53 protein-coding genes, 1 tRNA gene, 1 pseudogene and 1 riboswitch (1 of these 56 running past the window's edge) are annotated in these 57671 nt (G+C 49.8%); of the genes and pseudogenes, 33 read left to right on the plus strand and 22 right to left on the minus strand.

Going from position 1 to position 57671, the window contains the following annotated elements:
- Positions 1-291 precede the first annotated feature (291 nt).
- The 5 genes and pseudogenes from thiH to thiC form a co-directional block, all read right to left on the minus strand.
- Positions 292-1404: a 2-iminoacetate synthase ThiH gene (gene thiH / locus HRH59_RS10520; RefSeq protein ID WP_173501234.1), complete on the minus strand. Its 1113-nt coding sequence runs from the start codon at positions 1402-1404 to the stop codon at positions 292-294.
- On the minus strand, positions 1401-2165 hold the full coding sequence (locus tag HRH59_RS10525) for a thiazole synthase (protein ID WP_173501235.1): 765 nt from the start codon (positions 2163-2165) through the stop codon (positions 1401-1403). The genes thiH and HRH59_RS10525 overlap by 4 nt, the downstream gene beginning before the upstream one ends.
- A gap of 2 nt (positions 2166-2167) precedes the next feature.
- Positions 2168-2368 carry a sulfur carrier protein ThiS gene (gene thiS, locus HRH59_RS10530; protein ID WP_173501236.1) on the minus strand — a complete coding sequence of 67 codons (201 nt, stop codon included), beginning with the start codon at positions 2366-2368 and terminating at the stop codon, positions 2168-2170.
- The gene (gene thiE, locus HRH59_RS10535) at positions 2352-3851 is read right to left on the minus strand and encodes a thiamine phosphate synthase (RefSeq protein WP_173501237.1); all 1500 of its coding nucleotides are present in this window, start codon (positions 3849-3851) and stop codon (positions 2352-2354) included. The genes thiS and thiE overlap by 17 nt, the downstream gene beginning before the upstream one ends.
- 16 nt (positions 3852-3867) lie before the next feature.
- A pseudogene (gene thiC / locus HRH59_RS10540) lies at positions 3868-5619 on the minus strand (phosphomethylpyrimidine synthase ThiC); the annotation flags it as partial.
- Between the two features lie 97 nt (positions 5620-5716).
- A riboswitch (TPP riboswitch) is annotated at positions 5717-5827 on the minus strand.
- Between the two features lie 151 nt (positions 5828-5978).
- Between thiC and HRH59_RS10545 the strand changes: the two are divergent.
- Complete coding sequence (locus tag HRH59_RS10545; protein ID WP_173501239.1) at positions 5979-6221, plus strand: DUF4282 domain-containing protein; 243 nt, start codon at positions 5979-5981, stop codon at positions 6219-6221.
- 35 nt (positions 6222-6256) lie between these two features.
- On the opposite strand, the gene sbcB is transcribed toward HRH59_RS10545, so the two are convergent.
- Both sbcB and HRH59_RS10555 read right to left on the minus strand, forming a co-directional pair.
- On the minus strand, positions 6257-7693 hold the full coding sequence (gene sbcB, locus HRH59_RS10550) for an exodeoxyribonuclease I (protein WP_173501240.1): 1437 nt from the start codon (positions 7691-7693) through the stop codon (positions 6257-6259).
- Positions 7694-7780: 87 nt separating this feature from the next.
- Positions 7781-8620, minus strand: coding sequence for a LysR family transcriptional regulator (locus HRH59_RS10555; protein WP_173501241.1), 840 nt, complete (start codon positions 8618-8620; stop codon positions 7781-7783).
- Between the two features lie 109 nt (positions 8621-8729).
- Between HRH59_RS10555 and HRH59_RS10560 the strand changes: the two genes are divergently transcribed.
- The 3 genes from HRH59_RS10560 to HRH59_RS10570 are packed head-to-tail and all read left to right on the plus strand — an operon-like array spanning position 8730 to position 13166.
- Complete coding sequence (locus HRH59_RS10560; protein WP_173501242.1) at positions 8730-9911, plus strand: acyl-CoA dehydrogenase; 1182 nt, start codon at positions 8730-8732, stop codon at positions 9909-9911.
- A 28-nt stretch (positions 9912-9939) separates the two neighbouring features.
- Positions 9940-12150 carry a dehydrogenase E1 component subunit alpha/beta gene (locus HRH59_RS10565; protein WP_173501243.1) on the plus strand — a complete coding sequence of 737 codons (2211 nt, stop codon included), beginning with the start codon at positions 9940-9942 and terminating at the stop codon, positions 12148-12150.
- Positions 12147-13166 carry a malonyl CoA-ACP transacylase gene (locus HRH59_RS10570; RefSeq protein ID WP_173501244.1) on the plus strand — a complete coding sequence of 340 codons (1020 nt, stop codon included), beginning with the start codon at positions 12147-12149 and terminating at the stop codon, positions 13164-13166. Before HRH59_RS10565 ends, HRH59_RS10570 begins: the two co-directional genes overlap by 4 nt.
- A 5-nt stretch (positions 13167-13171) precedes the next feature.
- Here HRH59_RS10570 and HRH59_RS10575 read toward each other — a convergent pair whose 3' ends face one another.
- Complete coding sequence (locus tag HRH59_RS10575) at positions 13172-14356, minus strand: tetratricopeptide repeat protein (RefSeq protein ID WP_173501245.1); 1185 nt, start codon at positions 14354-14356, stop codon at positions 13172-13174.
- Between the two features lie 168 nt (positions 14357-14524).
- Between HRH59_RS10575 and HRH59_RS10580 the strand changes: the two genes are divergently transcribed.
- The 4 genes from HRH59_RS10580 to HRH59_RS10595 all read left to right on the plus strand — a co-directional run bounded on the left by HRH59_RS10580 (position 14525) and on the right by HRH59_RS10595 (position 20440).
- Entirely contained in the window at positions 14525-15526 is a 1002-nt protein-coding gene (locus HRH59_RS10580) for an isoaspartyl peptidase/L-asparaginase family protein (protein ID WP_173501246.1), read from the plus strand.
- A 75-nt stretch (positions 15527-15601) separates the two neighbouring features.
- Positions 15602-16021 carry a CBS domain-containing protein gene (locus HRH59_RS10585; RefSeq protein WP_173501247.1) on the plus strand — a complete coding sequence of 140 codons (420 nt, stop codon included), beginning with the start codon at positions 15602-15604 and terminating at the stop codon, positions 16019-16021.
- 67 nt (positions 16022-16088) lie between these two features.
- Positions 16089-19985 (plus strand): ATP-dependent RNA helicase HrpA, encoded by a 3897-nt coding sequence (hrpA, locus tag HRH59_RS10590; RefSeq protein WP_231702469.1) that lies wholly within the window; start codon positions 16089-16091, stop codon positions 19983-19985.
- 155 nt (positions 19986-20140) lie between these two features.
- Positions 20141-20440 carry a PilZ domain-containing protein gene (locus HRH59_RS10595; RefSeq protein ID WP_173501249.1) on the plus strand — a complete coding sequence of 100 codons (300 nt, stop codon included), beginning with the start codon at positions 20141-20143 and terminating at the stop codon, positions 20438-20440.
- 87 nt (positions 20441-20527) lie between these two features.
- Here the strand turns inward: HRH59_RS10595 and HRH59_RS10600 are convergent, their stop codons facing one another.
- Positions 20528-21097 carry a YceI family protein gene (locus tag HRH59_RS10600; RefSeq protein ID WP_173501250.1) on the minus strand — a complete coding sequence of 190 codons (570 nt, stop codon included), beginning with the start codon at positions 21095-21097 and terminating at the stop codon, positions 20528-20530.
- A gap of 67 nt (positions 21098-21164) precedes the next feature.
- Positions 21165-22388: a class I SAM-dependent rRNA methyltransferase gene (locus tag HRH59_RS10605; protein ID WP_173501251.1), complete on the minus strand. Its 1224-nt coding sequence runs from the start codon at positions 22386-22388 to the stop codon at positions 21165-21167.
- 122 nt (positions 22389-22510) lie between these two features.
- Between HRH59_RS10605 and HRH59_RS10610 the strand changes: the two genes are divergently transcribed.
- Both HRH59_RS10610 and HRH59_RS10615 read left to right on the plus strand, forming a co-directional pair.
- Complete coding sequence (locus tag HRH59_RS10610) at positions 22511-23506, plus strand: NAD(P)H-quinone oxidoreductase (protein WP_218573497.1); 996 nt, start codon at positions 22511-22513, stop codon at positions 23504-23506.
- Between the two features lie 84 nt (positions 23507-23590).
- Entirely contained in the window at positions 23591-25057 is a 1467-nt protein-coding gene (locus tag HRH59_RS10615) for a hypothetical protein (RefSeq protein WP_173501253.1), read from the plus strand.
- 6 nt (positions 25058-25063) lie between these two features.
- Here the strand turns inward: HRH59_RS10615 and HRH59_RS10620 are convergent, their stop codons facing one another.
- Together HRH59_RS10620 and metG are read right to left on the minus strand one after the other, a co-directional pair.
- Positions 25064-26548 (minus strand): MFS transporter, encoded by a 1485-nt coding sequence (locus HRH59_RS10620; RefSeq protein WP_173501254.1) that lies wholly within the window; start codon positions 26546-26548, stop codon positions 25064-25066.
- A gap of 46 nt (positions 26549-26594) precedes the next feature.
- The gene (gene metG, locus HRH59_RS10625) at positions 26595-28652 is read right to left on the minus strand and encodes a methionine--tRNA ligase (protein ID WP_173501255.1); all 2058 of its coding nucleotides are present in this window, start codon (positions 28650-28652) and stop codon (positions 26595-26597) included.
- 131 nt (positions 28653-28783) lie between these two features.
- On the opposite strand from metG, the gene apbC reads away from it, so the two are divergent.
- From apbC to HRH59_RS10645, 4 genes are all read left to right on the plus strand, one after another.
- Positions 28784-29848 (plus strand): iron-sulfur cluster carrier protein ApbC, encoded by a 1065-nt coding sequence (gene apbC, locus HRH59_RS10630; RefSeq protein ID WP_218573498.1) that lies wholly within the window; start codon positions 28784-28786, stop codon positions 29846-29848.
- A gap of 1 nt (position 29849) precedes the next feature.
- Complete coding sequence (gene dcd, locus HRH59_RS10635; RefSeq protein WP_173501256.1) at positions 29850-30440, plus strand: dCTP deaminase; 591 nt, start codon at positions 29850-29852, stop codon at positions 30438-30440.
- Between the two features lie 183 nt (positions 30441-30623).
- The gene (locus tag HRH59_RS10640) at positions 30624-31517 is read left to right on the plus strand and encodes a DMT family transporter (protein ID WP_173501257.1); all 894 of its coding nucleotides are present in this window, start codon (positions 30624-30626) and stop codon (positions 31515-31517) included.
- A 2-nt stretch (positions 31518-31519) separates the two neighbouring features.
- Positions 31520-32095, plus strand: coding sequence for a glutathione S-transferase family protein (locus HRH59_RS10645; protein ID WP_173501258.1), 576 nt, complete (start codon positions 31520-31522; stop codon positions 32093-32095).
- A 5-nt stretch (positions 32096-32100) separates the two neighbouring features.
- Here HRH59_RS10645 and HRH59_RS10650 read toward each other — a convergent pair whose 3' ends face one another.
- Positions 32101-32649, minus strand: coding sequence for a YaeQ family protein (locus tag HRH59_RS10650; RefSeq protein WP_173501259.1), 549 nt, complete (start codon positions 32647-32649; stop codon positions 32101-32103).
- A gap of 152 nt (positions 32650-32801) precedes the next feature.
- On the opposite strand from HRH59_RS10650, the gene HRH59_RS10655 reads away from it, so the two are divergent.
- Positions 32802-34082 carry an MgtC/SapB family protein gene (locus HRH59_RS10655; protein ID WP_173501260.1) on the plus strand — a complete coding sequence of 427 codons (1281 nt, stop codon included), beginning with the start codon at positions 32802-32804 and terminating at the stop codon, positions 34080-34082.
- 120 nt (positions 34083-34202) lie between these two features.
- On the plus strand, positions 34203-34958 hold the full coding sequence (locus tag HRH59_RS10660) for a MipA/OmpV family protein (protein WP_173501261.1): 756 nt from the start codon (positions 34203-34205) through the stop codon (positions 34956-34958).
- 1 nt (position 34959) lies between these two features.
- Here HRH59_RS10660 and HRH59_RS10665 read toward each other — a convergent pair whose 3' ends face one another.
- Positions 34960-35958: an extracellular catalytic domain type 2 short-chain-length polyhydroxyalkanoate depolymerase gene (locus tag HRH59_RS10665; protein ID WP_173501262.1), complete on the minus strand. Its 999-nt coding sequence runs from the start codon at positions 35956-35958 to the stop codon at positions 34960-34962.
- A 97-nt stretch (positions 35959-36055) separates the two neighbouring features.
- Here HRH59_RS10665 and HRH59_RS10670 point away from each other — a divergent pair, with 97 nt between their 5' ends.
- Positions 36056-36529, plus strand: a complete 474-nt coding sequence (locus tag HRH59_RS10670; protein ID WP_173501263.1) for a phosphate-starvation-inducible PsiE family protein — start codon at positions 36056-36058, stop codon at positions 36527-36529.
- Positions 36530-36543: 14 nt separating this feature from the next.
- On the opposite strand, the gene ggt is transcribed toward HRH59_RS10670, so the two are convergent.
- Entirely contained in the window at positions 36544-38217 is a 1674-nt protein-coding gene (ggt, locus tag HRH59_RS10675) for a gamma-glutamyltransferase (RefSeq protein WP_173501264.1), read from the minus strand.
- Between the two features lie 166 nt (positions 38218-38383).
- Between ggt and HRH59_RS10680 the strand changes: the two genes are divergently transcribed.
- Positions 38384-40087: a methyl-accepting chemotaxis protein gene (locus HRH59_RS10680; protein ID WP_173501265.1), complete on the plus strand. Its 1704-nt coding sequence runs from the start codon at positions 38384-38386 to the stop codon at positions 40085-40087.
- Between the two features lie 96 nt (positions 40088-40183).
- Here HRH59_RS10680 and HRH59_RS10685 read toward each other — a convergent pair whose 3' ends face one another.
- Genes HRH59_RS10685 through HRH59_RS19190 form a run of 3 tightly spaced genes read right to left on the minus strand, consistent with a single transcriptional unit; the run spans position 40184 to position 41785 of the window.
- Positions 40184-41011, minus strand: a complete 828-nt coding sequence (locus HRH59_RS10685) for a hypothetical protein (RefSeq protein ID WP_173501266.1) — start codon at positions 41009-41011, stop codon at positions 40184-40186.
- On the minus strand, positions 41011-41469 hold the full coding sequence (locus tag HRH59_RS19185) for a hypothetical protein (RefSeq protein ID WP_218573499.1): 459 nt from the start codon (positions 41467-41469) through the stop codon (positions 41011-41013). Before HRH59_RS19185 ends, HRH59_RS10685 begins: the two co-directional genes overlap by 1 nt.
- Positions 41441-41785 (minus strand): hypothetical protein, encoded by a 345-nt coding sequence (locus tag HRH59_RS19190; RefSeq protein WP_218573500.1) that lies wholly within the window; start codon positions 41783-41785, stop codon positions 41441-41443. The genes HRH59_RS19185 and HRH59_RS19190 overlap by 29 nt, the downstream gene beginning before the upstream one ends.
- Positions 41786-41881: 96 nt before the next feature.
- Here HRH59_RS19190 and HRH59_RS10695 point away from each other — a divergent pair, with 96 nt between their 5' ends.
- The 4 genes from HRH59_RS10695 to HRH59_RS10710 all read left to right on the plus strand — a co-directional run bounded on the left by HRH59_RS10695 (position 41882) and on the right by HRH59_RS10710 (position 45151).
- Positions 41882-42064 carry a hypothetical protein gene (locus HRH59_RS10695; protein ID WP_173501233.1) on the plus strand — a complete coding sequence of 61 codons (183 nt, stop codon included), beginning with the start codon at positions 41882-41884 and terminating at the stop codon, positions 42062-42064.
- 120 nt (positions 42065-42184) lie between these two features.
- Positions 42185-42967 (plus strand): hypothetical protein, encoded by a 783-nt coding sequence (locus tag HRH59_RS10700; protein WP_173501267.1) that lies wholly within the window; start codon positions 42185-42187, stop codon positions 42965-42967.
- 47 nt (positions 42968-43014) lie between these two features.
- Positions 43015-43770: a hypothetical protein gene (locus HRH59_RS10705; protein WP_173501268.1), complete on the plus strand. Its 756-nt coding sequence runs from the start codon at positions 43015-43017 to the stop codon at positions 43768-43770.
- Between the two features lie 283 nt (positions 43771-44053).
- Positions 44054-45151: an ImmA/IrrE family metallo-endopeptidase gene (locus HRH59_RS10710; protein ID WP_173501269.1), complete on the plus strand. Its 1098-nt coding sequence runs from the start codon at positions 44054-44056 to the stop codon at positions 45149-45151.
- Between the two features lie 92 nt (positions 45152-45243).
- Here HRH59_RS10710 and HRH59_RS10715 read toward each other — a convergent pair.
- Positions 45244-45320: transfer RNA gene (locus HRH59_RS10715), tRNA-Pro, on the minus strand.
- A 185-nt stretch (positions 45321-45505) separates the two neighbouring features.
- Between HRH59_RS10715 and HRH59_RS10720 the strand changes: the two genes are divergently transcribed.
- The 4 genes from HRH59_RS10720 (at position 45506) to HRH59_RS10735 (ending at position 48676) form a co-directional block, all read left to right on the plus strand.
- Positions 45506-46378 (plus strand): DMT family transporter, encoded by an 873-nt coding sequence (locus tag HRH59_RS10720; protein ID WP_173501270.1) that lies wholly within the window; start codon positions 45506-45508, stop codon positions 46376-46378.
- A 75-nt stretch (positions 46379-46453) separates the two neighbouring features.
- A complete protein-coding gene (locus HRH59_RS10725) occupies positions 46454-47575 on the plus strand; it encodes a 1-acyl-sn-glycerol-3-phosphate acyltransferase (RefSeq protein WP_331460170.1) in 1122 nt (373 codons plus the stop codon).
- Entirely contained in the window at positions 47572-48447 is an 876-nt protein-coding gene (locus tag HRH59_RS10730) for an EamA family transporter (RefSeq protein WP_173501271.1), read from the plus strand. Before HRH59_RS10725 ends, HRH59_RS10730 begins: the two co-directional genes overlap by 4 nt.
- Complete coding sequence (locus HRH59_RS10735; protein WP_173501272.1) at positions 48431-48676, plus strand: DUF2960 domain-containing protein; 246 nt, start codon at positions 48431-48433, stop codon at positions 48674-48676. The genes HRH59_RS10730 and HRH59_RS10735 overlap by 17 nt, the downstream gene beginning before the upstream one ends.
- A gap of 108 nt (positions 48677-48784) precedes the next feature.
- Here HRH59_RS10735 and cspE read toward each other — a convergent pair whose 3' ends face one another.
- Complete coding sequence (gene cspE / locus HRH59_RS10740) at positions 48785-48994, minus strand: transcription antiterminator/RNA stability regulator CspE (RefSeq protein WP_027670166.1); 210 nt, start codon at positions 48992-48994, stop codon at positions 48785-48787.
- Positions 48995-49304: 310 nt separating this feature from the next.
- Positions 49305-50423 (minus strand): alanine dehydrogenase, encoded by a 1119-nt coding sequence (ald, locus tag HRH59_RS10745; RefSeq protein WP_173501273.1) that lies wholly within the window; start codon positions 50421-50423, stop codon positions 49305-49307.
- Positions 50424-50571: 148 nt separating this feature from the next.
- Here ald and lrp point away from each other — a divergent pair, with 148 nt between their 5' ends.
- The 7 genes from lrp to HRH59_RS10780 all read left to right on the plus strand — a co-directional run bounded on the left by lrp (position 50572) and on the right by HRH59_RS10780 (position 57485).
- Complete coding sequence (gene lrp, locus HRH59_RS10750; RefSeq protein WP_173501274.1) at positions 50572-51060, plus strand: leucine-responsive transcriptional regulator Lrp; 489 nt, start codon at positions 50572-50574, stop codon at positions 51058-51060.
- 119 nt (positions 51061-51179) lie between these two features.
- Positions 51180-53639 (plus strand): DNA translocase FtsK, encoded by a 2460-nt coding sequence (locus HRH59_RS10755; RefSeq protein ID WP_173501275.1) that lies wholly within the window; start codon positions 51180-51182, stop codon positions 53637-53639.
- Positions 53640-54251 (plus strand): outer membrane lipoprotein chaperone LolA, encoded by a 612-nt coding sequence (gene lolA / locus HRH59_RS10760; RefSeq protein ID WP_173501276.1) that lies wholly within the window; start codon positions 53640-53642, stop codon positions 54249-54251.
- Positions 54252-54256: 5 nt separating this feature from the next.
- On the plus strand, positions 54257-55597 hold the full coding sequence (locus HRH59_RS10765; protein WP_173501277.1) for a replication-associated recombination protein A: 1341 nt from the start codon (positions 54257-54259) through the stop codon (positions 55595-55597).
- The gene (crcB, locus tag HRH59_RS10770; RefSeq protein ID WP_173501278.1) at positions 55597-55974 is read left to right on the plus strand and encodes a fluoride efflux transporter CrcB; all 378 of its coding nucleotides are present in this window, start codon (positions 55597-55599) and stop codon (positions 55972-55974) included. The genes HRH59_RS10765 and crcB overlap by 1 nt, the downstream gene beginning before the upstream one ends.
- A gap of 5 nt (positions 55975-55979) precedes the next feature.
- Positions 55980-57269, plus strand: coding sequence for a serine--tRNA ligase (gene serS / locus HRH59_RS10775; RefSeq protein ID WP_173501279.1), 1290 nt, complete (start codon positions 55980-55982; stop codon positions 57267-57269).
- 69 nt (positions 57270-57338) lie between these two features.
- Positions 57339-57485, plus strand: a complete 147-nt coding sequence (locus tag HRH59_RS10780) for a hypothetical protein (RefSeq protein WP_173501280.1) — start codon at positions 57339-57341, stop codon at positions 57483-57485.
- 19 nt (positions 57486-57504) lie between these two features.
- Here HRH59_RS10780 and HRH59_RS10785 read toward each other — a convergent pair whose 3' ends face one another.
- A protein-coding gene (locus HRH59_RS10785) for a TusE/DsrC/DsvC family sulfur relay protein (RefSeq protein ID WP_173501281.1) crosses the window boundary here: on the minus strand, positions 57505-57671 show its final stretch. 169 nt of this gene lie beyond the right edge of the window; the window shows 167 of its 336 coding nt (coding positions 170-336); its start codon lies off the right edge, out of view; its stop codon occupies positions 57505-57507.

The raw sequence follows: 57671 nt of genomic DNA on the forward strand, positions 1-57671 counted from the left end.
CAAAAGGCCTACCCTAACCGGTAGGCCTTTTTGCGTTGAAGCGCCTCGGGGCAGGCCATCCTGGCGGCGCACTATAGTCACATAACAGCTACAGCGCTACGCGTGTAGCATTGCGAAACACCTCCTGTGTTTCGTCCTGCGGACCGTTGCGTTGCAACGTCCAAAGGTGTTCCCGACACCTTTGTCGCTATGCGAAGTTAACTTGGCTGTAGTTCACCGCTGGACGGCCAGCCCCGCAGTCTCCCAATTAGTAAACAAGCCCGTCTCGAAAGAGGCGGGCTTGTTTGCGTTTTACCGGCCTAAAAAGCTGTCCCAATCTTTCCATACCGGCTGCAGGCCTTGTTGTATTAAGGCACTGGCAACCTGCTGTGGCGTGCGATTATCGTCTATGCTGAATTGCTCAAGGTTTTGTGGTTCAACACTGTAACCGCCAGGTTGGGTTTTTGAGCCGGCGCTGACACTGGTTATGGCCAGCGGCACCACATGCTGGCGAAATGTTGCAGATTCACGGGTTGAAAGGCTAATCTCCAGCTCTGGCGCGAATAAGCGAAAGGCACAAATTAACTGGATAAGTTCTTTATCGCTGATGGGGTTTGCTACCGTGCCGCCACCACTGCATGGCCTGATCCGCGGCACGGATAAACTAAAACGGCATTGCCAGTAGTGTTGTTGTAAGTAACGCAGATGCTGTGCCAGCAAGATGGCGTCGGTGCGCCAGTCACTAAGACCAAGCAAAATACCGAGGCCTATTTTATCAATCCCCGCTTGACCCACTCTGTCAGGTGCATCCAGCCGCCAGTGAATATCACTCTTTTTACCCTTTAGATGATACTGTTGATACGCAGCTGCATTATAGGTTTCCTGATACAGCATTACCGCATCGACGCCGAGAGCCTTTAGCTTGTCATATTCTATGCAGCTTAGCGGCTGTACTTCTAATTGCACACTACTGAAGTATCTGCGAACTAATGGCAGTACATCACAAAAATAGTCTATACCTACTTTACGCTCGTGCTCACCGGTTACAATCAGCACCTGATCTATACCCAGTGCTTTAATAGCGCGGCATTCTTGTGCTATTTCGCCGTGGTTTAACGTGCGGCGTTTTACTTTTTGACTCAGTGAAAAGCCGCAGTATGTGCATTCATTGGCGCAGAGATTGGATAAATACAGCGGCGCATAAAATTGTACTGTATGGCCAAACCGTTGCCGGGTGAGTTGCTGTGCTTTGGCTGCCAAGGCAGGCAGTAGTGGTAACGCTGCCGGTGAGAGCAGTGCTTGCAAATCTGTTATACCTGGCTGCGGTTTGTTAATAGCAGCTTGCACATCACTAAGGCTGAAATTACGGCTTTGCAGTTGTAATTCCTGCCAGTTTTGCTGTTGCCAGTGTTGTGTAAAACTCATAGTGCCGCCAGAAAATCAGTCAACGGGCTTGAAGCTGCATACGCCTGTGTAGCGGCTAAACCGGCTTTATACGCTATGCGCCCGGCGCTGACAGCTTGTGCGAAGGCGCCTGCCATTGCTACCGGATCCTGACTTGCTGCAATAGCGGTATTGACTAACACCGCCGCAGCGCCAAGCTCCATAGCGGCCGCCGCGTGTGACGGCGCGCCAAGGCCGGCGTCGATAATAACCGGCACTGTTGCCTGCTCGATAATAATCTCCAGCATGGCGCGGGTTTGTATGCCCTGGTTGGAACCGATGGCAGCTCCCAGCGGCATTACAGCGGCGCAGCCGACTTGCTCCAGCCGTTTACACAACACCGGATCAGCACTGCAATACGGCAGTACCACAAAGCCCAGTTTAACCAGCTGTTCGGCAGCCGCCAGGGTTTCTATAGGATCCGGCATTAAATAGCGCGGATCGGGGTGAATTTCCAGTTTCAGCCAGTTGGTTTGTAATGCGTCGCGCGCCAGTTCAGCGGCAAAAATGGCTTCTTTCGCTGTTTTTGCACCGGAGGTGTTTGGCAACAGCTGAATTGTCATCGCCCGTAGCGGTGTCAGTAAATCATTCCGGGGTTTATCTAACTCCAGTCGTTTTATGGCAAGTGTAACCAGCTGGCTGCCACTGGCCTTTATAGCTTGTTGCATCAGCTGTGGAGTGGAAAATTTTCCGCTGCCCAGTAGCAGGCGACTGTGAAAGCTTTGATCTGCGATAGTCAGCATGCTCAGCCTCCGGTAACTATCTGAAATAGTTGTATCTGATCATGGTTTTGCAGTTGATACTCATGCCACAGGCGTTTAGCGATAACGCTGTCATTCACCGCTATTGCCAGGCCCTCAGTGTTTAACTGTTGTTGCTGTAACAGCTGCGCTAAGGTGCTGACAGCAGCAAGTTGTAGTGGGGTGTCGTTAAGCATAATGTGCATAATGTTGCTCCACTTGATGTTTAAAACGCGAAAATGCCTGTTCAGGCTCAGCCTGCGCCGTAACCGCAGACACCACGGCTACGCCGGATACACCGCATTGCAGCACCGCAACCAAGCGCTCTGCAGTAATACCGCCTATGGCGACAGTCGGCGTATCGCTGCAGAGGGCGGCGTAGCGCTTAAGCCTGGCTAAGCCTTGTGGCTGTGACGGCATTTGCTTGGTTTGCGTGGCAAAAATATGCCCCAATGCGATGTAAGACGGCTGTAACTGACGCGCCCGTAATAGTTCAGCGTAACTATGGGTTGAAATGCCCAGACGTAAACCGGCTGCTGCTATCGCAGGTAAATTTGCCGTGGTTAAATCTTGCTGGCCCAGATGCACACCATAGGCCGCGTGCTTAAGCGCCAGTTGCCAGTGATCATTAATAAATAACCGCAATTTGTAATCGCGGCTTAACGCCACGGCTTCGGCTATCTGCTGTTCAATTTCCAAAGCGGTGCCATGCTTTAGGCGTAGCTGGATAACATCCGGTTCAAACGGCAGCAAACGTTTTAGCCATTGCACACTGTCTACTACCGGATAGAAGCCAATAGGGGCGGCGATAGCGGCAAAGCTTAGCGTATCGTAATGAGTATCTTGCGGCTGCGTTAGCTTGGGAAAATAGTGCGGCTCTGTTGGCCAGCCGTGATGTTGCAAGCTACCGGCGCCTTTGCCTGTAGCGTAGCTATGGCACAGTGCTTGTTGCAGATAAGCACGTCCAATAATAGTGCTGTCGGCAAGATCATAGCCATGAGCGCAGGCTGCAGCTATTGCACTGGACAATACACATCCGGTGCCATGGTTATGCACTGTGCTGAGCCTGGGTTGTGTAAGCTGAAGGCTACTGTTTGGGCTGATAAAATGATCAGTGATATCGGCTGTGCCGTTACAGTGCCCGCCTTTTATCAATAACGCTTTTGCCCCCCATTGCAATAATTGCTCAGCTTGCGATGCAACCTCAGCCTGCAGCAACTGGCTCAGCAGGGCTAACTCCGGCAGGTTGGGGGTAATAAGGTCCAGCAGCGGTAACAGCTGATGTCGCCAGATGCTTAAAGTACTTTGCCGGACGAAGTTATAGCCAGTGCTGCTACTTAACACCGGATCGGCAATGACAATAAATTGATACTGATTTTTGTGCTGCGCCAGCCAGCTGGCTAATTGCTCCAGCAATCCGGCATCGGGGATCAGGCCGATTTTAATCACCCGGGGCGGCATATCGTTTAGCAGGCAGTTCAGTTGGGTGACAAACAAAGCCTGGCTGATGGCTTCATAGCCCACTACCTCAGTACTGTTTTGCGCTGTTACGGCCGCAATCACGCTGCAGCCGTGACAATCCAGTGCCGCAAAGGTATGCAAGTCGGCCTGAATGCCGGCGCCACCACCACTGTCTGAGCTGGCAATAGCCCAGACGATGGGCTTAGTTGCTAAGTCCGGCTTATGCATCAGCTGCTGCCTCTTGTTGCTGAATTTGCTGATTAAGCCGCATCGAGCAAAATTTAGGTCCGCACATTGAGCAAAATTGCTCGCTGTCGGCACCTTCATGGCTTAGGGTTTCATCGTGGTAGGCTTTGGCCGTAAACGGGTCCAGCGCCAGATTGTACTGATCCTGCCAGCGAAATTCATAACGGGCTTTAGACAGGGCATTGTCTCTTAGCTGTGCGGCCGGATGGCCCTTAGCCAGGTCTGCGGCATGCGCAGCAATTTTGTAGGCAATAAGACCTTGTTTTACATCTTCTTTATTTGGCAGGCCTAAGTGCTCTTTCGGGGTGACATAACACAGCATGGCACAGCCAAACCAGCCAATCATCGCCGCACCTATGCCTGAGGTAATATGATCGTAACCCGGTGCAATATCGGTTGTCAGCGGGCCCAAAGTGTAAAACGGTGCTTCGTGGCAATGCTTTAGCTGCTCAGTCATATTTTGCTGAATAAGCTGCATCGGCACATGACCCGGACCTTCAATCATAACCTGTACATCATAGCGCCAGGCAATTTTGGTTAGTTCGCCTAAGGTGCGCAGTTCGGCAAATTGCGCTTCATCGTTGGCATCAGCAATGCTACCCGGGCGTAGGCCGTCACCGAGTGACAGCGAAATGTCGTAGGCAGCACAGAGTTGGCAAATTTGTTCAAAATGCTGATATAGAAAACTTTCCTCGTTATACAGCCTGGTCCACTGCGCCATAATAGCGCCGCCACGTGAGACGATACCGGTAACGCGGTTGGCGGTTAGTGCGACATAGTCTTTTAGTACCCCGGCATGAATAGTAAAGTAATCGACACCTTGTTCGGCTTGCTCTACCAAGGTGTCGTAGAACACCCGCCAGTTCAGTTGGCTAACGTCACCTTTCACTTTTTCCAGCGCTTGATAAATCGGTACTGTACCAATCGGCACCGGGCTGTTGCGTAAGATCCAATCCCGCGTTTGATGAATACGCCGGCCGGTGGATAAATCCATTACCGTATCGGCGCCCCAGCGCGTGGCCCACACCAGCTTTTCCACTTCTTCTTCAATACTGGAACTGACTGACGAGTTACCGATATTGGCATTTACTTTAACTTTAAAGTTGCGGCCAATAATCATCGGCTCGGCTTCCGGGTGATTAATATTGGCCGGAATAATGGCACGGCCGGCGGCTACTTCCTGCCGCACGAATTCTGCCGTAATTTGCTTTGGTATTGCTGCGCCAAAGCTTTCGCCCTGATGGTTTCTGACGCCGTCATCAGTTACCGCCATGTTTTCCCTCAGCGCGATAAAATGCATTTCCGGCGTGATAATGCCGGCGCGGGCATAGTGCAGTTGGGTCACCGTTTTACCGGCTTTAGCGCGCAGTGGCTGATGCTCAAACTCGGTGATTTGTTCATCCAGCGCAATATCAGCAAAGGGCGGTAACGGCGAGGGCGCAACATCGGCGCGTGCGTTAATCCACTCAAGGCGTAATTTGGGTAGACCTTTTAGCACGTCTAATGTTTGCGCCGGGTCGCCGTAAGGGCCGGAGGTGTCGTACACCGGTAAAGCCGGGTTGGGTTGGCTGCTGCCATCGCTTAAGCGGGTAGCGGTTAAATGAATATCCCGCACCGGCACTTTAACGCCGCTGTGTTCACAGTGCAGATAACGACGGCTGGAACCGGGAAAGGTTTCGCCCTGTAACGCCTGAATATAAGCTCTGGCATGGGCACGTAAATCGCGTTTAGATAAAGTTGGTTCAGACATAGCAAGCTCCGGTTAACAAGTTGAGGTTGCTTGTCCGGAGTGGGGGCAGGTGATAACCGGCAATTAAACCGCAAGGCGGTTTTGTGCCGTGCTATGTACTGTATTTCCCCTTGTTTCCCTTCGCAGGTATTAGCCTGATCAGGTTCAACGGATCCCGTTTTCACGGTCTCAGCCCGCTGTAAACAGCTGGGCACTCCGACAAGTAGTGGCCGAGTATAAAGACAAGCGGTTCAAAATGGAAGACCGCCTGTACTTGGTTATTCGCTTGCTAGTCGGAGTTGTTGGCCAGCATGAAGTATCTTATTGTGACGCAGATTGTTATCGCTAATGGTTAAAAAATAATAAAAAAGGACATAGTTATGAGAGATGTACTGTTTTTTGATTCAATGTTAACGCCGAAAATTATTACCTTTGTTTATTGGTTACTGTTGTTTGCGGTGTTAGTCAGCGGATTGGGCGCGATGTTTACCGCTTACGGCAGTTTCTGGTCGGGACTGGGTATTTTGGTGTTTGGTAGTATTGGTGTGCGGATTTGGTGCGAGTTATTGATCGTGCTGTTTAAAATTCATGAGAACTTAAAAAAGCTGGCAGAAAAAGAGTAAAGCAGACACCGGCTCACGCCGGTGTTTTTTCTTAGTTATAAGCTCTGTACATACAAATACAGTGATTTTAATATCTTCATTTTTTGCTCATCACTGGCGTGTTCATGCGCCAGATTTTCCAGCGCTAAGCTGAAATCTTCCATGGTTAAATTGGGGTTATCCAGGCCGTGCATCAATTTATCGGTACGGTAGCGTTGCCACTTTTGCTGTTCGCTGTCGGTCAGGCTGTAGGGGTAATTACGGGCACGGTATAAAAACAGCAGGCTGTTTAAGCGCTCGTCGCTAAATACCGGGGCGTCGATTGCCAGTTGCTCCGGCGACAGCTGATGCAATTGCTGCATTTTTTGTTTATCGCCGTCATTGATAAAGCCATTATACAGCTGATAATCCGGATTGGTCTCGGCCGGAAATTCATTCAACTGCTGATACAGCGCTATGGCTTTAGTTTGCGTATCACGGTGATGGCGTAAAAACTCGAGGTGCTTAAGGCATTGTGTGCGATCGATGCCAAATTCTGCTGCCCGCTGTTCGCTCAGCGTTTTTGCCGGGGCCAATACCGGGCATTTATTTAAATGGATCAGCTTTAAACCCAAGCGCTGTTCGCCATCTGCCAGATCGGCGGTTTTGGTGTACAGCTTTTGCTGCAAGGTGGCGATATCATCTTCCAGCAGTGGTATCGGATCAGCTTGTAAGTTATAGCAAATTACCGCGTTTTTATTGGTTGGGTGAAATGCCAGCGGTACTATCCAGCTAACGCAGCCCTGTGTGGCAGGAAACTTTGACGACACATGCACCAGCGGTGTCATACCGGCAACGTCAATCAGCTCAGCCACTTTGGCTTTTTTGCGCAGCTCAAACAAATAACCAAACAGCTTTGGTTGCTTTTGTTTAATGAGTTTGGCCATGGCAATAGTGGCATAGACATCAGATAAGGCATCGTGAGCGTTTTCGTGAGCTAAGCCATTAGCCTTGGTGAGCTCTTCGAGTTTAAATATCGGGCTGCCATCTTCACGCAATGGCCAGTTGATGCCTTCGGGGCGCAGCGCATAGCAGGCGCGTACCATGTCAATTAAGTCCCAGCGGCTGTTACCGTTTTGCCATTCACGGCCATAAGGCTCATAAAAATTGCGGTACAGGCTGTAGCGGGTAACTTCATCGTCAAAGCGCAGGTTGTTATAGCCCAGCACACAGCTATTGGGCATACTGAATTGCTGCAAAATGCGCTGCATAAAGTCAGTTTCGCTCAGGCCTTTTTTATTGCACAGCTGTGGCGTTAAGCCGGTGATCAGGGCGGCTTGCGGGTGCGGCAGATAATCATTGGCTAGCTGGCAATACCATACATCGGGCTCGCCGATAATATTAAGATCTAAGTCGGTGCGAATACCGGCAAATTGTGCCGGGCGGTCACGTTTGGGATCCGCGCCCCAGGTTTCATAGTCGTGAAAGTAAAAACTGCTTTGTGCTGTTGTCACAATAGCTTATCCAAGTCTGGCGTATAGAAACATATCGCCAGTTTAGCAGCTGAAGCGCTTGGGATACATGGTTTTACCGCGGTAAAATTATCGACTAGCGGCTTGCAGGCATTGTTGTAGCAACATAGTAAGCGGTTCTGTATTACTGTTTTTCGGATAAGCCAGACCTATAGTGCGTTCTAATTTAAGTTCATTCACCGGGCGCAGAATAACGTCATTGCGCTGTTGCATATTGTCAAAATCGGGCACCAGTGCACAACCAACACCGGCAGACACCAGCCCTAATGCATATTCTATAGTTTGAATATCAGCACGTAAGTCGGGTTTAATGCCGCGGCGCACCAGTTCAGGGTATAACGCATTCCACGCATCACAGGGGGTGCGTTTAATCAGTGGTAAATTTTCAAAGTCGCTTAGGGCAATCTTTTCCTGCAGCATTAATGCTGAGCCCGGTGGTATCGCGAGTAAATAATTATCCTGCCATATTGGCTGAAATGCTTCGCCGGCTTTTAACAGCTGAGGCGTGATAATACGGGCATCGCATAGCTCATCCGGTTCCACCAAATGCAGTTCCAGCCCGGGCAGGCTGTTACTAAACTCGCGCAGTAACTGGCTCATGCGTTCAACGCCTAAAGCACGAATTAATCCCAGGCGGAATTTTACCCGCGCCACCGGTTGGCTAAACGAGGCTTTAAGTGACTGCAGTTGCGCTAACAGACGGCCGGCATGGCCATAGAGTTTTTCGCCATCCTCCGTTGGGGTTACGCCTTTTGGCAGACGGGTAAATAAACTGACGCCCAGCTCTTGCTCTAATTGACGCAGCGCAGATGATAGCGATGGCTGCGCCACACAGCACTGGCGCGCCGCTGCGCTGACACTGCCTTGCTCGTACACGGCGACAAAGTAATTTAATTGGCGAATATCCATAGCTATAAACTATACCTGATACAGGATTATTATATTTTAACTGTATATCAAAGCAGGCTAATCTGGCGATAACTAAAAATATTTCGCTGGTTTTATTGAGGAATTTGCTATGGCACGTGCACATTTTGATTGGCAGGACCCGTTTGCATTCAGCAACATGTTAACCGAAGAAGAGCGGATGATCCGCGACACCGCCCAGCAGTATTGTCAGGAAAAACTGTTGCCGCGGGTGTTAATGGCCAATCGCGAAGAGCATTTTCACCGTGAAATAATGACAGAACTTGGCGGGTTGGGCCTGCTGGGCGCCACCTTACCGGAAAAGTATGGCTGCTCTGCGGTTAACTATGTGTGTTACGGCTTGGTAGCGCGCGAGGTAGAGCGGGTAGACAGCGGTTATCGCAGTGCGATGAGCGTGCAATCCTCCCTGGTGATGCATCCTATTCATGAATACGGCAGCGAAGCGCAGCGGCTGAAGTATTTGCCCAAACTGGCAACCGGTGAGTGGGTAGGCTGTTTTGGTTTAACCGAGCCTGATGCCGGCTCAGACCCCGCCGGCATGCGCACCACGGCGAAGAAAACCGCCGATGGTTATCTGTTAAACGGCAGCAAAATGTGGATCACCAACTCGCCGATTGCCGATGTATTTGTGGTGTGGGCCAAGTTAGACGGTGACATCCGCGGCTTTGTGCTGGAAAAGGGCATGAAAGGTTTGTCAGCTCCTAAAATTGAAGGCAAGTTTTCCTTGCGGGCTTCTGTTACCGGCGAAATTGTGATGGATAACGTCGAAGTGGGCGAGGATGCGTTGCTGCCCAATGTCAGCGGCTTAAAAGGCCCGTTTGGCTGCTTAAACAAAGCCCGTTACGGCATCGCCTGGGGCGCGCTGGGTGCAGCCGAGTTTTGCTGGCATGCCGCCCGGCAGTACACCCTTGACCGCCACCAGTTTGGCCGGCCTTTGGCGGCCAATCAATTGATCCAGAAAAAACTGGCTGATATGCAAACTGAGATCAGCATAGGCTTACTGTCTTGCTTACAAGCAGGCCGTTTGATGGATCAGAATTTGCTGGCGCCGGAAACTATTTCGTTAATTAAACGCAACTCCTGTGGCAAAGCGCTGGATATCGCCCGGGTTGCCCGCGATATGCACGGTGGCAACGGTATTGCTGACGAATACCATGTTATCCGCCATGTGATGAACCTGGAAGCGGTAAACACCTACGAGGGTACGCACGATGTGCATGCGCTGATTTTAGGCCGGGCACAAACCGGTTTACAGGCGTTTAGCGGCGTTTAAGCCAGGCAGTTACTGCGGAGTAAGCCTTATGTCAGAAGCCGTACACCCCTGGGTTAATGAATACCGTGAGCGCTTAAAAAGCGGTAAACTTCCGCCGCACAGCAGTAGTCACAGTATTGAATTCAGTACTTTATATCAGTTGTGGCACAGCCAGTTATGCAGCCGCTTGCTGGATTTACAATCGCGTTTGCTGCAAGCCAAAGGCCAGAGTTTTTATACCATCGGCAGTGCCGGCCATGAGGGTAATGCCGCTGTGGCGGCAGCCTTAAGGCTAACCGATCCGGCATTTTTGCATTACCGCAGCGGCGCGTTTTTTATCGAACGCAGCAAGCAGTTGCCCGGCAGCACGCCGCTATACGATATGCTGCTGTCGTTTTGTGCCAGCAGTGATGACCCCATCTCCGGCGGCCGGCATAAGGTGCTTGGCAGCTTAGCGCTGAATATACCGCCGCAAACCAGCACCATAGCGTCACAGTTGCCTAAAGCTGTGGGGGCCGCTTTTGCTGTCGACTTAAGCAAACGTCTTGGTGTCGGTGGCCAGTGGCCACAAGATGCTATAGTGCTGTGCAGCTTTGGCGATGCGTCGGCTAACCACTCTACTGCCCAGGGCGCCATTAACTCGACCTGCTGGGCAGCATACCAGCAGGTGCCGCTGCCGGTGCTGTTTGTCTGCGAAGATAATGGCCTGGGTATTTCTACGCCGACCCCCAGCGGTTGGATAGAGCAGGACTTAGCTGACCGGCCGGCACTAAAGTATTTTGCCGCCGACAGTCGCGATCTGGCGCAAACCTATCATGTTGCCCGCCGTGCCGCTGATTATGTGCGCAGCAAACGTAAACCTGCAGTGCTGCATTTGTCTACCGTACGCTTGTTTGGCCATGCCGGCGCCGATGCCGAAGCGGCGTATCGTACCAAAGCACAAATTGAAGCTGAGCTGGAGCTCGATCCGCTACTTAGCAGCACCGCCGCATTGCTTGCCAGTGGCGACATTACAGCAGAGCAGTTATTGGCGCAGTTAAATGCGCTGGTCGCACAAGTTGGCCGCGTAGCTGCCATTGCCAGTAATCAGCCTAAGCTAACTACGGCAGCTCAGGTTATGGCGTCTATTGCGCCGCAGCGTGTAGCCTTGCCGGCGCCAGCGCTGCCTGATGTCGAAGCGCGGCAACAGCTGTTTGCCTTTGACCAGCATAATACGGGCAAGAAGCAGCATTTGGCAAAACTGCTGAACTGGGCGCTGCACGATGTGCTGGCGCAGTATAATAACACTGTGGTGTTTGGCGAAGATGTCGGCAAAAAGGGCGGCGTTTACGGTGTTACCCAACATTTGGTGCATGCCTTTGGCAGTAACCGGGTGATTAATACCTTGCTGGATGAGCAAAGCATACTGGGTATGGCAATTGGCTTGGCGCAGCAGGGCTTTATTTCGATACCGGAAATTCAGTTTCTGGCCTATGTGCACAATGCCGAAGATCAAATTCGCGGTGAAGCGGCCACCTTGCCGTTTTTCTCCAACGGCCAGTACCACAACGCGATGGTGATCCGCATCGCAGGCTTGGCCTACCAGCGCGGCTTTGGTGGCCATTTTCATAATGACAACTCCTTTGCAGTGTTTCGCGATATTCCGGGCGTAATTTTATTTTGCCCGTCAAACGGCTATGACGCTGCCTTGTTGCTACGTCAGGCAGTGCAGCTGGCGCATCAGCAAAAGCGTTTGGTTATCTTCCTTGAGCCGATTGCGCTGTATATGACACGCGACCTGGCCACCGCAGGCGACGGCTTATGGTTAAGCGATTATCCGTTACCGGACACGCCGTTACCGGAACCAGGTGCGCCGGCGGTATACGGCGATGGTGATGAACTGGCGATTATCAGTTACGCCAATGGTTATTATTTAAGCCGTCAGGCCGAACAAGAGCTGGCCGCACAAGGTTACCGTATTCGCGTACTGGATTTACGCACTCTGGTACCACTACATACCAAAGAAATTATCAAAGCGCTGCAAGGTTGTAGCAAGGTACTGATTGTCGATGAATGCCGTCGGCGTGGTTCACTTAGTGAAGAGCTGTTTACTGCTTTGCATGAGGCTAAGCCCGGCCATTTTAACGTGCAGCGTTTATGTGCTGAAGATAGCTTTATCCCGCTGGGGGCTGCCGCTTACGCAGTACTACCGTCGAAGCAGCAAATTGTACAACAGGCGCTCAGCCTGCTTACCGTTGATACTGAACAGGTGATGTTATGAAAAAAACCGCATTGGTGATTTGTCCGGGTCGCGGTACTTACAACAAAGCAGAGCTGGGCTATATCAGTAGCAGCTGTGCTGATAAGGCGTTGCTGGAGCAGTTTGATGCGGTGCGCTCCGCTGCCGGGTTAGCTACCGTAAGTGAACTGGACAGTCAGGCCGTATTTAGTCGTGCGACACATTTAAAAGCCGAAAACGCCGCTGCGCTGATTTTTGCCGCAGGAGTGACGGATTATCGCAGTATTAACTCAGAGCAGTTTGAGGTGGTGGCTGTTACCGGCAATTCGATGGGCTGGTATACCGCGCTGGGTTGTGCCGGTGTGCTGGCGCCGGATAACGGTATGCAGCTGGTATCCGATATGGCGCAGTTAACTGCAGATGGTGCAGGTGCGCAGTTTATTTACCCGGTTATTGATGATCACTGGCAAACAGATACGCAGCGCTACGCTTTGGTGCAACAACAATTAGCGCTGCATAAAGACCAGCTGTTTATGTCTATCGTGTATGGTGGCTATGCCGTGCTGGCGGGCAGCGAAGCGGCAGTAAAAGCAGCGATGGCAGCTTTGCCGCCCTGTGATGATCGGTTTCCGCTGTTACTGCCTGGCCATGCTGCATTTCATACCGGTTTTATGCAGGCGGCGTCAGATAAAGCATTGTCGCTTTGGCCGGCAGCGCGGTTTAACCAGCCGCAGTTGCCGTTAATTGACGGACGCGGCCAGATTTGGCCGAATTTTGGCAGTGATTTAGCGGCGTTGCAGCGTTATACACTGCAGCATCAGGTATGTCAGAGCTATGATTTTAGTAAAGCGCTGCAGGTAGCGGTAAAAGAATTTGCGCCTGAGCATATTATTTTATCTGGCCCCGGGGCTGGTTTAGGCGGCGCGGTGGCGCAAAGCCTTATTCAGATTGGCTGGCATGGGCTTAAGTCAAAACAAGACTTTACAGCAGCGCAGCAAAGCGCTGAGCCGTTTGTACTGAGTATGGGGCTGCCGGAGCAGCGGCGTTTGCTGGTTTAATGTCGTTAACCGGCGCTGGCCAAGCGGTTAAGCGCACTGATTTTGTGTTGGTAGCGTTGTTTATCTTCTGTTGATTTGGCAGCGCGGCGGGCTTTTTCGAGATAATGCGAGGCTTTTAGCGTATTGTTCAGCGCAAAATAGCTTCTTGCCAAGCCGAACAGCGCTTCATGAGTGTCGTTATTTAGTGCCAGCGCTTGTTGAAACAGGGCAATCGCTTCATTCAGCTCATTACGCTTAACTGCCTCGTTGCCCAGCATCACATAATACCAGGGGTTGCTTTTGCGTTTTTCATGTACCTGCTGCTCTAACTGCCTGGCCGCGTTAATGTTGCCGTTATAACGGTACAGCACAGCCAGATTAGCCAACGCATTAGTGGATGTTGGGTCTAATGCCAGACTATGGTGGTAAACCTGCTCTGCCAGTGTATACAAATTCTGTTGCCGGTATAGTACTGCAAGATTGGACCAAGTAACCGCATAATCCGGATCCACCGCGATAGCCGCGCGGTAGTAACGGTAGGTTTGCGCAAGGTTATACCGGTCAAAGTTTTCTGCCGCTTTGTTATTGTAAAACATGGCCACAACACGTTTGGGTTTGATAGTTTCGGTGGCGAAACGTTGCTTTATGGTGTTGCGGTCAAAATCAATAACAATATCGCTGCCAAGTAATACTAAACCGGAGTGGTAATTTAACTGCCGGTTTTGCAGTAATTTTAAATTGATATGACCATTTAGCCAGGTTTGATTGGTATCGCTGCTCCAATATTCCGGAATTTTTACATCTTGAAACGCAGCATCTATTCCTACCTCTCTTGCAATGCTGTAGGTCAAAATAGATAAACTTAAACAATTCGCCTGACGTGTGGCCAGAGTCTCACCAACGGTTCTGGTTACGGTATGATTGTACGTTAAGCTATCGCCGGTGTGAGCCAGAATATACTTTAAGATAGCAGTGCTGCGCTCAGTCATACCCAGCTGCGCTGACTTGAGCTGGCTTAGCTCGTCTTTATGTGCCTGAGGCAGATTGAATATCTCTTCAACTGTCTCAATCGGGTGCAACTCGCCTTGAAACCGTGCTTCATCAACCAACAGTTTTTCTGCCTCCATTCGGCTCCACTGCGCAGGTGTATGCTGACATGACGTCAAAGCTAACAGTGTCACGGCAAAACTAACGGAAATTACAGTGTTCATAATACTGCTCCGGTATTCAACATTATTAACTATAGACCAGCCAGGGGGGCAATCATTGCTTCGAATTGTAACAAAGCACGTCACGGCAGCGGCCACTTAGCGTTACAGCCGGTTGTGATTTTGTGATGAATCAAGTACAAAGAATTATTGTTACTGCAGGAATCAATCATGAAAACACTACTATTAGCAGTTGCGCTTAGCACTTGTTCCGTTCTCGTGCATGCCAAAGCACCTATCGGCATTGTTATTCACGGCGGTGCCGGCACCATCAGCCGTAACAGCATGAGTCCGGCACAAGAGCAGGCGTATCACGCTATGCTGACGCATGCAGTAAATCAGGGCTACAGTGTGCTTGAGCGCGGTGGCAGCAGTTTAGATGCTGTCACGGCCGCAGTGACAGTGCTGGAGGACTCTCCTCTGTTTAATGCCGGTAAAGGAGCGGTTTACACCTTTGATGAAACACATGAGTTGGATGCCTCTATTATGGATGGCCGTGACCGGCGAGCCGGTGCAGTCGCCGGCGTAACCAACGTTAAGAACCCGATACTGCTGGCACGGGCGGTGATGGATAAATCGGTACATGTGATGCTGTCCGGTAAGGGCGCAGAACAGTTTGCCAAAGAGCAGCAGCTTGAACTGGTGGAAAACAGTTATTTTAATACAGAGTTTCGCTATGAGTCATTAAAGCGGGCAAAGCAGGCCATAGCGCCGCAGCCACATCAGGCGGCTGTGCCGTACGACCCGGCCTGGAAAATGGGTACCGTCGGCGCGGTAGCAATAGATAAAAAAGGCAATCTGGCTGCAGCAACCTCTACCGGCGGTATGACCGCCAAGCGTTACGGTCGGATTGGCGATGCGCCTATTATTGGCGCCGGTAATTTTGCCGATAATAGCAGCTGTGCGGTATCGGCCACCGGCCATGGTGAGTTTTTTATCCGTTATCAGGTTGCCAGCGATATCTGTGCCAGAGCTAAATATCAAAAAATATCGGCAGCTGCGGCCGCCAAACAAGTACTGGCTGAGTTAAAGCAAGTGGGCGGTGATGGTGGCGTTATTGTGGTTGATAACAAAGGCCAGCTTAGCTGGACCTTTAATACTGAAGGCATGTACCGTGCCTTAAAAGCCGAAGGCGGTGAAGTACTGAGCGAAATCTTTGCCGCTAGCGAGTGATTTTGCAGCAAAGCGGTTAAATTCGGCTAATCTTAACGGGAGCCTGAAGCTCCGTAATACAGTGCAGGGGGAAGCATGGATTTACTCAAAGTGGCAGATTATATGAACCGGCATCCGGTAACCTTTACTGCGGATATGCCGGTTGAAATGGCAGTTGCCCGGCTGATAAAAGGCCGCCAAACCGGAGGCCCGGTGATAGATGAACATAATAAAATAATTGGTTTTATATCTGAACAAGACTGTTTGCAGCGTATGTTGATGTCGACTTATCATGATCAGCAAGCGTCACGCGTCGCCGATGTGATGAATCCGGCTGTGCTAACAGTAAAAGACTATGACGGTGTTATCGATCTGGCGCAAATAATGTTAAAAGCCAAGCCGAAGTTATATCCGGTGGTAGATGATGATGGCTATTTGCTGGGTATTATTACCCGTTCAGACGTGCTGGGCGCTATCGATAAAGAACTACATTCACATTACGGTAAAGTAGGTTAGCGTTAGCGCTGGATTTTTACCTGCCGCTCTTGGTAGCATGGCGCCCTCTGTTAACGAGGGCGTTGTTTTGTCTGAAGCTGTTATCTCTGTACCCGATTTACTTTCCCGTGTTGCGCACTGTCTGTTAAAAGACCAGTTTCGCCTGCGCCGGCGCTTACATAACTGCAAAAATATGGCAGAAGAAGCTAAAACCACGCAGTTACAGCGCATCGCCGCCGATATTGCCCGTTCAGAGGCGTTACGCAATGCCCGGGAGCAAGCGCTGCCCAAGGTAAGCTATCCGCCACAACTGCCGGTAGCAGAAAAAAAGGACGATATTAAAGCCGCTATTGCCGCAAATCAGGTGGTGATTATCGCCGGTGAAACCGGTTCGGGAAAAACCACGCAAATTCCGAAAATCTGTCTTGAGCTGGGCCGCGGTGTGGCCGGCATGATAGGCCACACCCAGCCACGGCGTTTGGCTGCGCGCAGTGTCTGTGACCGTATCGCCGAAGAGCTGCAATGTCAGGTGGGTAACCAGGTCGGCTATAAAATCCGCTTTGGCGACCACACCAGCGACAATACCTTTGTTAAGCTGATGACCGACGGTATTTTGTTGGCAGAAATTCAACAAGACCGCTTTTTAAACCAGTACGACACACTGATCATTGACGAAGCGCACGAGCGCAGTCTGAATATCGATTTTTTGCTCGGTTATTTAAAACAGCTGCTGCCCAAACGGCCGGATCTCAAGCTGATTATCACCTCAGCGACGATTGACCCGCAGCGTTTCTCGAAGCACTTTTTTAATGCACCGGTAATTGAAGTCTCCGGCCGCACGTTCCCGGTTGAAACCCGGTACCGGCCGGTAAGCGAGCAAGACGATAAAGATGCTGACCAGCTACAGGGCATTTTTGATGCGGTAGATGAGCTGTACCGTGAGCCGCCGGGCGATATTTTAATTTTTTTAAACGGTGAGCGTGAAATTCGCGATACCGCTGATGCCCTGGAAAAGCTCAAGCTGCCGCATACCGAGGTATTGCCGCTGTATGCCCGCTTAAGTGCGGCTGAACAAAATCGTATTTTCCAAAGCCATGCCGGCCGGCGTATTGTACTGGCCACCAACGTGGCCGAAACCTCGTTAACGGTGCCCGGTATCCGCTATGTTATCGACCCCGGCACGGCACGCTTATCGCGCTACAGTTACCGTTCAAAGGTGCAGCAACTGCCTATAGAGGCTATCAGCCAGGCCAGTGCTAATCAGCGTAAAGGCCGTTGTGGCCGTGTTGCCGCCGGTATTTGTATCCGCCTGTACAGCGAAGATGACTTTAACGGCCGGGCTGAATTTACTGATCCGGAAATACTGCGCACCAATTTGGCCTCGGTGATTATGCAAATGCTGGCGCTGGGCTTGGGCGACATCGAAGCTTTTCCATTTTTACAAAAACCGGACAGCCGCTTTGTTAATGACGGTATTAAACTGCTGGAAGAACTCGGCGCTATCCCGTTAAAGCGTGATAAAGCAGGCATTAAACTAACCGAGCTGGGCAAAAAGCTGGCGCGTTTACCCATCGACCCGCGTTTAGCGCGGATGGTGCTGTTTGCCGCTGATAACGGTGGCTTAAACGAGCTGCTGGTGCTCTCTGCGGCGCTGTCGATTCAGGACCCGCGTGAGCGGCCGTTAGATAAACAGCAAAAAGCAGATCAGTGTCATGCTCGTTTTGCTGATCCGGATTCCGACTTTGCCAGTTGGTTGAAGCTGTGGCAGTACTTACAAGAGCAACAAGAGCAACAAGAGCAGTTAAGTAATAACCAGTTTCGCCGTCTGTGCCGCCAGGAATTTTTAAACTACCTGCGTGTACGCGAGTGGCAGGACCTTACCGGTCAGCTTACCCAGCTGATGCAAGAGCAAGGGTATTCGCTAAACCCGCAACCGGCCGGTTATCAGCCCATTCACCAGGCGGTGTTAAGCGGTTTGCTGGGCCAGGTTGGTTTTAAAGACACAGAAGCGGATTATCTGGGCCCGCGCCAAACACGCTTTTACGTGTTTCCCGGCAGCCATTTATTTAAACGCAAACCCAAATGGGTAGCCGCCGCCGAGTGGGTAGAAACCAGTAAACTTTACGCCCGCACCTTAGCCAAAATAGAGCCGGAATGGATAGAGCCGCTGGCAGAGCATTTGGTTACCCGCAGCTACAGCGAGCCGCATTGGGAGAAAAAGCGCGGCGCCGTTATCGCCTATGAGCAAGTCAGTTTGTACGGCTTGGTTATCGTGCCCAAACGCGCTGTGCTGTACAGCAAAATAGACCCGGCAGTGTGTCATACGCTGTTTGTCCGCGACGCGCTGGTTAATCAGGAGTTGGGCACTAACGACAGCTTTTTGCAGTATAACCAGCGTTTAATTGACGACGTTACTGCGCTGGAAGAAAAGTCACGCCGGCGCGATATTCTGGTGGATGAAGATACGCTGGCGGCATTTTATAGCGAGCGGGTGCCACAATGGGCTAACAACCGCATTGATTTTGCTAAATGGTGGAAGAAAAAGCGCAGCGAAGATGCGGCCTTTCTGAATTTTGACCCCGACAGCTTGTTAAATCGTGATGCCAGCGATATTACCGCCGACAAATTCCCTGAAACCTGGCGCCAGGGCAATTTAACCCTGCCGTTGGAATACCATTTTGCGCCCGGCGAGCCGGACGATGGTGTCAGCGTTATTATTCCGCTGGCGCTGTTAAACCAGTTGGACGATACTGGCTTTGACTGGTTGATCCCGGCGCTGCGCCATGAGCTGCTGGTTGCGCTGATAAAATCCCTGCCCAAGCAATACCGGCGGAATTTTGTCCCTGCGCCAAATTATGCTGATGCGTTAATGCAAACGCTGAACCCGGATGACGGCAAGTTACTTGATGTTATCACGCAGCGGTTAAAGCGCATGTCCGGCGTCACTATTCCGGACGATGCGTGGGATTTAACCGGCTTGCCGCTGCATTTAAAAATGAATTTTAAAGTGGTGGATGACAAAGGCAACACCTTGCGCCAGGGCCGCTCGCTCAGCGTGCTTAAGCAAGGGCTGCAGGGTGAAGTGCAGCAAAGTTTAAGTGAGGTTGCAGAGCAGGGCATAGAGCAGGACAGTTTAACGCTGTGGAGCTTTGGCACCTTACCGCGCGAATACGTAAAATTGCAGGCCGGCTATGAAATTAAAGCCTTTCCGGCCCTGGTTGATGAGCGTGACTCGGTAGCGATAAAGTTACTGGATAACCCGCAGCAGGCATTAGATAGCACCCGGCGCGGCTTACGTCGGCTATTACTACTGAATATTCCGTCGCCGGTTAAATACCTGCAGGAGTCATTGCCGAATAAAGCCAAGCTGGGGCTGTATTTTAATCCGTTTGGGCGGGTGTTAGAGCTGATAGATGACTGTATCGCCGCCGGTGTTGATGCGTTTATTGATAATGACGCCCTGCCGCAAAACGAGTCACAATTTAATGCACTGAAAGAAAAAGTGCGTGCAGAGCTTGGCGATACGGTATTGGCCATAGCGCTTAAAGCAGAACAAATTTTAACGCTGTGTCATGACATACAAAAGCGTTTAAAAGGTAAAGTCGATTTAGCCCATGTGCAATCGCAGGGTGACATTAAACAACAGCTGAATGAGCTGATATTTAAAGGCTTTGTCAGCAGTCATGGCGCCGCGCGGCTGGATAATTTGCTACGCTACTTGCAGGCGATGCAAAAGCGGCTGGAAAAGCTGCCGGTGGACCCGCAGCGTGATCGCTTATTGATGCACGAGTATCAAAAAGCCTTTGATGCTTATAACAACCTGTTGGGTAAGTTTGCTGGGGCTAAAGTGCTGCCACAGCCGGTACAGGCTATTTATTGGATGTTACAGGAGCTGAAAGTATCCTTGCATGCGCAGCAATTGGGCACGCCGTATCCGGTTTCTGTGAAACGGGTATTACACGCCGTGCAGGACATTAAGGTATAAATTTACGATAGTGCAATAGTAAACAGCTGAGTTGGTCGCTATCCCTTTGGTGTAAGTAAACCGGGAGTACCGGCAGATTGGGCCAGTGCTCAGCGAGCTTTACATGGACAGGGGAAAGTTCTATAACTAGCAGCTGACGTTGCGAAGGGGGCGCTATGCTAACAAAAGGTGATAACCGGCATTATTTCAGGATGATGGTCAATGCCGATGTAAAGTTAATGATTAATGATCCGGAAGCAGGACGGGTACTCGATGGTATTTGTCGCGATCTCAGTGCGTCCGGTATGTCGGTCGATGTGGACGAGCCATTGGAGATGGGGACTTTGATCCGTGTCCGGTTGGAATCGGCCAATGCCAGTATTCCGCCGTTGGATGCCAGCGCTAAAGTGATGCGCTGTAGCCAGGAAAGTGAAGACAGTTATCAGCTGGGGCTGGCTTTTATGGATCTTAACTAAGATACCATCCGGTTGCCGGCAGCTCATGTAGCCCGGACAATAAAAAAGCAGCTTTCGCTGCTTTTTTATTGTCCGGCTGTCTGCACTTTACTGTTGCTTAAAGCGCACGTTAAAGCTAACCGGTACTAATGGCTCTATGCTGCTGAGTCCGGCCAGTTCCTGCAGTTTAGCGACACCGGCGGTTAACTTAAAGCTGTTGGTATTCAGCATTAGTGGTGCTTCGGTTACCGCCTGCAAGGTATTGGCGTTAAGTTTGGTAATACGTAGTTTGGCGGTAAGCGTTACGGTTTCGCTGGCGATAGTTACAGCCAGCGGTACATCAGCCACCACACTGTCACCTGTTGCCAGTTTGGCAAGCGTTTCCTGTTGCAGCGGCGCTGATACCGTTATGGCGGCATATTTCTCTGCATGTAATACATATTGCCAGATGCGCTCGTTACGGATAGGGATCAATGTGTCCATACTGTTTACAGCAATGTCTACCGTTACGTTGCTACCATCCCAATTGCCGCTGAGTTGATTAAAGCTGTGTGTCTCTGCTATCAGTTCATTCTTTACCGAGACAAAGTTTAGTGCTGATTGGCTGTTGTCTAATGTCCAGTTGGCTGCGGTGGCTACAGTGCTGCTCAGTGCCAGCGCCAGTGCGAATAGTTTCATAAATTGCTCCAATAGTAGTAACAGTGTCAGCATACCTTAAGCGGCTGCTGACACCAAATCTTTGACTTTAATAGATTTTACACACTAAACCTTTTAAGTAGCTGCCTTCCGGATAAAAACTGGCTATAGGGTGGTCGCTGTCCTGGCTCAGTTTTTCGATAAACAGACAATCGCGTTTAGCGTCGATGGCGGCGTCGGCGACAATTTTCTGAAACAGGCTGTCTTCCATCAAGCCGGAGCAGGAAAAAGTCAGCAGCAAGCCGCCGGGTTTTACAATCTGCATTGCGACCATATTAATATCTTTGTAGCCGCGGCAGGCACCCATCAACTGGGCTTTGCTTTCGGCAAACTTTGGCGGGTCGAGGATCACCATATCAAATTGCTTACCTTGCTCGCGGTACTGGCGTAGCAGTTTAAATACGTCAAATTTGACGTTGTCGATCTTAGTCAGATCGAGTTGGTTTAATTCGGCATTTTTCAGTGCCGTACTTAGCGCCAGTTCGGATAAATCGGCGTTGGTTACCGCGAGGGCACCACCTTGTAGTGCCGCGACACCAAAGGTGCCGGTATAGCTAAAGCAGTTAAGCACGGTTTTAGCTTTGGCATACCGTTTGGCAGCAGCGCGGCTGGCGCGTTGGTCCAGATAAAAGCCGGTTTTATGGCCTTGCATCACATCAACCAGCAGCGTCATGCCGTGCTCTTTAATGGTGACTTCACCGTGCTCACGCGGCAGATGCAGCCAGCCGGTTACCGGCTTTAAGCCTTCTTTTTTGCGCACATCGACATCTGAGCGCTCGTAAATACTGTGCTCAGGGAACAAGGCTATCAATGCACTGACGATTTCATTGCGCCAGCTATCGGCACCGGCAGACAGTAATTGGCACACCAGAATAGTGTCGTACTTATCAATAGTTACCCCCGGCAAGCCATCAGACTCTGCCGCAACTACCCGCAGACCGTTAGTTTGGTTTAAATCAAACAATTCAGTACGTAGCTGCCAGGCCCGCGCAATACGGCGTTGAAAAAAGGCCGCATCGATTTGCTCTTGCGGATTAAAGCTCCATACCCTGGCGCGAATTTGCGACTCTGCTGAGTAGGCGGCATACCCTAACCATTCGCCTTTGCTGCTAACTACTTCAACCGTTTGGCCGTTGGCCGGATTGCCACTGACATGCTTTACTGCTTTGGAGAAAATCCACGGGTGTAGCCGTTTTAACGATTTTTCCCGGGTTTCCTGTAAGGTTAAGCGTGGTAAAGCGGATAATGTAGATGAAGTTGACGGCTGGTTCATGGGCGTATTCACACTGTGCTAGACTAAAGGCCGCATTGTAGAGAAGCGTTGCACAAAGCTAAAGCAGAATTAGAGCTAAAGCAGAATTTATGCCGCGCAACCCATTCAGTAAGGAGCCGCCTTTGGCAACTATTCCATCCACCATGCAGGCGGTTACTGTGCTTAACCCCGGTAAAGACAGTAGCTTGCAACTGCAATCGTACCCGGTGCCGGAGCCGTCAGCTGAACAGTTACTGATTAAAGTCGCCGCTGCCGGTATTAACCGCGCTGATTTAATGCAGCGTCGCGGCATGTACCCGCCGCCGCCCGGCGACAGTGAAATTTTGGGCCTGGAAGTGGCGGGTATTGTGGTAGCAGCCGGGCCGCAGCATAAAAGCTGGTTGGGTAAAGCGGTATTTGGCCTGGTGCCGGGCGGCGGTTATGCTGAGTACGCATTGCTGCATGCCGGCCATGCTATGGCGGTTCCGGCCGGTTACAGCATGGCAGAAGCTGCAGCATGTGCCGAAGTGTTTCTTACCGCTTATCAATTGCTGTTTACTATCGGTGGCTTGCAAAGTGGCCAACGGGTGCTGATTCACGCCGGTGCCAGCGGTGTCGGCACGGCGGCAATTCAGCTGGCGAGGGCAGCCGGTGCTATGGTAGCGGTGACGGCAAGTAGTGAAGATAAGTTGGCTGCGTGCAAAGCGCTGGGGGCAGAGCTATTGTTGAATTACACCGAGCTCAGGTTTGAACAGCAGCTGGCAGCACAGTGGCCGGATGGTATTAATTTAATACTGGACCCGGTGGCAGGTGACTATATTGGCCGCGAAATTCCGCTGTTGGCGATGGACGGTAAAATAGTTATTTATGCCATGATGGGCGGGCGTGATATTCCGCAACTGGATTTAGCAGCATTGTTTAAACGCCGGGGTCAACTTATTTGCAGTACGCTGCGTAACCGCAGTAACCGCTATAAAACTGCACTGACACAGGCCTTTAGCAATGCATTTGGCAGAGCCCTGGCCCAGCGGCAGATTGCGCCGGTGTTGCAGCAGCAATTTACCCTGCAGCAGGCAGAGCAGGCGCATCAGTTAATGGCGTCAAACCAAACCGTGGGTAAATTAGTACTAACACTCTGATAAACTGGCGAAGTTTTAATGCTCAGATAGACTGAATATAAAACTGATACCACACCGTAGCAGCCACAAGGACGCGTTATTCAGATGTCTACAGGTACCATTGGCAAATCAACTTACAGTAAGCAGGTGGCGTCGCTGATCAACCGCATCAGTGACAATACCGCTGTTGCTGATTCTTTGTATGAACAGGCCAGTGCTTGTTTTTTGCAAATGGCGGCGCAGCAGGGCGAAAAAACCGAACTGGCACAACAGGTGTATTTGTTTGAAAACCGCCAGCAGCAGGTGGATAAACGCGACCTTGCCCTGGTTGAACGCAATTTACAGCAGGCAAAAGGCGAGCAGCAAAGTTTTGTGCAGGCGCGTGCTGAAGAAGCCTTTGTGCGCTTTAGCGCCCTTAAAAAACTGTGTCAGGATACATTGGCGCTGTGCCAGGGCGAGTCTGAAGACGAAACCAGAGTTAACAGTGCCAAAATGCTGGGTACTATTCAGCTACTGTCACCAACAGAGGGCAAGCTGGTGGCTGCCAGTAACCAAAAGAGCAAACATCTGTATAAGGCGTTGTTAAGCCTGCGTTTACTGGATAAGCTGCTGGCCGACGGTGAATTGAATAACCCTTATGTCCGGCAAAGTTTAGCGGCACAGGCTAAAGCAGACAGTAAAGATGAATATCAGCCGTTTCGTGATGACGTACAAATTCCGTTAATTATGGCGGCATTACTGCAGGATATCGGTACCTGCCATCCGGATGCGCAGCGTATTTTAAAAGGTGCTCAAGGCGACAAAGATGAGTTTCGTGTGCTGGACAATGATGAACGTATTGCTTTACTGCAAATCAGCTACCGTGAAAGTTTAAAGTACCTGAACGAAGGCTTGGGGGCTGATCGCTACAATGGTAATTCAAAGGAAGAGCGCGACAACCTGGTTAAGCGCGATACACAGCGCCGCGCGTTTATTTTAATGCTGCTGAAAAATGCTATTAAGCCGGAGCATGGTATCGGTAATATATTGAAAATCCCGCAAATTTATACCTCGGTAGTGTTGTCCACCAAAAGCAGCTTTGCTTATGATACTTTGCCCAAGGTGGCCTTAGTCCTTGAAAAAGGGGTGGAGAAGGGCATATACAGTAAGGTAGCGGTGGATGCTTTAATCAGTATTACCGGCGTATTTCCGCAGGGCTTTGGCGTGACTTACATTCCGAAAGACTCAGATCGGCAAGACCTGGACCGCTACGAATATGCCATTGTTACCGGCTTGTATCCGGCTGATATCCGCCAACCGGTGTGTCGCATGGTTACCCGTAACTTAACTTACAACGTGTCGGCGATGGGCTGCACTGTTAGTGTCGAAAATAACCTGTATTACCCGCCGGCGCGCAAAAAGCTGGAGCGCATCAGCGAAGACCGGCTGTTGGAAATTTTAAGCAAGCTGGTGTCTAATTTCGAAGAGCGCAAAAACATGTCGCTATTGCCCAAATGCTGGCATCCGGACGAATATTTCTCTTTTGTTAAAAACCAGAACCTGTGGAATAAAGTGGTGATGCACGCCAACTAAACCGGCTTAACCGGTTTTGTCGCTTTCTGTATCAGCATCTTTATCGGCATCGTTATCCGGGGCGCTGGCTTTATTTTGCCCGGTTGTAATGTCGGTTTCTCCGGCATTGTCTGGTTCAAGCGGTACGGCAACGTCAAAACTGTCGTCTGCTCTGTCAAAATCAATATCTTCATCGTAGCCGGCCGGAACTTGTTGTCTTGCCGCCTGAAACTCTTCATCGCGCATCTGCGTCAGTACTGTTTCTTCATCTACGCGGGGGTCCAGTGCGGCCGCAAGAGGTGAGGATACCAAATCGCCGGAGCCCATTTTAAACTGGGCATTTTGTTGCTCGTCCAACATGCGTTTTACTTGTTTCTGGGTGTAATTTACCCGCAACAAGCGTAAAAACAGCGTAAAAGCACAACAACTGATAAAGGCGTACAACATAGACGGGCCAATCAGTTGCATTAGCGCTGACGCCAGTAAGGGGCCGAAGCAGGCGCCCAAACCAAAGGTTAACAGCACAGTAGCCGATAATGCCACCCGATCGTTTTGCTCTACGTTTTGATTAGCAAATGCAGAGGCGATGGGATACAGCGTAAACGCCAGCACGCCATAACAAAAAGTCGCAGCTAACAGCAGAGCGCCGGTTAATGGCAACAGCGCAATTAGCAAAGTAAGAATGGTCAGCACAGCAGCGTTAAAGCGCAGGATACGACTGCGTGGAATACGGTCAGAAATTTTACCCATTGGCCACTGTGCCAATAAGCCGGCCAATATAGTCACTGACATAAACAAGGTAACCTGTTCAGTACTCATGCCTTTTGCGGCGGCATACGCCGGCGCCAGGCCGTAAAATGAGCCCGCCATCATACCGGCGACACTGACGGCGGTAAGCGATTGCGGCACCAGCTTCCAAAACGCCATAATTTGCAATGGCGCCGGTTGCAGCGGAGCCGGGTGAATACGTTTAGTCAGTGCAATCGGTACTATACACAAGGAGTAACACATGCTGATGATCAGCAGCGGCGCTGTGCCAAGTTCGGGGAATTGGCTCAGCATCGCCTGGCCGCCAATCATGCCAAGGTAAGAGGTGATCATATAAAAAGCAAACACCGTGCCGCGCTGCGAGCTTTCGGTTTGCTCGTTCAGCCAGCTCTCCAGCACCATATACTGGCACATCATGCCCATACCGACGATAACCCGCATCACCAGCCACACTTCTAACTGCGACGTTAATACATGTGTCATGGCGCAGGCACTGACAATAGCCGCGCTGGCGACAAAGGCGCGGATATGACCCACCCTGGCAATCACTTTATGGCCCAGCTTAGAGCCCAGCACCAGCCCGAGGTAGTAACAGGACATCAGGGCGCCAATCCAGATTGAATCGACATTCTGTTGCGCCAGTGATAAACCAAGGTAAGTTGATAACGAACCCTGGGCCACCAGCATCAGCAAGGTGGTAAGAAATAGTGCACTAAAGCTGCGATAAGGGTGTTTACTGGTCATCCTCGGCCTTAAAAAAATACAGGCAGCAAAACGCTGCCTGAAAGCGTTACTTCACCCGCATACCTGGCTGGGCACCCTCATCCGGCGACAAAATAAACAAGTCGCTGCCGCCCGGGCCAGCCGCTAACACCATGCCTTCGGATAAGCCAAAGCGCATTTTGCGCGGCGCCAGGTTGGCCACCATTACGGTTAAACGGCCTTCGAGTTGCTCAGGGCTGTAGGCTGATTTAATACCGGCAAACACCTGGCGTACTTCACCGCCACCAATGTCCAGTTGCAGTTGCACCAGTTTATCGGCGCCTTCTACCGAGCTGGCTTTAATAATTTTGGCGACGCGCAAATCAATCTTGGCAAAATCATCAATGCTGATGGTGTCGCTGATTGGCTCGCGCTCTGTGCTGACGGCTTTATCTGCTTTATCAGCTTTGACCGCAGCCTTAACCGGCGTTGCGGCTTGTACTTGCAGGTTGTCTTTTGAAGCATCCAGCATTGCAGCCACTTTTACCGGGTCAACCCGCTGCATCAGCGCTTTAAACGGGTTAATGGCATGGCTGGTTAAAGGCTGCTGATAATTTTGCCAGTTCAGTTCGCTGTTTAAAAACGCTTCGGTTTCTGCTGCCATCAGTGGCAACACCGGTTTTAAATAATGCATTAATACCCGGAACAGGTTAATACCCATTGAGCAGACATCATGTGCTTCTTGCTGTTTGGCATCATCTTTTACCAGTACCCAGGGCGCTTTGGCATCAATGTACTGGTTGGCTTTATCGGCCAGCGCCATAATGTCGCGGATAGCACGGGCAAACTCGCGTTTTTCAAAGCTGTCGGCAATGGTTTCGCCCATGGCGGTAAATTCTGCCAACAGTGCAGGTTCAGCCACTGTAGCCGATAATTTGCCGTCATAGCGCTTGGTTATAAAGCCGGCACAGCGGCTGGCAATATTCACCACTTTACCAACTAAGTCGGCATTAACCTTCTGGCTGAAATCGTCCAGGTTTAAGTCCAGATCAATAATGCTACTGCTTAGCTTAGAAGCGAAGTAATAACGCAGGTACTCCGGGTTTAAATGATCCAGGTACGTACGGGCTTTAATAAAGGTGCCGCGTGATTTGGACATCTTGGCACCGTTTACGGTAACAAAACCGTGGGCAAAAATGGCGTTTGGCTTGCGCATACCGGCACCGTGCAACATGGCCGGCCAAAACAGGCTGTGAAAATAAATAATATCTTTACCAATAAAATGATACACCTCGGCATCGGAGTCCAGCTTCCAGAAGCTGTCAAAGTCGATACCGGTTTTATCACACAGGTTTTTAAAGCTGGCCAGATAGCCGATGGGTGCATCTAACCAGACGTAGAAGAATTTACCCGGCGCGCCCGGTATTTCAAAACCGAAGTAGGGCGCGTCACGGCTGATATCCCACATTTGCAGGCCGTCTTTAAACCATTCCTGCAGTTTATTCGCCATCTCTTCCTGCAAGCTGCCGCTACGCGTCCAGTCTTGCAACATCTGGCTAAAGGCAGGTAAGTCAAAGAAATAATGCTCAGAGTCTTTTAATATCGGCGTAGCACCGGATACCACAGAGCGGGCATTTTTTACTTCAGTCGGGCTGTAAGTAGCACCGCAGACATCGCAGCTGTCGCCGTTTTGATCCAGGGCGCCACATTTAGGGCAGTCGCCTTTAACAAAACGGTCGGGCAAAAACATCTGCTTTTCCGGATCGAACAGCTGGCTGATGGTTTTGCGCTTGATGTAGCCGCTATCATGCAGTTTGGTGTAAATCTGGCTGGCAAACTCGCGGTTTTCATCGCTGTGGGTCGAATAGTAATTGTCAAAGCCAATGCCGAAACCTGCAAAGTCGGCCTGGTGTTCAATGTTGGTTTTGGCAATCATTTGCTCCGGCGTAATGCCTTGCTCTTGTGCTTTAAGCATAATAGGCGTGCCATGCGCATCGTCGGCACAAACGTAATAGCATTCATGGCCGCGGGCTTTTTGAAACCGGGCCCAGATATCAGTTTGAATGTATTCCAGTAAGTGGCCTAAATGGATAGGGCCGTTGGCGTAGGGTAAAGCGCTGGTAACAAGTATTTTGCGTGTCGACATTAAGCGGTGCTCTTTTGCATAAATAACTGAAAAAATTTCACTAAATGATACACTAGCCGCCATCGATCCGCACCCGCCAAGGTGCGGTTCTGCTAAAAAAACGTGTTAAAGCCTTAATTTGGAACTCGCTGATGTTTAACTGGTTTAAATCCGCTAAAACCGACGCTTTACCCGGGGCTGCGCAGCAGCTGTTACAGCACTGGCAACTGCCGGACAACGGCGCGCCTTTAGCCTTGCTGCTCGATAGCGTCAGCCTGAACAAAAACACCCTGAGCATTCGCTTAAAACTGCCGCTGTTGTCTATAGCAGAGCCGTTGCAGCAAGCATTGGCCGATGCCGGTTTTAGCTATAAGCTGGCGTTGGATTATCAGCTGACAACGGCGCCGGTATTTAAACAAATTAAGCAGATTATCCTTGTTGCGTCCGGTAAGGGCGGGGTGGGTAAATCCACCACGGCCGTTAATCTGGCGGCAGCACTGGCAATGGAAGGCGCTAAAGTCGGCTTGTTAGACGCTGATATTTATGGTCCGTCAATTCCCACCATGCTCGGGCTTAACGGCGAGAAAATCAGCTCGCCGGATAATAAACTGATGCAGCCCAAATTTGCCCATGGTGTGTATCTGCAATCTATCGGCTTTCTGGTCGACCCACAGCAAGCCTCCGTGTGGCGCGGCCCGATGGCCAGCCAGGCGTTGCTGCAACTGCTGAACGAAACACAATGGCCAGAGCTGGATTATCTGATTGTTGATATGCCGCCTGGCACCGGTGATATTCAGTTGACCATGGCGCAAAAGCTGCCGGTAACCGGTGCTGTGGTGGTGACTACGCCGCAGGATGTGGCGCTGTCGGATGCAGAAAAAGCCATCAGTATGTTTCGTCAGGTGAATATTCCGCTACTGGGTCTGATTGAAAATATGAGTTTTTACCAGTGCAGCCACTGTGGTACGCGGGATGATATTTTCGGCACTGAAGGCGGCGTGCTGCTGGCAGAGCGTTATCAGGTGCCGGTGCTGGGGCAATTACCGCTGCAAAAGCATATCCGCGAGCAGGCCGATGCCGGCGTACCGGCGGTGCTAAAACAGCAGCCAGTGGCACAAATTTACCGTACAATCAGCCGGCAATTAATGCTGGCATTGCATTGGCAAGCCGCTTCGCAGCAACTAAGCCAACCTGAAATTATAATAACGGACGATTAAGATGAGACTGTGTGACCGCGATATAGAGCGCTATTTAGCCGAAGGTAAAATTAGCATTACACCGCTGCCCGACGCCGACATGATAAGCGGTGTCAGTGTTGATATTCGTTTGGGTAATAAGTTTCGCGTCTTTGTGGCGCACACCGCTGCTTACATTGACTTAAGCGGCCCGCGCGGCGAAGTAGACAAAGCGCTGAACAGTGTAATGAGTGACGAGATTTACATTGCTGACGGGGATAAGTTTATTTTGCACCCGGGCGAACTGGCACTGGCGATGACGCTGGAATCGGTAACCTTGCCGGATGATATCGTCGGTTGGCTGGATGGTCGCTCATCATTAGCGCGTTTAGGCCTGATGGTACATGTTACCGCGCACCGCATTGATCCCGGTTGGTCGGGTAATATTGTACTGGAGTTTTATAACAGCGGTAAGTTGCCGCTGGCGCTTCGGCCGCAGATGAAAATTGGTGCGCTGAACTTTGAACTGATGACAGGCCCGGCCGGGCGGCCTTATAACAAACGGTTGGATGCAAAATACCAGCAGCAAACCGGTGCCGTTGCCAGTCGCATTAGCCATGATGATAAAGGCTGAATTGGCTTAAGTGGTGTAAAAATTAAAAAGCCCACGCAAAGCGTGGGCCAAAAGCTATAAAGCAAAAATGAAGCGGGATGATTATGCAATAAAGCTGCATAGCTTGGCAATATCAGTCTGTTAAAAAGTTGCTGCTTTTCACGGTATTTTATTCAACATCGATTTTAATCTGGGGGGAGCGCCGTGACGGCTGGCAGCATTATCCGGTTATTTAGTCTGGCGGCTATCTGGGGGGCGTCTTTCCTGTTTATGCGTATTGCCGTGCCCGAGCTTGGCCCGGCCTGGCTGATGTTTGGCCGCGTGTTGTTGGCCGCGCTGTTTCTGGCATTGGTTGCCATAGCGTTTAAACGTAGTTTGCCCATTCGCGGCTATGCCTTGCATTTTATGCTGCTAAGCTTTTTTAATACTGCTTTGCCATTTTTATTATTCGCTTATGCGGCACAAACTCTTACGGCGTCATTGCTGGCAGTGCTCAATGCCACGGCACCTTTATGGGGTGCCTTGATAGGCTGGCTGTTTTTTCGTCAGACCATGTCGCTGAAGATAACCGGCGGCTTATTGTTGGGGATCTGTGGTGTGGCGATTTTGGTTGGTTTTGACACTGCCGTCGATAGCAGTGCCTTGCCTGCAATAGCTGCGGCAGCGGGGGCAGCCTGTTGTTATGGTATTGCCACCTGGTATACCCGGCTGGCCAAGCCGGTGCCGGCCTTTATTAATGCCCATGGCAATATGTGGGGCGCTACCTTATGGTTGTTACCGCTGCTGTGGTTTATTCCGTTGCCGGTGGCGCAGCCGGCAACGCAAAGTTTACTGGCAGTAGTGGCGTTGGGCGTGGTATGCACCGGTGTGGCTTATATGTTGTATTTTCGTCTGGTGCAGGATTTAGGCGCTACGCCGACATTAACAGTTACTTTTTTAATTCCGGTGTTCGGCGTGTTGTGGGGCCACCTGTTTTTAAATGAAACTATTGGCTGGCATACTCTGGCCGGGGCCGCCATTGTTATCAGCGGCACCATGCTGGTGACCGGTTTTAATCTGAGTTCATTACGCGCTGCTAAAGCGCCCGTTAAGGAGTAAATATGAAACTGTATGGTTCACAAACGTCACCTTATGTAAGACGCATCCGCTTGTTATTGGCGGCAACAGCACATGAATTTATTAACCTGAATATTTTTGCCGGCCCTGACAGGGAAACCCTGGCGGCGCTTAATCCAACGCTGCGTATTCCTATGCTGGACGATAATGGCCGGGTTATCTTCGACTCCGGCGTGATATATCGTTATTTGGCACCGCAGTTGGGTATAGCACCACTTAGCTGGTATCAGGAGAATCAGCTGACATTGATTAATGCAGTAAGTGACTCTTTGGTAATGTTGCTGCAATGCAGCCGCAGCGGCTTTGATACCAATGACGATAAGCTGTTTTTTAATTTGCAGCGCGAGCGGGTAGCCACATCGTTGTATGTGTTAGAGCAACAAGCCGCAAATGCTGAGTTTGCCAACTGGGACTATGTTGCCATGGCGCTGTATAGCCTGGTCGACTGGACGTTGTTCCGTGAACTGATGCAGTTGGATGATTACCCGGCGCTATTGGCATTTTGCGCAGAAAATAAAACCCGGCCGATGATAGCTGACAGCGATCCGCGGCTGGGTTAATCGTGTTATTGCGCCGTTTTTAATATTACCGGCTCGATTAAGACACTTTGCTCAGCGTCGGACAGCCAAATCTGGCCTTCGCTGATATTGCATTGCAAGTTCATATTGCGGCTTACCAGTTTGGCCATTTGCGCTACGGCTGTTTCGTCTATTTCCAGCACGCTGAGGTTTTGGTAGCGCTGCAGCGCCTGCTGGTTATTCTTCCACCATACCGGCACGCTGCGCCCGCCATAGCAAAACAGTTGCACCTGTTTGGCGCGGCCGGCGGCTTTGCGTAGCCACTTTTCATCGCTTTGGCCAAATTCCACCCACAAATTTATTTCGCCGCTCAGGGTTTTGTCCCACAGCTCCGGCTCATCGTCTTCAGCACTTAAGCCTTTGGTAAAGGCCAGGGTATCGCTGGCATTAATGGCAAAGGCTAACAAACGTACCATCATGCGCTCGTCGTTTTCGGACGGATGCTGGGCCAGCGTCAGGCTGTGGTCCTGGTAATAATGCCGGTCCATGTCGGCAATTTGTAGCTGTACTTTAAATACGGTGGCTTTAAGTGCCATTACTCAACTCACTTGCAATATAAAGGCGGCGAGTGTAACGCGAAGTGCTGTTGCACTCAATTTTACCGTTTAAGGCGTTAGCGGCTGCCGTACTGGCCCAAACTGCGCTATGCTGTGAAAATCAAAGATAACTAACTGAGTTAACGTAAAAAATGTCTGAGTTTGATATTGATATGGTACAAAGCTTTTTAATTGCCTTGTTACTCGGCGCATTAGTTGGCATTGAACGCGAAAAGCACCGCCGTGATGAGCACCCGAACAGTTTTGGCGGGCTGCGCACCTATATTTTGTTTGCTCAGGCCGGCGCGGTATCGGCCTGGTTGTCTATTCATCTGCAATCGCCGTGGCTGTTCGTTATTACGGTGTTAGTGGTAGCGTTGGCTGTGCTGACAGCCTATATCCTGGAAAACCGGCATAACCCGACGGCGCTGGGCTTAACCAGTGAAATCAGCGCCATTACTGTATGTTTGCTCGGCGGCGCCATTATGTTTGGTTATGCTGAACTGGCGGTTATGCTGGGCATTTTAACCTCAGCCATTTTAACCTTTAAACAACCGCTGCACGGTTTGGTCAGCAAGATTGATACCGACGATTTATACGCCGGGCTTAAGTTGCTTATTGCCAGTTTTATTATATTGCCGCTGCTGCCAAACGAAACTATCGATCCCTGGCAAGCACTTAACCCCTATAAACTCTGGCTACTGGTGATCTTAATTTCGACTATGTCGTTGCTCGGTTATGTTGCGGTACGTTGGCTGGGGGCCGCACACGGCGCTGTGGTTACCGGTATCAGCGGCGGCCTGGCATCTTCTACAGCGGTTACCTTAAGCTTTGCCCGTAGCAGCAAAATAGAGCGTGATCCGCTGGCGGCCGATAACCTGGCTTGTGGTGTGCTGCTGGCCTGGCTGGTAATGTTTATCCGTGTGCTGGTCACCGTCAGTATTGTCTATCAGCCTTTACTGGCGCAGCTATGGTTACCGTTTAGCGTCATGGCCGGTGCTACGGCAATAATGGCGGCACTGTATTACTGGCATGGCAGCCGGCGTTATCAGGCACCACAGCAAAGTGCGGTAAAAGTAACTAACCCCTTTAGTCTGGTTGCGGCTATTAAATTCGGCGCTTTGTTTGCTGTAATACTGTTACTGGTAAAGTTAACTGAGCAATATGCTGCAGCAGAAGGTTTATATTTGCTGGCGGCAGTGGCGGGCATGACAGATGTAGACGCCATTACCTTATCGATGGCGCAATATGCCGGCCAGTCAGAAGCGGCGTTAACTGTTGCCGCCAGTGCTGTTACCGTGGCGGCGCTGAGTAATACCCTGGTAAAATGTGGCTTGGTGTATGCAGTGGGAGGCCGTGCACTGGCGCACAAGTTGGCAATTGCCAGCCTGGTTATTCTGGTACTGGGTATAGCGATATTATTGCTTGGCTGAATCACTTCAGACAATACCGGCTGATCGTGATACATTCAGGTACAGTCATTAAACTGTCAGCATAGCATGCTGTTATGTATGGTAATTGTCAGAGTAAGATTAACTAAATAAGGTTTTCAGATGCGCGTTCGTCGTTATTTTTCTGCTGTGGTGTTATCTGCAGCTGTATTATGCAGTGCTACGGTAGCCGCACAACAAGCTGGTCCGCAAGGTTTTTTATACGGTGTGGGTATAGGGGTAAATCAGGAGATTTATCGTGGTTACAGTAACCGCACCATACCGTTGCCGATAGTTGGCTATCGCGGCGACAGATTATCCGTTTACGGCCCTTTTATCAGTTATAAGTTGCTGGAGTTGGGCAATATCAGTTTCAGCGCTAAGCTGGCGCCACGTTTTGCCGGCTTTGACGAGTCTGACAGCAGTGTGTTTACCGGTATGGCTAAACGTAAAGATTCACTGGATGGTGGCATTGGTGTGCAATTGCGCCAGCAAGACTGGCTGCTGGAAGCGGATACTGTATTTGATTTGTTAGGTAACTCAAATGGCCGGGAATCGAAACTGGCGGTAGGTTACAGTTATCGCACCGGACCTGTAGTAATAGAGCCTAAATTTGGCATCAGCTATTCTGACAGCAAACTGGTGAACTATTACTATGGCGTGCGCGCGGACGAAGCCACTGCACAGCGCGCGGCTTATAAAGCCGGCGGCACGGTTAACTACAACGCCGGTTTCTCACTTAGTACACCAGTGTTTTTCGGTGGTATGACCCGCTTAGGTTTAGAACATCAATGGTATGGCAGCAGCATCAGTGACAGCCCGCTGACGGACCGTGACAGCGGCTTGTCGGCTTTTCTGTCCTGGTCAACATTCTTCTGAGTTAGCGACCTAAGGCCTGCACTAACTGGTGCACGGCCTGCAGTTGCATACCGTCTTTGGTCGCGTAATTCGCGCCGGTATACCCCCACCAGTCCCAGCAGGCGTTGGGGTTAAACGGGTTTAAACTGCTGGCGGTTGTTTGTGGATATAAAATGACCAGGTTATTACTGTCGGCATAGTTATTTAGCCCGGTGCCGCTGACATAAGCCTCACCGACACTTTGCGCATTTTGTTTGCAACCGTGAAAACTCACATGCAAGCGACAGGGTTGGCCGTCAGCACAGCTTTGCGGTACATACAGGTAGCCGGTTTCAGCCAGGGTGGTTTTTGCTGCTGCAGATAACTGATGCTGATTAATTTGCAGCAAGCTGCCAGTTGCTGTTGTGCCGGCGCTCTGCAGCTTGCCCAGCAGATGTGTTAACAGCTGACCGGCCGCATCATAGTCACAACCGGCTAAAAACGGGGTTTCTGACAGGCTGCAGCTGTCTGAATATGGCGCTGAGGTTGGAAAGGTATGGCCGAACGCCCGGTCATTTATCAGCGCTATATTTTCCGGCTTCACCCAGAGTTGATATTGCTTGTGCAGCGCCAGAGCCAGTTTAGGGTGTACGGTAGCATCTTTGCTACCGTGAAAAATCCATACTTTGTCATCTGCAATCGCGGATAACGGTGCCAGCTTCGCCGCGTCACGTTGTGTCTGCAGATATTGGTTTATGCTGCTAAGGTCGGGCTGGCTGCTGTCTTTATTAAAACAATGCTCCAGCGCCAGGCCTAAGCTGTTTTGCGCACAGTACACCGGGCCGCCTGCCAGCATAGCCACACCATCAACTTGCTCTGCAAAAGCCAGGTGATACTGGCCGGCGAAATAAGCGCCACTGGATAATCCCGACAGGGTGATATTGTCAGCTAAGGCTAGTTCAGGCACAGTGGTGTCGTTAGCAACCAGTGGCAGGCTAAGCGCAGATAACAGGGCAAGATTTAACAGTTTTATGGCAGACATTATTACTCCATCGCAGACAATTTATGCGGTTAAATTTTGCATAAAAGTAGTATTTCAGCAATAAGGCTTTAGTACAGTTTCAGCTAAAGGAATCTTTATGAGCAATGAGTCAGACAAGCAGCACAAAGAATTACCGGAAGAGCACATTGACCCTTTAATTAAACATTTACACAGCATAATACGCGTATGTGTGCGGGTACTGGCTGTACTAATGGTCGCCGTGATTATGTGGGGTATTGGCGATGTGGTGTATGTATTGTATCAACGCTTAATTACACCGCCGGTTTTTCTGCTTAACATCAATGATATTTTTTATACCTTCGGCGCTTTTATGGCGGTGCTGATTGCGATAGAAATTTTTATTAATATCCGTTTATATTTAGAGTCTAACGATTTTCCGGTAAAGCTGGTTATTGCAACAGCATTAATGGCCATAGCGCGCAAAGTTATCGTACTGGATATAGAGAAGCTGACACCGGATTATATATTTGCAATAGCTGCGACAGTATTGGCACTGGGGCTTACGTATTGGTTGTTGCATAAAGAGCACAAAAAGCCTGACCGGAATTAACACTGTAAAGGTGTTCAATAGCTGAACACCTTTGCGACGCCGCGCGAGCGTGGATCGGCAATAGCCGTTACCTTACCCCCTGTAGATTGTATCGCCTGAATGTCGCCCAGGCTCCAGCCCTGCGTTACCAGGTTATAGCCGCGGGCCTTAAGCTCTGTCTGCACCTCAGCAGCCAATGGCGCATAGGGTTCCATGCTGATCTGATCTTTGGGCAACAACTGATGATGGAAGCGTGGCGCAGCAACGGCCTCTGACAACGGCAGACCAAAATCATATAAATTGGTTATGACCTGAAAAATGGAGGTAAAGATGGTTGAGCCACCCGGTGTGCCGATAACCAGCTCTACCTTGCCATCTTTAACTAACAGGCTGGGCGTCATAGACGACAGCATACGTTTGCCAGGCGCTATCGCATTGGCATCGCTGCCCACCACACCAAAAGCGTTTGGCACGCCGGCCTTGGCAGAAAAATCATCCATTTCGTTATTCAGTAAGAAACCCGCGCCTTCAACTATCACGCCGCTGCCATAATCCAGATTCAGTGTATAGGTGTTTGACACCGCGTTGCCGTGTTTATCCAGTACAGAGAAATGCGTAGTGTGATAACCCTCCAGCCCGGCTTGAATGGCGTTGGTAACCGAGATTTTTTTCGGGTTTATTTCTGCTGCACGTTTATCTAAATAAGCGCTGTCCAGCAGTTGCTGTTGCGGCACTGTGGTGAAATCCGGATCGCCGAGATAATCGGCGCGATCGGCATAAACCCGCTTGGCAATTTCAGCCATTAAATGCACATACTGAGCGCTGTTTAGCGTAACACCGTTAAAATCTGCTGCGCGCCGTTGTTTCAAGCCCAGCAATTGGCTAAGGGCAATACCACCGGAGCTTGGCGGGGCAGTGGTTACCAGTTGAAAATCATGCCAGGACGTTACGACCGGTTCACGCCAACCGGCTTTATAGCCGGCTAAATCGGCCATACTGATCAGGCCTCCACCGCGCTGCATCTGTCCCACCAACAGTTTAGCGGTTTCACCCAGATAAAAATCGGCCGGCCCATGTTCGGCAATTCGGCTAAGCGTGGCGGCCAGTTCCGGTTGACGAAAGTTTTTACCGGCTTGCATAGTGCCAAAGTAGTCAGCAAAGTTTGTTTTACCTTCCAGTTGGTTGAGTAAGTCTGCACGATACTGGTATTGGTTTTCGGCGACGGTAAAACCACTTTGCGCATAGTGTACCGCCGGTTTTACCAACTCGGCCCACGGCAGACTGCCAAAACGCTGATGCGCCTGCCATAGCCCCATCACAGTGCCCGGTACACCGCTGGCTTTATGACCAATTAAGCTGAGATTTTCAATAACTTGTTTTTCTGAGTCCAGATACATATCGCGGTGTGCCGCAGCGGGCGCAGTTTCACGATAATCCAAAAAGTAGGCTTTACCATCAAACCACAGGGTCATAAAGCCGCCACCGCCGATATTACCGGCTTCAGGATAGGTGACTGCCAGCGTAAACGCGGTTGCTATCGCCGCATCTACTGCATTACCACCACGGCGCAAAATTTGCTCTGCTACTGCGGCGCCATATTGATCCGGTGACGCCACAGCGCCACTGCCGGACTGTTTTTCCGCTGTGTCAGCGATGCTGTGGCAGCTTAACAGCAAAGTAAACAAAGTACTGATCAGGCGAAATAGCATAGCAGGCTCCGATAGTGGTGATAGTTCAGTTCTACCCCGGCCGTGTCGCAATTACAAGTTATGGCAACTTTTATCAATCTTGCTATGCTCAATACATAATAAAATGGCTAAACAAATGAAATATCAGCTGAAACTGGTATGTATGATATAGCCGTAAGGAGTCAACATGGGTTTTTGGCACACGGTGGGCGGGCGGTTACTCAGCATTCCTTTATTGGCTTTGCTTGGTTTTATTGTACTGGGCGCCGTGGCGCTGAATGCACTTAATCACAGTTTGGTTGAGGGCAGGGAGAATCGCGTTGTGGCCGTTATCGACAGCGGCCTGAGTATCGTAAAGCATTACCAGGCGCTGGAGCAAAGCGGTGCCTTAAGCACCGAGCAAGCGCAGCAACAGGCGATGGCGGCCGTTAAGGCGATCCGTTACGACGGCACTGAATATATCTGGATAAACGATACCGGCCGGCCCATTCCTAAAATGATTATGCATCCAACGGTACCCACCTTAGATGGCACTGTGCTGGACCGGCCGAACTTTAATCATGCTACTTTGATGCGTAACCGCGACGGTAGCCAACAGCAAGCGCTGGACAATGCCAATTTATTTGTCAGCTTTGTTGATGTAATAGGCCGTTACGGTAATGGTTTTGTTGAGTACCAATGGCCCAAACCTTTAAAAGGCGGTGGCGTAACAGAAGAGCGTTACACCAAGTTGTCTTATGTGGCAAAAGACGATAAATGGGGCTGGGTATTAGGCTCCGGTATTTATATTGACGACGTAAAAGCGGCTTTTTGGGCCGTAGCTATGCAAGTTGGCCTGGTGGTTGTAATTATTATCGCGCTGACAGTGGGGGTGTCTTTGTTTATCCGCCGCTGGTTATTACAGGCATTAGGTGGTGAAGTTGCTACAACCAAAGCACTGGTGCAACAGGTGGCCGGTGGGGATTTTTCAGTAAATTTTGCGCTAAAGCCGGGTGATAACGACAGTTTGCTGGCAGCACTAAGCGGCCTTATCAGCCAACTGCGCAGTATTATCGGCCAGCAATCAGCTATGGCCGAGCAACTGGCCGGGCAGTCTGAAGCGTTGGATGAAACCAGCCAGCAAACTCAGCGTATTTTGCAAAGTGTGATGGACCAAACGGCCCAGGTCGCGACAGCAGTAAATGAAATGACCGCTACCTGTGAAGATATGGCCCGCAGTGCTACCACTGCAGCCAAAGCCGCCCGCGATGCCGATACCGAAGCACAAAATGGCGTAACCTCGGTGCAGCAAACCATTACCGCGATTGACGCACTGAAGCTAAAACTGGAGCAAGTGTCGGACGTTATAGCCCAGCTATCTAAACGTGGCGAAGAAGTCGGCGCGGTAACCGACGTTATCGGCGCCATTGCCGAGCAAACCAACTTGCTGGCGCTTAACGCTGCAATAGAAGCGGCGCGTGCCGGCGAAATGGGCCGGGGCTTTGCTGTGGTAGCAGATGAAGTGCGCACCCTGGCCAGCCGCTCGCAGGCATCTACTCAAGATATCAACAAGCGTATTCAGGGTATTCAGCAAGACTCTGCTAACGCGGTAGAATCGATGGCGCAAAGTAAAGTCGAAACCGAGCAAACCATTGCCTGCTCGCAGCAGGCGAATGAAGCGCTAAAACGCATCAATACGGCGGTATCCAGTATTACAGATGTTAACGACCAATTGGCCAGTGCCACCGAAGAGTTGGCGGTGGTGTCCGGCACCATAAACGAGAATATGGAGAATATTGCCAACGCCGTGGAAAGCACTACGGTGAAATCGACCGAGCTATCAGTCTCCAGCCAGCAATTGCGGCAAATGGCCAGTGAGATGAAAAAATCACTCAGTGGTTTTAAACTCTGAACCAATAAAGCTAAGCGCAAAAAAACAACAAAGCCCCGCACAAACGGGGCTTTGTTTTAGGGCAATTAAAGAATGGTGGCACTACCCTATGTTTTTTTATGGTAATGAACTTAATAAAGCAGTGCTCTCTGACATCACCGATACGTTTACTTGTTCCATTATTTTTCGTTGTACATTTTCCGCATCTTTCTGCCAGGATTTCTCGCTGGCGTTATCAACCCGGTGCTTAAAGCCTATCACCAGGTAAAACGTGCAGCTCAGCGGCAGGCAGTAAAAGTCTGTCCGGGTTGGGTGCCTATCGTATTTTTCCTGATAGAACACCCATTCAAAACCTTGCAGGTTAATCAGCTTTGCCGGCTGAAGTGGCGGGAAGCCATAATTGTTGATCCGGCCCTGCAGCTCGTCGCGGTAGCGCTCTTCCGTGAATGGCGAACCTCTGGATGCGCGAAGCTCTGCATATTCTTTTAGTTCTGACTCAATTTCGGTATTGCGGCCAAGGCCATATTCGCCTTCTGCACCAATTGCTGCAGAGTTGTAATGCTGATCATGCTCGTTAATCACGTGCTTAGCCAACGCTTGGCGGTCAAGCGCATCAACACCTTCTGGTACTGTCTTTAACCAGACGTTTAACCACAACCAGCCGTACTCGCCGCCATCAAAACGTAGCAGGGGTGCTAAGTAGCACCAACCCTCAGTATGTATCGGGACATATTTGTGCTGATCTTTCTGTTGCTGGTGCTGCTCAAACCAGCTATGAGAACGAAACGGGTAATTGACCTGCTTTGGTGGCTCAGCAGAGGCAATATTGGAGTAGGGCAGCGTAAGCTGGACAGAATACTCTTCCAGCAAAAAGCTCAGCTTTTGCTGACGGTTGAAATCGGGCCCACCAGCGAACCCCTGCCACCAGTTCTTCAGAGGCTGCATTAGCTTACCTTTCCTGCATATTTATTAATGTACTTTTGCACTTGATCCGCCTTTTTATGCTGACCAAACATTAACAGCTGTTGTTTATATGTCTCTATGCCCAAGTATGGCAAGGTATGTGGGCTTACGCCGGGTTCGGAATCTTTACCAAACACCAGACCACAGAATTTAATGCTACGGCATAAGCTGCTGGCTGACAAATCGTTGCCCCCTGCTAAGTTTGGCACTACATCAAACGGGTTATTTCTTACTGCGACGATCTTAATACCCAGCCCGTTGGCAATTTGCGTTAATTTACTGACGTTTGCGCCACTGCCATGAATAGTTAATTGCTGGCGGTGTAATTGGCCCCCGTAATGCCGACGGTAATGCAGCAAGGCTGCATTAAACACTATTGCCCCCTGGCTGTGTACTACCCATTTTACGCTCTTACCCTGCTGTTGTACCTGCGCAAGCACCGCGGCTAAATGCCGTGTATTGGTAGTGGTAACAACGAAACGGATAACGGGTGCGGTAGATACGCCGGAACGGGTTTAAGCTGTGTTTGGTAGAGTAGGTAGTGCTTGGGTAGCGGGTAACATACTCAATTTCTTTCATTACCTGCTGCTGGTCATAGTCATTCAGGCTTGCCAGCATTAACAGTGCCTGATGAGTGAGTTGCCATTTATTAACCAGATACTGAGCCGGCAGCCGAATGCCGTGTTCCTGCGCCATGTTTTTATCCAGGCCTGTGTAATTAAAAGCCTGCGTTTTACCGGTGTGTATCCAGCTCATCTCTAACTTCCTTGTGTCTATGCAATTTTTGCAGGATACATAAACTCGTTTTATAACTCAATATTTACAAATTAATTTCATTTAAAGTGTGCCGGCTTGAAGTCGATAAACGAAGAGCTGGCGGTGGTGGTGTCCGGCACCATAAATGAGAATATGGACAATATCGCCAACGCAGTGGAAAGCACTACGGTGAAATCGACTGAACTGTCGGTCTCCAGCCAGCAGCTACGGCAAATGGCCAGTGAGATGAAAAAATCACTCAGTGGTTTTAAACTCTAAGCCAATATAGGTAAGTGCAGAAACAACAAAGCCCCGCAACAGCGGGGCTTTGTTTTAGGGACTTTTTATTAAAGCCAGTTCAGGATAATCTGTAGAAAAATCTAAATAAAGAACTGGTAAATGAATAACGCAAAAAAAACTCAGATACCGTTAAAACATATAGTCTCGGCTGTTTCCTTCTTTATTGCCTTAACAGTCGCCGTGTACATCGCAAAATGGGGAGTTGGTTTTTACGATAGTGTTGAGAAGTGGGGCCAGCTCGGAGATTTCTTTGGGGGGTTATTAAACCCTGTGATCGGTTTTGCTGGTGTTCTGTTGTTGGCTCTGACACTCAAACAAAACCAAGATGCTATGAGGGACACCGGAGAAATTCTCAAACATGATCAGCTAAGGCAATCCATGATAGCGGTATTACAAGCTTTCAAATCAGACTTGACTCTGAAAACAAGTTATAGCTTCAATATTGGTGACAGCGTTTTCAATGGTTCTTCAGCCGCTCAATTGTGCTGTATTTACTACAAACTCCTAGCAGATAAAAAAGAACAGAATTGTGACAGGGTTTACCCATATTTACAGGATGCTTTAAGTACAACGGCGTTTACTTCTCTTTACGCTTTGAATAAATTGTTAGATGAAGAGCTTGATGAACGTCGTAAATTATTGTTAATTACTCTGATTGTTAGTTATGTGCCGGTCCAGGTCATCGCTATCCTATATATGTTGATTCGTAAAAATGAAATAAACTCCGATGCAGATCATCCTATTAACAAAGACGGCGTTGTTCTCACTCGGGAGTTTATTAAACATTGTGAAATGGATTCTGTCCTTCTGAAGTGTGAGGCTGAAGCTCATCGGATTGCTCTAAAAGAGTTGAAAGAGCATTCCGTCGCTCAACCGAGTTAATTTTTTGGCCTTTTTAGCAATGGAATCGCAAATGTAGAGGAAAGCGCATGTTCTACCAGTTTTTTATAGATGCTAATGAAAAGGATAATAAGGTATCAGCAAGAGGCCTAATGGTCATTTTTGTGCTGGGAGTCGTTCCCATTATATTAGGGATAGATCTGAATGAAATTCAGTTTGAGTTGTCTTGGCTTAAGCAATTTGAGATAACACATAAAGAACGTTTTTCTTTAATCTACGCCGCTTTGATTTTTTACTCACTCTATAGGTTTCAACTCGTTAATAAAGAAACTAAAAAAACCAGCCAACTTAAGTCGCTAGGTTGGTTCATAACAAATAAGTATGTAGGCCATTTGTTTGTAAAGAGATTTATTTTTAGAGCCGACCAGTTTAATGGCGTGTACGTTGATAAACGCTCTGAGGATTTAAAAGTAGTGGTCAATGCTAACTATGATTCCTATGAACCCCACATGAAAGCCGATACTTTTTCACTTCTGCATAATAATTATGGGGAATTATGTGCCCAAGTGAGGCGAAGTGAAGATGTGAGTCTTAAAAGTTTGGGAATATCTGAGTTATGGGACATTCAATTGGATCCTGACTGCTACCCATTTGACGGGCAGCAGGTTGTGTCAGATCTGGCTGTAATTAAGAGCTTTAAATTGCGAGTGCTTCTTGGATTAGCGGAGTTTGTATTCTCGTTTAAGTCTATGACCAAAGATGTTTCTAGTCTGGATTATTACTTGCCCATATACTGTAATACAGGGTTGGCGCTGTATCTTATTATTCATTACCTAGCTATATAGCCAGTGCTGCGGCTGGCACTTCCACCCACTGTACATGCCTTTCTGATATATCTTCGTTGACTTGGCATCAGTGTGCGCTGTCTGGCCCTGCTTGTCTATGCTCGTGTCGCGGGACAGGTAAATGGATAAGATGCGTATTTCATGGAACATCGACCTTCTTTCTGATGCCAAGTGGTTGAGTACATTTAAACGTTAGCCTAGGCTAAATGCAGTTCCCATTAACACTTATTTTGTAAATGAGCTATCGTTAATTGATTGCTTTTTATACAAAAAGGTTTATTGCATGACAGCACCTCTAAATTTGATAATCAAAGACCGCCAGCGGCTACAAAATCCTTGCGCACATCTCGATGATGAAGGGGAGTTTAGTGCCGATATGCCAAGTCAGTTCGCTATCAATGACATAAATAAAGATCAAGCAGATATTGCTGGCAATAGAGGTTATCGACACCCGTATGAAGTTTTAGCTGACCAGACTGATGATGATGAAATTAAAATGCCACCATCTTCAAATGCTTATCCGGACATTCCGGCAGCACAGTACGAAAGCAAAGAGCTGCACGAAGGGTACAAAGGTAACCTGAATCGCTACGCCGTTGCAGCAAATCGGGATGAAGATGAGTTTTTATCCGCCGGCGGTAGTGACAAACAGAACGCATCTTTGCCGCTTCTGCAATTCACTCAGCTTGTGACTGACAGCAAAGGCAAAATTAGTTATAAGCATATTGAGAAGGCTGCGCGGCAGCTGACACATGTAATATGGCGTCATAGAGAAGCGCTGTGGCCGGACGGTGTACCTGATGATCCGGCAGAGTTGCTGAACCCTGAAAAGGCATTTGAGCTGTTGGGGTATAAGGTATCTAAAAGAAGTTCATTAGGTGTTATCGAAGGCGATATAGATGTCGCAGGAATTATAGACAAAGACAATCGAACAGCAGAACTCTCGATGTTAATGTCACCTGAAATTATGAATTTTACAGCTGCTCATGAGGTAGGGCATGCCATTATGCATCAGCAGTCTGGTTTACATCGTGACAAACCACTGGATGGCAGTGGCACTGGCCCCAAGGATCATATCGAGCTTGAGGCTGAGAAGTTCGCAGTATACTTTTTAATGCCCGCTAAATTGGTAAGCCGCAGGTTCAACGAACGTTTCCCATCGGAATTATTGCAGCGTGACAATTTACAACATATTTTAAATCGCAATAAAAATAAGCGGATAGAAAAAGAGTTATCAACCAAACGCGGGTTAGCAAGGGCGTTGGCAGGTTTAGACAGTATTAATGGCGAAGCAGTATTTTCGCTTTCTGAACAGTTTAAGGTTTCCAGAGAGGCGATGGCCATTCGATTGGAAGAGCTGGACTTGATACCGGAATACTAAGTTTGGGTGTAAGGCTGATGAACTCGCCTTAAATGCTACTTACAGAAACAACAAAGCCCCGCAACAGCGGGGCTTTGTTTTAGGGAATTTAATGGTCGGTACGAGAGGATTCGAACCTCCGACCCCTTCACCCCCAGCGAAGTGCGCTACCAAGCTGCGCTACGTACCGACGTAGGGCGTATCATAATGATTCCCCGCCAGAAAGCAATGCTGTATTGGTTGACTGTTGCAAATTTCGCCAACCAGCAAGCTTTATATATCAGCAAGTTGAATAAGCACTATAGCTGCGTCTTGCTATCTTAATTTCTTACCCGCTGCTAAAATAGCCGTCTTTACGTCTTTTGGTGTATAGCTGTGCTGTGGATCCCCTTTACCTTGCTGGCTGCGTTTATGCAGGCCTGGCGCAATGCGTTTCAAAAGCAATTAAGCAAAGATGTTGGCGTGGCCGGCGTTACGCTGGCGCGTTTTATCTGGGCGTCGCCGTTAGCGGCAGTGTATTTGTGGGCTTTGTATCAGTGGCAACCTGTTGCTATGCCTTCGTTCAGTGCGGGCTTTGCCGGCTTTGTCGTGGCGGCAGCGCTGGCACAAATTCTGGCCACTGCGCTGATGGTAAAGCTGTTTAAGCTGCGGAACTATGCTATCGGAGCCGGGCTGGCTAAAAGCGAGGCGGTGTTGGCTGCGGTGCTGGGCGTGGTGTTTTTCAGCGAATCTTTAACCGCGCTGGGTTGGTTAGGTGTGGCCTTAGGTGGCTGTGCGGTATTTTTACTCAGTGGTGCCAGCTTACGCCAGTTGTCGCTGCCGGTAATGTTACTGGGGCTGGGGAGCGGTTTGGCTTTTGCACTGACATCCTTGTGGGTGCGTCAGGCCAGCCTGGTGCTGGGCTTGCCGTTTCCGCACGGTGCGGCTTGGGTATTGCTGTTGGTGATCTTATTGCAAACTGCCGTATTATTGCTGTGGTTAAGTATGAAACACCGGCCGACATTAACGGCGTTATGGCAGCGGCCTAAACTAACCTTGTTGATCAGTGCATGCAGTTGTGTGGGCTCGGTAGGCTGGTTTACCGCTATGAGCCTGGAGTCGGTGGCGTTGGTAAAAACGCTGGGCCAGGTGGAAGTGCTGTTTATGTTGCTGATTTCGGCCTTTGTATTTAAAGAGAAACTACAAAAAGCCGATCATTGGGGCCTGGCGCTGATAGTGTTGGCGGCCATAGCAGTAATGTGGGCTTAATTAGCAATGAGACTGGTGAATTTTCACTAACTCAGTAAAATGGAGCGCTCTTAAGAGCCAACCGTAGTGATTTTTGTGTCAGAACAAGATATATATGCCGATATCCGGCCTTACAACGATAGCGAAGTGGTACCTGCTATAGCGCGTTTAATTGCCGATAAAGACTTTATTCAGGCAATTTTACATTACCGTTTTCCGCATTTGTCCGGCCCGTTTGGCTGGTTATTATCGCCGTTAGTAAAATATGCGCTAAAGCGGCGTTGGGCCAAACTTACTAATGTATTGGCGGTACAAAAGCAGGTCGCGGCTTTTATGGACCGGATGATAGACAGCACCACTAACAAGGTAACGGTGTCGGGACTGGATCAGCTTACGCCCGGCAAGGCTTATCTTTTTGTATCCAATCATCGCGATATTGCCATGGACCCTGCATTGGTAAACTGGTGTTTGCACCATCATGGTTTTGATACTGTGCGCATTGCCATTGGTGATAATTTGCTGCGCAAAGCCTGTGCTACCGAACTGATGAAGCTGAATAAAAGTTTTATTGTGAAACGCGGCGCCAAAGGCCCGCGTGAAATGCTGAAAAATTTCTCGCAGTTGTCGTCTTACATTAAGCATTCACTGGAACAACAACAATCGGTATGGATCGCGCAAAAAGAAGGCCGCGCTAAAGACGGTAATGATGAAACCGACCCGGCTATTTTGAAAATGTTTTATATGGAAGGCAAAAAGCGCGGTGAAGATTTTGCTACCTATATGGCCGGGTTAAATATCGTGCCGGTGTGCTTATCTTATGAGTACGACCCATGTGATATCGACAAAATTAACGAGTTGTGGCAAAAGCAAACCGCCGGTAGTTATCAAAAAGGCGAGTTTGAAGATATCGACAGCATTATTAAGGGCATAGTCGGCTTCAAAGGTCGTGTGCATGTGGCGTTCGGCACACCGCTTACCGATGTACCGGCAGAGCCTGAGCAACTGGCTGCATTGATTGATCAGCAAATTTGGCAGCGCTACCGCTTATTTCCGGTAAATTATTTAGCCGCCGGACAACAGCATAGCGCTGTTGATGAAGCGGTGGCCGAACAGTGGCAGCAACGCTTACAAGCCGTGCCGGTTGCCGCGCAGCCAATGTTAAACCGGCTGTATGCCGCGCCGTTACTCAAGCAACACACAGTGGAACACAGTACTTGAGTTACCTTATTGCGGTAACACTGTTATGGGCGTTTTCGTTTAGCTTGATTGGGGTGTATTTAGCCGGTCAGGTAGATGCTTATTTTGCGGTACTGCTGCGGGTGCTGCTGGCTTTGCTGGTGTTTTTACCTTTTATGCGCCGGATACAACTGTCGTTGGCACTAAAGTTACTGGTGTTGGGAGCGGTGCAACTGGGGCTGATGTATTTGTTTTATTATCAGTCGTTTTTGTTGCTTAGCGTGGCGGAAGTGCTGGTTTTCACCATCTTTACACCAGTGTATATCACCTTGCTGTACGACGCATTGCAGCGCCGCTTCCGCTATCGCTTTTTACTGGCTGCGTTGTTGGCGGTAGTCGCTGCGGCCATTATGCGTTATCAGGGCCTGACACAAGACTACTGGTTGGGCTTTGCGGTAGTGCAGGGGGCAAATTTATGTTTTGCCTTTGGCCAGGTGGGCTATAAGTTACTATTGGCACAACGGCCTTCAGCCCTGGCGCAACATCAGTTGTTTGGCTGGTTCTACCTTGGCGCAGCTATGGTAGTGTTGCCGGCGTGGTGGTTGCTTGGCAGCGCACAATACCCGCAAAGTGCAACACAATGGAGCATATTGCTGTGGTTGGGTTTGGTGGCCTCCGGTGGCGGTTATTATTACTGGAACAAAGGCGCAACCCTGGTCAGCAGTGGCATCTTGGCTGTGATGAATAATATGCTGATCCCTGCCGGCTTATTGGTAAATATTGTGCTGTGGAACCGCAATGAAAATCTGTTGAGCTTAGGCATAGGCTCAATACTGTTAATCTTATCCTGTATGTTGTGTAAGCCGGTGCGCAACTCAGTTAAACCCGGAGTGGCAGATGGCCAGACAAGTTAGCTATACCTTTAATAACCAGCGTAAAGTAATTAACTTTAGCTATGACAAACACCGTGATATGTATGAAGCGGTGGCGGCTGCCGAAGGCATAGACTTAACCCGCTTTCTGGCGATGGAGCAGCAAGTGGCGATGACAGCTAAACGTGGCGCGGCAGTAAAGAATTACCGCCAGCAAGAATTTGCCCGCATGGGCTTTGCCGATATTGCTTTTGTCAGGGAAGAACAGTAGCTGAAGATGGCGCCTGTAACAGGGCGCTTATTTTTATTCAGCCGGGGCGGTAAATTACAGGCAATAAAAAAGGACACCGCAGTGTCCTTTTTTTAGCAAGTGCTTAAATTACAGAACTGTAACGTTAGCAGCTTGTGGGCCTTTTTGGCCTTGTTCGATTTCGAAAGCTACGCGTTGGCCTTCGTTTAAGGTTTTGTAACCTTCAGTTTGGATAGCACGGAAGTGAACGAATGCGTCAGCGCCGCCGTTATCCTGAGTAATGAAACCGAAACCTTTATCAGCGTTGAACCACTTAACTACACCAGTTACTTTAGCCATGAATGACTCCTAAAAATTTTAATAGAACTAATTGACGCTTAATTGCGCTTTTAGCCTGACTGTTACCTTACTTATGCGGCCAAACGTGCGTGAATCTTCAGGACATGACTTACAATGAAGCTGTGTAGCGAAGTTTTCATAAACATTTTGTTACATAGGTCTGCTTTACAGGCCGGAAAGAACTATAACAGGTTTGAGCCGAATGTATATAGTAAATTGCAAATAAACCTTTGTCAGACAATAAAAAAGCCGGAAAAATAAAAAAGGCCGCTAAAGCGGCCTTTAAATACAGTTGTTTATTTATTGAACATTAAGCGTTTAATGCCACTTTAGGCTCAACAAAGGCAAAACCCAGGGCTTCGGCAACACTTTGGTTGGTTACCTGGCCGTTCATCACGTTCAGACCATTCATTAAGTGTGCGTCATCCAGCAATGCCTGCTTATAACCTTTATTGGCTAAGCGCAGAATAAACGGCAGGGTGGCGTTGTTTAATGCGAAAGTAGAGGTGCGTGGCACAGCACCCGGCATGTTCGCTACGCAATAGTGCACTACGTCATCAACAATATAGGTAGGATCGGCGTGCGTAGTTGCTTTAGACGTTTCGACACAACCGCCCTGGTCAATGGCTACGTCAACGATAGCTGAGCCAGGTTTCATGCGTTTGATATGTTCTTTGGTTACCAGCTTGGGTGCGGCTGCACCCGGCACCAATACGCCACCGATAACCAGATCGGCTGCCAGCACTTCCTGCTCTAATGCATCTGCAGTAGAGTAAATGGCTTTAACCGCGCCGTTGAACTGAGCATTAATACGACGCAGTACATCTACGCTGCGATCCAGTACTGTTACATCAGCACCTAAACCCAGCGCCATTTGTGCTGCGTTGGTACCCACCATACCGCCACCAATAACTACTACTTTGGCCGGTGCTACGCCCGGTACACCGCCTAACAGCATGCCTCGACCGCCGCAGGATTTTTCCAGCGCACGGGCACCGGCCTGAATTGACATACGCCCGGCAACTTCTGACATCGGTGCCAACAGCGGTAAACCACCACGGTTGTCGGTAACGGTTTCATAGGCGATACAGATAGCTTTAGATTTAATTAAATCTTCGGTTTGCGGTAAATCCGGTGCCAGGTGCAGGTAAGTAAACAGGATTTGGCCTTCGCGCAGCATGGCACGCTCAACCGCTTGCGGCTCTTTTACTTTAACAATCATCTCTGCTTTGGCGAAAACCTCTGCAGCTGTTGACAGTACTGTTGCGCCGGCAGCGGTGTAATCTTCGTCAGTAAAACCGATACCCATGCCGGCGTTGGTTTCTACCAGTACACTGTGTTTATGGTTTACCAGCTCACGTACGCTGGCCGGGGTCATACCTACACGGTATTCGTGGTTTTTAATCTCTTTTGGTACGCCAATGATCATCGTTTTATGCCCTTTTCTGAGGTTATAGTTGGCCGAGGTAAAATATGTGCGCAGTATACTGCTAACTTTGTAGAATTAATGCTTGTTTTGTGGCCTTGGGGTAGTGCAAAATTCTGTTTAAATTTAAAAAGCGAATTTTTTAGCTGCTATGTACTCTTTAAGTAAAAGTATCAAGAAGTTAGATAGAATAGACCGCAAAATACTGCTGGAATTGCAGCGTGATGGTCGCTTAGCCAATGTTGAACTGGCACGCAGGGTAGGGCTTAGCCCAACGCCTTGCCTGGAACGGGTGCGAAAGTTGGAAGCCGAAGGCGTGATCTTAGGCTATACCGCTCAGGTAGACCCGCAAAAAGTTGGCGCGGCCTTGTTAGTGTTTGTTGAGATAACCTTAAGCAAAACCTCGCCGGAAGATTTCGATGAGTTCAGCAAGGCGGTGCAGAAGCTGGAGGAAATTCAGGAGTGCCATCTGGTATCCGGCAGTTTCGACTTTTTGCTGAAAACCCGGGTAGCCAATATGGCGGCCTACCGTGAACTGTTGGGCGAAACCCTGCTCAGACTGCCCAGTGTGCGGGAAAGCCGCACCTATGTGGTGATGGAAGAGGTGAAACAAACTACCTTTGTTGCCATCAGCAGTTAAAAAGCGGTTCAGTTGCGCTTCACGGATGCACTTTTACAGTGTCTCTGGTATCTTAGCCGGTAGTATTCCGCCCCGGTGCGCTTGAATAAAAACGATGATAAAAAGGTAGGGCCTGTCATTTGCAGAACAGAGTTTATTTTCCGTTAAACGGTGTGCAGCGTTTGCTCGAAGTCGGTTTAATCATATTTTCCGGCTTTGCCTTATTTCTGTTGCTGGCATTGTTATCTTTTGATCCGGCCGATCCGAGCTGGTCACAAACCGGCTATCAGAGCAGCGTGCATAATTATGCCGGCCCCATTGGTGCTTGGCTGGCTGATCTGTTGTTATTCAGTTTTGGCTGGATTGCGTATTTAATGCCGTTTTTGTTCGCGCTGGCCGGTTATCTGTTGTTTAAGCGTTTTCATGATTTGATGAGCCTGGATTACCTGATCCTCGGCTTGCGTATTATTGGCCTGGTGTTAACTTTGCTTACGGCCACAGCAATCAGCAGCCTGAACTTTAATGATATTTTCTATTTTTCATCCGGTGGCGTGATAGGTGATGTCGTCAGCGGCGCCTTGTTACCGTACTTCAACTTTATCGGCACCATCTTATTACTGTTATGTGGTTTTGCTACCGGTTTAACCCTGATGACCGGAATTTCCTGGTTAACGGTTGCTGATGCGCTGGGCGCGGCCTGCTATGCCGGTGCACAATTTGTGATGTCAGTACCGCAGCGCTTACGTGAGCGCGGCAAAGATGACTACGACCCTTTTGCTGCTGAACCGGCAGAAGATGAATTTGACGACGAGCCGGCTGTGACATTGGAAAAGCCCCGCAGAACGCCGCAACTGAGTAAACCTGTGGCTGACAGCCTGCCGATAACACCATTAAATGCCAAAACCGAAGCCAAAGCGTTTTACAGCGTGGATACGCTGGCTGATGAGCAATTGTCGTTCAGCGCCATTGATGAGTCTGAATCTGAGCTGCGTCGGGGTGAAACGTTGCAGCAGTTAGATTTGCCGCCAGCGCCTGAAATAGAAACTATCTTACACGAACTGACCGATGACGAAGATGACAGCGAAGAGGTGTCACACTTGCTGGAAGAGCTGCCGTCACTGGCGTTGCTTGACCGGCCCGATAAAGCGGTTAACCCGATAGACCCGGCGGATTTAGAGCGGGTATCGCGGCTGGTAGAAACCAAGCTGCTGGATTTTAACGTAGAAGCCAATGTGGTAGGGGTGCACCCGGGCCCGGTGGTTACACGGTTTGAACTTGATTTAGCCCCGGGTGTAAAAGTCAGTAAAATTACCGGACTGGCCAAAGATTTGGCCCGCTCGTTATCGGCTATAAGTGTTCGGGTAGTAGAAGTTATCCCGGGTAAATCTTTTATTGGTCTCGAGCTGCCGAATAAGCATCGCGAAATTGTGCGGTTGTCTGAAGTGATCGGTGATGAGGTGTTCGACAACTCTAAATCGCCGCTTACCATGGTGCTGGGCAAAGATATTGCCGGTAAATCGGTAGTGGCAGATTTGGCCAAAATGCCGCACTTATTGGTAGCCGGTACCACCGGCTCCGGTAAATCGGTCGGCGTTAACGTAATGATTTGTAGTTTGCTGTATAAATCGACGCCGGATGATGTGCGCTTTTTAATGATTGACCCGAAAATGCTGGAGCTGTCAATTTATGAGGGCATTCCGCATTTATTAACCGAAGTAGTTACCGATATGAAAGACGCTGCCAATGGCCTGCGTTGGTGTGTTGGTGAAATGGAGCGGCGCTATAAATTAATGTCGGCGCTGGGTGTGCGTAACCTGAAGGGTTATAACGTCAAAGTTAAAGAAGCGATAGCAGAGGGTGCACCACTGAAAGATCCGCTGTGGCGGGCGTCAGACGATATGCGCACGGAAGCACCGCTGTTAGAAAAACTGCCGTCTATCGTGGTGGTGATAGATGAATTTGCTGACATGATGATGATTGTCGGCAAGAAGGTGGAAGAGCTGATTGCCCGTATTGCGCAAAAAGCCCGTGCTGCCGGCATTCATTTGATTTTAGCAACTCAGCGGCCTTCGGTTGATGTCATTACCGGTTTGATTAAAGCCAATATCCCAACGCGGATTGCCTTTCAGGTGTCATCAAAAATTGACTCCCGTACCATTTTAGATCAGCAAGGCGCCGAAAGCTTATTGGGCCAGGGCGACATGTTGTATTTGCCGCCGGGCTCCGGGGTGCCGACACGGGTGCATGGCGCCTTTGTTGACGACCACGAAGTGCATGCCGTAGTGGCCGATTGGAAAAAACGCGGCCGGCCAAACTACATTGCTGAAATTTTAAGCGGTGAAACTACCGAAGAAAACTTATTACCCGGTGAAACACTCGAAGGTGACGACGGTGAAGCTGATCCTCTGTACGACCAGGCGGTAGCTTTTGTTACTGAATCGCGCCGCGCCTCGGTGTCGGGCGTACAGCGTAAGTTCCGTATTGGCTACAACCGTGCCGCCCGTTTGGTAGAACAAATGGAGCACAGTGGTATTGTCAGTGGCCCGGGCCACAATGGTAACCGTGAAGTGATGGCGCCTCCGCCACCTAAAGGATATTAAATGCTGCGTAGTATGTTAGCTGTTGTATTGTGTTGTGTTTCTGCCACTGCGTTGGCGCAAAATGCTGAGCAAACGCTGCAGCGTAAGCTGGCGACAATCAAAAGTTTCTCCGCTGGCTTTGAGCAGCAAGTGTTTGACGAGCAACAGCAACTGCTGCAACAAGGTAAGGGCGAATTGATGCTGAAGCAACCGGCGTTGTTTCGTTTTGAAACCACAGAGCCGGAGCCGAATTTATTTATCGGCGATGGCAGCAGCTTATGGTTTTACAATGAACCGCTGGAACAGTTAACTATTTATGATGCCGCCAACGAAGTTAACCGTACGCCTTTTGTGCTGCTGACCTCAACTAAAGCTGAACTGTGGGCGCAATATGACGTTGAGCAGCAGGGCGAGCAATTTGTTATTCGCTCGAAAGCTGCAGACAGCCCGGTCGTGCAGCTAACGCTGAGTTTTTCCGGCGCGGCATTATCAAAAATGCAGGTGTTGGATATGAACCGGCAAACCAGCGAATTTAACTTTACCCTGGTGCAGTTAAATATTGCGCTGGACGATGAGCTGTTTCGCTTTGAACCGCCGGCCGGCACCGATATCGACGATCAACGGCAGCGATAAGCAGCGTGAACTCATTACCGTTAGATTTTGCTGATGATTTTCGCCCGCTGGCCGCGCGGATGCGTCCGCGTAACCTGGCGGAATATGCCGGCCAGCAGCACTTAATTGGTGACGGCAGTGCGCTGAAAAAAGCCATTGAGGCCGGCCGGGTATTTTCGCTGATTTTATGGGGGCCGCCGGGAACCGGTAAAACCACCCTGGCGGAAGTGATTGCCAGCCATGCCGATGCCGCAATTATCAAATTATCTGCTGTTACCTGTGGCATTAAAGAAATTCGCGAGGCTATTGCGCAGGCTCAGCAACGCCAACAACAGTATCAGCAACGTACTTTGCTGTTTGTCGATGAAGTGCACCGCTTTAATAAAAGCCAGCAAGATGCTTTTTTACCCTTTATTGAAGATGGCACCATTATTTTTATCGGTGCCACCACCGAAAACCCGTCTTTTGCGCTTAATAACGCTATTTTATCCCGTGCCCGCGTCTGTGTATTAAAAGCGCTCAGTGATACCGATTTACACCAGGTATTGCAGCAAGCCTTAACAGACAAAGAGCGGGGCTTGGGTAATGAGGCCATCAGTTTAGCCGCAGATGCAGAGCAGCTGTTATTGCAACTGGCCGCCGGCGATGCGCGTAAATTGCTTAACTTGTTGGAGCAGGCGGCAGAGCTGACTGATGCTCAGGCAGACGGCAAAGTGATCCATTTTGACACCTTAAAACATCTGGTACCAAAGCAATTACCCGGTTTTGATAATCAGGGCGATATGTTTTATGACCTGATCTCAGCCTTTCATAAATCAGTGCGTGGCTCAGACCCCGATGCAGCGCTGTACTGGTACTGCCGGATACTGGCCGGTGGCGGTGACCCGTTGTATGTGGCCAGGCGCCTGCTGGCTATTGCCAGCGAGGATATCGGTAATGCCGATCCGCGAGCGCTTACGCTGGCATTAAATGCCTGGGATACTTTTGAACGGGTAGGCCCGGCAGAAGGCGAGCGGGCTATTGCCCAGGCTGCAGTCTATATGGCATTAGCGCCGAAAAGTAATGCGGTGTACAGTGCGTTTAAGCAATTGCGGCAGCTGGTGGCTGAGCAGCCGGCGTATGAGGTGCCGCTGCATTTACGTAATGCGCCGACAAAATTAATGCAGCAATTGGGGTTTGGCGAAGGCTATCGCTATGCACATGACGAGCAGGGCGCTTATGCGGCCGGCGAACGTTATTTGCCGGCTGAATTGGCCGGGCAGCAGTTTTATCGACCGGTTGACCGCGGTATGGAAAAACAGCTGGCGGAAAAGTTGCGCTATCTTAAACAGTTAGATGCAGACAGCCCGCGTAAAAGGGATAAATAATGCTGACGACCTATCTGGCGGTTGCTATCGGCGGTGCTACCGGCGCCTGTTTACGTTATGGCTGCAATGAGTTAGCACTGAATGTTTTCGGTAAGTCATTCCCTTTTGGCACTTTGCTGGTTAATATTCTGGGTTCTTTTGTGCTGGGGCTATTATATGCGCTGTTTAGCAGTGGTGCGCTGACGGCATCCCCCTGGCGTGCGCTGATCGCTATTGGTTTAATCGGCGCTTTTACTACCTTTTCCACCTTTTCGCTGGATACGGTCTTGCTGCTGCAGCAAGGCGACTGGCTAAAAGCAATCGCCAACGTATTATTAAATGTGTTGTTATGTTTAACGCTTGCCTGGTTAGGGCTGAAACTGGGTTCAATGAAGTAATTACTATGCTAGATGCGAAATTTTTACGTAATGAATTAACTGAAACCGCCGCGCGCCTGGCGCAACGTGGCTTTGTACTGGATGTGGCGCGCTTAACGGCGTTGGAAGAGCAACGTCGTAAGCTACAGGTGGATACGCAAGAGCTGCAAAACCTGCGTAACACCAAATCCAAAGCTATTGGCCAGGCCAAAGGCCGCGGTGAAGATATTGCGCCACTGTTGGCAGAAGTAGACGGCTTGGGGGCGCAGTTGGATGCCGCCAAGCAGCAACTTGATGCTGTGTTGGCAGACGTTGAGCAAATCGCGCTGAGTGTTCCTAATTTGCCGGATTTGTCGGTGCCGGCCGGTAAAGATGAAACAGACAACGTGGAATTGCGCCGTGTTGGTCAGCCGCGCACGTTTGAGTTTGATGTTAAAGATCATGTTGCTCTTGGCGAAGCGCTGGATAAAGGCCTCGATTTTGAAAGTGCGGTAAAAGTGGCCGGTTCACGTTTTGTTGTGATGCGTGGCCAGGTCGCCAGGCTGCACCGTGCACTAGCGCAGTTTATGCTTAACCTGCACACGGAGCAGCATGGCTATACAGAATTATATGTACCTTACCTGGTGAATCATGCCAGCTTGTACGGCACCGGTCAGTTGCCGAAGTTCGGCGGCGATTTGTTCCACACCCAACCGGCCACTGAAGAAGGTCAGGGTATGGCGCTTATTCCAACCGCGGAAGTGCCGGTAACTAATTTAGCGCGTGATACTATTTTTGATGCCAGTGAGCTGCCGGTAAAATACACTGCACATACGCCTTGTTTTCGTAGTGAGGCCGGCTCATATGGCCGTGATACCCGTGGCTTAATTCGCCAGCATCAATTTGATAAAGTTGAACTGGTACAACTGGTACAGCCGGAACACTCGATGCAAGCGTTGGAAGAACTCACCGGCCATGCAGAGAAAGTGCTGCAGCTACTGGGGTTGCCTTATCGCGTTATGCTGCTTTGCACCGGCGATATGGGCTTTGGCGCTGCTAAAACGTATGATTTGGAAGTGTGGTTGCCGGCGCAGAATACTTACCGTGAAATTTCGTCCTGCAGCAATATGGGCGATTTTCAGGCGCGACGGATGCAAGCACGGTACCGTGGCGGCGATATGAAGAAGCCGGAGTTAATTCACACACTGAACGGTTCAGCACTGGCGGTTGGCCGTACTTTGGTAGCAATTTTAGAAAACTATCAGCAAGCTGACGGCAGTATTGTGGTACCTGACGTGCTGCAACCTTATATGGGTGGTGTAACAACACTGCGCTGAGGTTGAATGACAGTACCCGCCTTGTAAAGCCTTAGCTATACTTAGCTGGTGCAATACAAGGACGGGTAAATGACAAATAAACCACGAAAAAGTTTAAAGCAAAGTAATCCGGCGCTGATGCGGGCGATTTATTGGGCCATTATTATTGGTATTGCCGCGGTATTTGCTATTGTCACTTTAGAGGCGATGTTAGGGATTTTTCGCGATAGTCTGTAAAGAAAATGCCGGTAATGACTTACAGGCATTTTGCCGGTTTAGGCAGACCGGCAATGCGGGTAGCTTGTTTGGCGGGGCCCTGTGGAAATAACTTAAACAGGTATTTGCTGTTGCCTTTGTCCGGCCCTAACTGCTGCGCCATAGCTTTAACCAAAATGCGCATCGCCGGTGAGGTATTAAACTCCA

It is taken from the genome of Rheinheimera lutimaris, assembly GCF_013283795.1.
GTDB classification, from domain to species: Bacteria; Pseudomonadota; Gammaproteobacteria; order Enterobacterales; family Alteromonadaceae; genus Alishewanella; species Alishewanella lutimaris.

Coding starts and splice junctions, on each gene's coding strand:
- thiH (WP_173501234.1), bottom strand. CDS start 1,404: ATGAGTTTTACACAACACTGGCAACAGCAAAACTGGCAGGAATTACAA.
- HRH59_RS10525 (WP_173501235.1), bottom strand. CDS start 2,165: ATGCTGACTATCGCAGATCAAAGCTTTCACAGTCGCCTGCTACTGGGC.
- thiS (WP_173501236.1), bottom strand. CDS start 2,368: ATGCACATTATGCTTAACGACACCCCACTACAACTTGCTGCTGTCAGC.
- thiE (WP_173501237.1), bottom strand. CDS start 3,851: ATGCATAAGCCGGACTTAGCAACTAAGCCCATCGTCTGGGCTATTGCC.
- HRH59_RS10545 (WP_173501239.1), top strand. CDS start 5,979: ATGAGAGATGTACTGTTTTTTGATTCAATGTTAACGCCGAAAATTATT.
- HRH59_RS10555 (WP_173501241.1), bottom strand. CDS start 8,620: ATGGATATTCGCCAATTAAATTACTTTGTCGCCGTGTACGAGCAAGGC.
- HRH59_RS10560 (WP_173501242.1), top strand. CDS start 8,730: ATGGCACGTGCACATTTTGATTGGCAGGACCCGTTTGCATTCAGCAAC.
- HRH59_RS10565 (WP_173501243.1), top strand. CDS start 9,940: ATGTCAGAAGCCGTACACCCCTGGGTTAATGAATACCGTGAGCGCTTA.
- HRH59_RS10570 (WP_173501244.1), top strand. CDS start 12,147: ATGAAAAAAACCGCATTGGTGATTTGTCCGGGTCGCGGTACTTACAAC.
- HRH59_RS10575 (WP_173501245.1), bottom strand. CDS start 14,356: ATGAACACTGTAATTTCCGTTAGTTTTGCCGTGACACTGTTAGCTTTG.
- HRH59_RS10580 (WP_173501246.1), top strand. CDS start 14,525: ATGAAAACACTACTATTAGCAGTTGCGCTTAGCACTTGTTCCGTTCTC.
- HRH59_RS10585 (WP_173501247.1), top strand. CDS start 15,602: ATGGATTTACTCAAAGTGGCAGATTATATGAACCGGCATCCGGTAACC.
- HRH59_RS10595 (WP_173501249.1), top strand. CDS start 20,141: ATGCTAACAAAAGGTGATAACCGGCATTATTTCAGGATGATGGTCAAT.
- HRH59_RS10600 (WP_173501250.1), bottom strand. CDS start 21,097: ATGAAACTATTCGCACTGGCGCTGGCACTGAGCAGCACTGTAGCCACC.
- HRH59_RS10605 (WP_173501251.1), bottom strand. CDS start 22,388: ATGAACCAGCCGTCAACTTCATCTACATTATCCGCTTTACCACGCTTA.
- HRH59_RS10615 (WP_173501253.1), top strand. CDS start 23,591: ATGTCTACAGGTACCATTGGCAAATCAACTTACAGTAAGCAGGTGGCG.
- HRH59_RS10620 (WP_173501254.1), bottom strand. CDS start 26,548: ATGACCAGTAAACACCCTTATCGCAGCTTTAGTGCACTATTTCTTACC.
- metG (WP_173501255.1), bottom strand. CDS start 28,652: ATGTCGACACGCAAAATACTTGTTACCAGCGCTTTACCCTACGCCAAC.
- apbC (WP_218573498.1), top strand. CDS start 28,784: ATGTTTAACTGGTTTAAATCCGCTAAAACCGACGCTTTACCCGGGGCT.
- dcd (WP_173501256.1), top strand. CDS start 29,850: ATGAGACTGTGTGACCGCGATATAGAGCGCTATTTAGCCGAAGGTAAA.
- HRH59_RS10645 (WP_173501258.1), top strand. CDS start 31,520: ATGAAACTGTATGGTTCACAAACGTCACCTTATGTAAGACGCATCCGC.
- HRH59_RS10650 (WP_173501259.1), bottom strand. CDS start 32,649: ATGGCACTTAAAGCCACCGTATTTAAAGTACAGCTACAAATTGCCGAC.
- HRH59_RS10655 (WP_173501260.1), top strand. CDS start 32,802: ATGTCTGAGTTTGATATTGATATGGTACAAAGCTTTTTAATTGCCTTG.
- HRH59_RS10660 (WP_173501261.1), top strand. CDS start 34,203: ATGCGCGTTCGTCGTTATTTTTCTGCTGTGGTGTTATCTGCAGCTGTA.
- HRH59_RS10665 (WP_173501262.1), bottom strand. CDS start 35,958: ATGTCTGCCATAAAACTGTTAAATCTTGCCCTGTTATCTGCGCTTAGC.
- HRH59_RS10670 (WP_173501263.1), top strand. CDS start 36,056: ATGAGCAATGAGTCAGACAAGCAGCACAAAGAATTACCGGAAGAGCAC.
- ggt (WP_173501264.1), bottom strand. CDS start 38,217: ATGCTATTTCGCCTGATCAGTACTTTGTTTACTTTGCTGTTAAGCTGC.
- HRH59_RS10680 (WP_173501265.1), top strand. CDS start 38,384: ATGGGTTTTTGGCACACGGTGGGCGGGCGGTTACTCAGCATTCCTTTA.
- HRH59_RS10685 (WP_173501266.1), bottom strand. CDS start 41,011: ATGCAGCCTCTGAAGAACTGGTGGCAGGGGTTCGCTGGTGGGCCCGAT.
- HRH59_RS19190 (WP_218573500.1), bottom strand. CDS start 41,785: ATGAGCTGGATACACACCGGTAAAACGCAGGCTTTTAATTACACAGGC.
- HRH59_RS10700 (WP_173501267.1), top strand. CDS start 42,185: ATGAATAACGCAAAAAAAACTCAGATACCGTTAAAACATATAGTCTCG.
- HRH59_RS10705 (WP_173501268.1), top strand. CDS start 43,015: ATGTTCTACCAGTTTTTTATAGATGCTAATGAAAAGGATAATAAGGTA.
- HRH59_RS10710 (WP_173501269.1), top strand. CDS start 44,054: ATGACAGCACCTCTAAATTTGATAATCAAAGACCGCCAGCGGCTACAA.
- HRH59_RS10735 (WP_173501272.1), top strand. CDS start 48,431: ATGGCCAGACAAGTTAGCTATACCTTTAATAACCAGCGTAAAGTAATT.
- cspE (WP_027670166.1), bottom strand. CDS start 48,994: ATGGCTAAAGTAACTGGTGTAGTTAAGTGGTTCAACGCTGATAAAGGT.
- ald (WP_173501273.1), bottom strand. CDS start 50,423: ATGATCATTGGCGTACCAAAAGAGATTAAAAACCACGAATACCGTGTA.
- lrp (WP_173501274.1), top strand. CDS start 50,572: ATGTACTCTTTAAGTAAAAGTATCAAGAAGTTAGATAGAATAGACCGC.
- lolA (WP_173501276.1), top strand. CDS start 53,640: ATGCTGCGTAGTATGTTAGCTGTTGTATTGTGTTGTGTTTCTGCCACT.
- crcB (WP_173501278.1), top strand. CDS start 55,597: ATGCTGACGACCTATCTGGCGGTTGCTATCGGCGGTGCTACCGGCGCC.
- serS (WP_173501279.1), top strand. CDS start 55,980: ATGCTAGATGCGAAATTTTTACGTAATGAATTAACTGAAACCGCCGCG.
- HRH59_RS10780 (WP_173501280.1), top strand. CDS start 57,339: ATGACAAATAAACCACGAAAAAGTTTAAAGCAAAGTAATCCGGCGCTG.